The following is a 47,702-nucleotide window of genomic DNA, read 5'->3' on the forward strand; positions in this document are numbered from 1 at the left end:
CGCATTCGAATTCGATCGAATCGCCGGAACGCTTCCCGTAACCGATCGCGGAATACTTCCCGCCGTAGGTGTCGCACCAGTGCGCGACGTACCGTCCGTCGCCGGCGTCGCCGATCAGCACGAGCGCCTCGTACTTCGGGGGACGCGCGACGTCCACCATGTGGACCTCGAGGAACCGGTGGTCGAGAACCCACCGGACGTCGACGGTGTTTCGGGCCTCGCCGCCGCGGATCTTCCGCGTGAGGTCCCACTTTCCCGCGAGGCTCCCGATAAACGGATCGCGAAACGCGTCTCCGGGCGGCTGCGCCGAGCCGCGGCCGGCCGCGAGGAACGCGACCATCGCGAGCACGGGGAGGATCTTCCTCGGGGCCCCCTCAGGCCTTCGCACGATTTTCCCTCCTCTTCTTCTGTTCGCCGCCGGCCTCGAGCGGCACGAACGTCGCCGCCTTGATCCGGTTCACGACGATGCTCGTCTCGAAACGGGCCACGTTCGGATTGTCGACGAAGAGCCTGCGCGCGAGCGCATCGTATTCGCGCATGTCGCGCGCGGTGACGACGAGCAGGAAATCCCCCCGGCCGGTGACGTGATAGCACTGCTGGACCTCGTCGGTCGCGAGCATCAGCCGGCGGAACTCGGAAAGGACGCGCTGGAGGGGCCGCTCGCCGATCGTGACCTCGACGATTGCCGTTACCCCTCTGCCCGCCGCCTCGGGAGACACGACCGCGACGTCGGCGACGATCGTCCCGTCTCCCCGCAGGCGCTTCAACCGTCGCTGCACGGCCGACGCGGAGATCCCCGTTTCCGCGGCGATCCGCTCCGCGGGCAGACGGTTGTTGCGCTGCACGATCTCCAGGATCCGGCGATCGAAGCAATCCATCGAGCGGAAGCTCCCGTGGAATTTCGCCGCCCCGGAGCTTCGGGGCGCGGATTTTCGTCGCGAGAGTAGCAAATTTCGGCGGATTTCGGCGTCGCCGTGCGGCTATCCTCCCCGGCGGAGAAAACGATGCAGAAATCGACGGCGGGTCTCCTCTTCGTGCTCGCGATCGCGCGGACCGCGCCGGCGCGAGCGGCCTCAGCGGAAGCCGGCGCGCTCGCGGGCGTCTGGGAAAGCGACCGGGTCTTCGGCCCGGAAGTCCGGGGCGCGCTCGCGCTCTCGCGCGGGCCCTCCGGATGGACGGCCTCGATCGGGCCGTTCACCGTCGCGGCACGTGAGGAGAACGGCGAGATCTCGTTCGGCCTCCCGGGAGACCGCGGCGCCTTCCGGGGCCGGCGGCGCGGCGCTGCGGTCGAGGGAAACTGGATTCAGCCGGTCAGCGTGACCGACGGCTGCCGCTACGCGACCCCCGTCGCGCTCGCGAAGATCTCCGGCGATGCTTACCGCGGTGAAGTGCGCCCGCTCGAAGATCGGCTGACGCTCGACCTCGTGATCCGGCGCGCGGCGGATGGCGCCGTCACGGCGTTCATCCGGAATCCGCAGCGAAACGCCGGCCTCAGGCTGGGCGCCCTCGCGGTGTCGAGGAGCGGCGACACGGTCACGCTCTCGCCCCCCTCGCGGCCGCCGATCGTCGGCCGCGCGCACGACGGCGGGAAATGGCTCTCCTTCGCGTTCCCCTTCGCCGACGGGACGTTCGACTTCACGCGCCGGGCCGCCGACGATGCGTTCGGCGTCGTCCCCCGCATTCCGCCGGCGGAAGGGGCTGCGCTCGCGCGGCCTCCGGAGACCCGCGACGGATGGAAGACGTCGACCCTGGCGGAGGCCGGGCTCGATCCCGCGCCCATCGAGGCGCTCGTGCGCGCGATCCTCGCCCGGCGGGCCGACTCGGTCCGCTCGCCGTCGGTTCAGTCGCTCCTGATTGCGCGCCACGGGAAGCTCGCGCTCGAGGAATATTTCGAGGGCTTCTCGCGCGAAGCGACCCACGACTGGCGATCCGCGTCGAAGAGCCTGACGTCGCTCCTCGCCGGCGTCGCGATCGACCATGGCGCGAAGTTCGGACCCGAGACGCCCGTCTACCCGCTCTTTCCCGGGGGGGACGCGCTCGTGCAGAAGAAACCGCGGCGCGCCCGGATCACAGTCGAGAACCTGCTCACGATGACGACCGGCTGGGCCTGCGACGACTACGACGATGCGTCTCCCGGCAACGAGGACACGATGCAGGAGCAGGCCGCGCAGCCCGACTGGTATCGGTTCGCGCTCGAGCTCCCGAGCATCGCGGAACCGGGCGGCCCGCGGTCATTCTATTGCTCGGCCGCGATGAATCTCGCCGGCGGCGTGATCGCGCGCGCCGCCGGCGTTCGGCTGGAGGACGAGTTCCACGACGGACTCGCCGCGCCGCTCGGCATCTCCCGTTACCACCTGAATCTCATGCCGGACGGCGCGCCTTACATGGCGGGCGGCGCGCGCTTGCGGCCTCGCGACTTCCTGAAGTTCGGACAGCTCATCCTCGACGGCGGAACGTGGAACGGCCGCCGCGTCGTCTCCCGCGACTGGATCGACCGCTCCGTCGCGCCCCACGCGAGCCAGAGCGGAAAGGACGACTACGGGTACGGGTGGCACCTCGGAACGCTCGCCGCGGGAGGCCGCGCCTATCGGACGATCGTCGCGGGTGGAAACGGCGGCGAGCTCCTCGTCGTCGTCCCGGAGCTCGACCTCGCGGTCGCGATCACCGGCGGGAACTACGGCGACTTCAGGACCTGGTCGAAGTTCGAGCCGGAGGTCGTCGGCGGCGTCGTGATCCCGGCGATCCGCCGCTGACGCCGCGCATCGCGCCCGCGCGACGTTGAACGGCGCGAAGCGCGCGGACGGCGCAGCGATTTGATTCGCATGGCTCAGGCGATCGTCCTCCCCGCCGCGTAGCTTGCAGGAAGCGGCTCCGCGAGCCCTGCTCGCGGCGCCGCGCCGACAGGAGGCCGCCATGAAACGCACCGACCGGCGCATCCTGCGCCTCGGAATCCTCGCCATCGCCCTCGCTTCGATCGCTTCTCCGCTCGCGGCCCAGAAGTGGACGCTGATCGGATGGAACGATCTCGGGATTCACTGTACGGACGGGATCGACTTCTCGGTCTTCTCGGTCCTCCCTCCCTACAACACCTTCCACGCCCAGCTGATCGACCCCTCCGGGCAGCTCGTCACGCAGCCCGCGGGAATGACGGTCACCTATGAGGCGGTCGCCGACACCGCCCAGTCGATCAACACGACCTCGATCGGAAAGACGAATTTCTGGACCTGGGTGAAGGCGCTCTTCGGCATCGATCCCCCGCCTCCGCCCGATACCGGAATCGCCGGCTTCTCCATGCCGGGCTCCGCGAACGCGCCGAAGCTCATGACGTTCGACGCCGCGAGCGCCTGGTTCACGGCGCAAGGAGTCCCGATCACGCCGTATCCCGACGGCGCGTTCTCCGTCACGCCGCCGATCAAGAACTACTACCCGATGTTTCGCCTCACCGCGCGAGACGCATTCGGCAACGCCGTCGCGACGACGGACGTCGTCGTGCCGATCTCCGACGAGATGGACTGCCGGTCGTGCCACGCCTCCGGGTCGAACCCGGCGGGCGAGCCCGCGGCGGGCTGGGTCTACGATTCGGACCCCAGCCGCGACGTGAAGCTCAACATCCTTCTCCTCCACGACGATCGGCAGGCGGCCGATCCCGTCTTCGCGGCGGACCTGGCGCTCCTCCCCGGGGCCAGTCCGAAGGGTCTCTACGCGACCGTCACCGAGAACGGGACGCCGATCCTCTGCGCGAGCTGCCATGCGTCCAACGCTCTCGGCACGGCGGGCTTCGGCGGGACGATGCAGTTCACGAGCGCGGTGCACACCCTGCACGCGGGGGTCATCGATCCGAGCAACGGGCTCTCGCTCGACGCCAACCAGAACCGCTTCGCCTGCTACCGCTGCCATCCGGGCGCCGCGACGAAATGCCTCCGCGGAGCGATGGGGAACTCCGTCGCCGCCGACGGGACGATGGCGATCCAGTGCCAGAGCTGCCACGGCGGCATGAGCATGGTCGGCTCTTCGACGCGCCAGGGGTGGCTGCAGGAGCCGATGTGCCAGAGCTGCCATACGGGGACCGCGATCTCCAACGCCGGCGCGATCCGTTTCACGTCGGTCTTCAGCAGTCCCGGGGTCGTCCGCACGACGACGAACGCCACGTTCGCGACGAACCCGAACACCCCCGCGCCCGGCCTCTCGCTCTACCGTTTCTCGACGGGGCACGGCGGCCTCGAGTGCGAAGGGTGCCACGGCTCGACGCACGCCGAGTTTCCGAGCTCCCACGAGAACGACAACGTGCAGAGCCTCGAGCTCCAGGGACACGTCGGGATGCTCTCGGACTGCGGCACGTGCCACGCGACGGCGCCCGCCGGGATCGCCGGAGGCCCCCACGGAATCCACCCCGTCGGCCAGGGGTGGGCCACGTCCCACGGCGACGCGGTCGAAGGCGTCGGGACCGGATCGTGCCAGGCCTGCCACGGCTCCGATTACCGGGGCACGGTGCTTTCGCGCGCGCTCGGTGACCGCGCGATTTCGACCGGATACGGGTCGCTCACGCTGTGGCGCGGGTTCCAGGTGAGCTGCTACGCGTGCCACGACGGGCCCGGCAGCGAGAACACGACGGCGAACCGCCCGCCGGTCGCCCGAAACGCGTCGGCGTCGACGGTGCCCGGGCAGTCGGTGGCGATCGCCCTGACGGCGACCGATCCCGACGGCGACGCGCTGACCTACCGGGTCGTCACGCAGCCCCTCCACGGAACCGTGGGGCTCACGGGCAGTTCCGCGACGTATTTTCCGGACGTGAATTTCATGGGCGGCGACATCTTCACGTTCGCCGCGTGGGATGGCAAGATCAACTCCAATCTCGCTTCCGGATCCGTCAGCGTCCAGGCACCGGTGTGCGCCGTCAACTGTTCCGCGACGGTGCCCGCCTCGGCGTTCGCCGGGAGCGCGGTCGCCTTCCAGGCGTCGGCCTCCCTTTCCTCCGGATGCACCAGCGCGCCTTCGTACGACTGGGATTTCGGCGACGGATCGCCGCACGGCACGACCGCCAACCAGACCCACACGTACGGCACCGCGGGAACTTACGCCTGGACGCTCGTCGTCTCCGCCAACGGCGTGAGCTGCGCGCGGAGCGGCACCATCACGATCACGAATCCCTGCTCGATCACCTGCAGCTCGACGGTGCCCACGAAGGCGCGCGTCGGGAAGACCGTCGCCTTCAAATCGACGGCGACGACGTCCGGCTGCTCCGGAACGCCGGCATACAACTGGGACTTCGGCGACGGCAGCGCCCACGCCACGGTCCAGAACCCGAAGCACGCGTACGGGACCCCGGGAAAGTACACCTGGCGCCTGAGCGTCACGGTGTCGGGCACCGCATGCTCCCGGAGCGGGGTGATCTCGATCTTCTGATTCCGCGACCGGCGGAGGGAGGCTTCGGCCTCCCTCCGATTCCTCACCGCCGCGGCCTGACGCCGGAAGACCGGGGGGCGAGGAGGCCGGAGCGGCCGCGCATGATCCCGCGCGGGAAGCTGCCGCGCCCCGAATGAAAACCGTGCCGGCGGAAACCGCGGGATGGCGGGCCGATCACGATTCCTCCCCAGGCGAGCGACGCCGGAAGCTCGTTGGTCATCTCCGCCTCCCGCGGAGGCGCGCCGACCGCGGGCTCGTCGCGGCTCCCCCCTTCGGCGCCCGTCGGTCCCACCTCGACAGCGGCGACGCTCGCGAGGTACGCGATCACCGACCCTCCCGCGCCGGCGTCGCGGAGCGCCGAGACGGTGTCGAAGTCGACGAATGCGGGGAGCTCGGAACGGTGCGCCGCGAGGAACCAGACGAGCGCCTCGTCGCTCGTCCCCGACTGCTTCATCCCGACCGCGCGGGCGAGCACGGCCGTGGCCGCCTCCACCGGCGACCGGCGCCGCGCCGGCTCGGCGCTCCGTTCGACCGAGATGGCGCTGCCGGTCCCGCGGATCGTGACCCGCGCCGGGCCGGCCGGCCGGAGCGCGGAGATCGGGGACCCGGCGAGCAGAGGAGAAGCGCCGGCCGCCAAAATGGCGGCGGCAAAACCTCGCAACGAGCCCGGACGCTTCCGCATTCGGATCGACCGGCTCCCGTATATCACGGCGGGCGCGCGATCTTGGCGTGTCTTAGGATTGCGGTAATGGAAGGAACGCGGACGCCCGAAGACTCCGAGCGGAAAGCGCCCTCCTCCGCGGTCGCGGCCGGATGAGCCTTCTCGCGGTCGTCCTCGCCGTGATCGCGGTCTTCGTGCTGCTCCTGCCGATCCGGCTCCTCCGGGGCGTCCGGCGCCGGAAATAATCCGTTTGATCTCAAATTTCAGTTGGACTTCGCGGAGCGACGGTGTCACGATCGGTCGGTCGGCATGGCACTCACCCCGTCCATCGAGTCGTTCCTCGCCGCCCGGATCGCCTCGGTCGAGGAGCTCGAAATCCTGCTCCTGGTCGCGCGGGGGAACGCCGTATGGTCTCCGGCCGCCGCCGCCGAGCGCCTCGGGATGACGGCGGAAGTCGCCGGCGCCAATTTCGAGAGCCTCGTCTCCTCCAGCCTCGTGACGCGGGAAGCGGCCGGTTTCCGCTATCGCCCGGGCGATGATGAAACCCGCGAAATCGTGTCGGACCTCGCGCGCGAATACGCCGAGCGGAGAGCCAACGTCATCAACGTGATCTATTCCGCCAACCTCGAGCGTCTCCGGAAGTTCGCCGATGCGTTTCGACTGAGGAAGCCATGAACTTCGGCACCGCGGTCTACATCGCCTGCGCGGTCCTGTCCGCCGCCTGCGCCTACCTTCTGCTTCGCGGGTGGGCTCGGGGAAGGGAACGCCTCCTCCTCTGGAGCGGGCTCTGCTTCGTCGGAATCGCGGCCAACAACGTCCTGCTCTTCGTCGACCTGCGGATCATGACGCAGACCGACCTCTCGCTCGTCCGCATGATCCCTTCCGCCGTCGGGATCGCGGTCCTGATCTTCGGCCTCGTCTGGGAGACGCGATGAGCAGCGTCGCCCTTCCCCTCGTCGCGGGTTTCCTCGTGATGGGGTTCGCCGTCGCCGCGCTCTTTTTCCTGCGTTTCTGGCGCGAGAGCCGCGACCGCCTGTTCCTCCTCTTCAGCGCGGCGTTCTTCCTGCTGGGCGTCGATCGCGTGATCGCCTCGACGTCGTCCGTCGGCGACGCCGTCTACCTGCTGCGCGCGCTCGCGTTCGTGCTGATCCTCGCCGCCGTCGTCGACAAGAACCGGCGCTGAACCCGCGTCGCCGGAGCTGGCTCGGGCGACGGGAGCCCGTGATGGGGAGGAGTTCGGTTGACCTCACGCGAAGGGACGCGACGCCTCGAGGGCGGCGGCCGGCTTCTCGGGCGCGGCCGCGAGCTCGCGAGCGAGCTCTTCGAGCCGGCGGCACGTGTCGCGCATGTACTCGTAGAGGTGCTTGTGCAGCAGCGCGAGCGTGACCGCCTCGCGAATCGCGCGGGGGCGCCGGAGGAGGGTCTCGAGCATCAGTGAGACCGTCATCCACGCTCGCCGCGGAGACGCCCCGAAGACGCAGTCCCGGATGACGCGCCGGAAAATGCGCAGATCCTCGCGGCTCGTGACGAGCTTCCTCTCGATCTGGCGCCCCTTGTGGAGGAGGAGCTGCATCACCCGGCGCCGATAGTTCCGATACGCGTAGAGGCGCTCGAGCAGGCGACGGTAGCCGTCGTAGAGCTCCTGCCGCGACATCCCCTGCGGGACGATGTTCGTGAAGACGAACTGGTCGCCGACCGACTGCGCGACGAGTCGGCCAGCGTCCTGCAGCCGCCGGTAGAGCGGCGTCTTCGGTACGGCGTTCAACATGCCGGTCATCGAGATCGGGATGCGCGCGTCCTGGATGAATCGGAACTGTTCCTCGAAGATCGACGGATCGTCGTGGTCGAACCCGACGATCATCCCCGCCATCACCGCGATCCCGGCCCCCTGAATGCGGTGGACGGAGTCGAGCAGGTTTTCGCGCAGGTTCTGCGTCTTGTGCGTCTCCTGGAGGCTCGACGCGCGCGGCGACTCGATGCCGATGAAGATCGTCGTGAAATTCGCCTCGCGCATGAGCGCCAGGAGCTCGTCGTCCTGCGCGATGTTGAGCGTCACCTCGGTCATGAACTCGATCGGGAACCCCTCGCGGCGCTGCCACTCCCCGATCGCGTGGAGCAGCTGTTTCGCCTCGACCTTGTTGCCGATGAAGTTGTCGTCCACGACGAAGATGTTCCGCAGCCCGAGCCGGCGGATCTCGACGATCTCCGCCATGACCTGGGCGACGGTCTTCGTGCGGGGCCGGCGCCCGTACATCACGATGATGTCGCAGAACTCGCAGTTGTACGGGCAGCCGCGCGCGAACTGGATCGTCATCGTGCGGTAGCGGTCGATCTTGAGCAGATCGAATCGCGGCAGCGGCGAGTCGTGCATGCTCGGCTTCTCGTCCTGCCGGTACTCCGATTGCCAGTGGCCCGCGGCGAAGTCTTCCAGGAAGCGGGGCCAGGTGTATTCGGCCTCGTCGACGAAGACCACGTCGACCTCGCCGCGCAGATCCTCCGGGCAGAGCGACGCGAAGGGTCCGCCCGCGACGACGAACTTGCCGCGGCGGCGGAACTTGGCCGCGAGGGCGAGGATCCGCTCCCGATGAATGACGTAGCCGGTCAGACCGATGACGTCGGCGTCGGTCTCGAAGTCGACGGGCTCGACGTTCTCGTCGCAGAGCACGACTTCGTGCCCGGCGGGGGTCAGCCCCGCGACGGTCGGGAGAGACAGGTTCGGGAAGACGCATTTCTTCTCGAGGCTGGGGAGGATCCGGTCGAACGTCCAGAAGGACTCGGGATTCCGGGGAGCGATGAGATAGATCTTCATCGGAGCTCCTGGAATTCGATCCTACACCTGCGCCGCGCGCCCGGCGATTCCCGGCGGACAGGGATCTGCTCCGGGTCCGGCTCCTTTTCCGTCCAGGCGCGGCGACGAAGCCGGCGAGCCCGCGCCGCCGCAACCTTCTGGTGGCGCGAGTCTTGCCGTTCGCGCGTCATAAATGTCCGGCGTCCGGCCTCGTCGCGCTGGAGCGCCGCGCCGTCCTGCGAACGATCGGCGAGACTCGTGACACGCCGCCCGGATTCGTTTTTCAGCAGCCTGCTAGTCTTGGCGCGCATGGCCGCCGAGAAAGCCTCCGCTCCCGAAAAGAAGCCTTCCGTCGCCCGGCTCCGGACCGTGTGGCCCGACCTCTGGGCCCTCATGCGTCCCCGCCGGGCGCTCCTCGCGCTCGGCCTGCTCCTCATGGCGATCAATCGCGTGTCGGGGCTCGTGCTCCCCGCCTCGACGAAGTTCCTCGTCGACGACGTCATCCTGAAGCACCGGACGCGGCTCCTCGGGCCGCTCGTCCTCGGCGTCCTCGCCGCCACACTCGTCCAGGGAGCCACGTCGTTCTCCCTCACGCAGCTCCTCTCGAAGGAGGCGCAGCGGCTGATCGCCGAGCTCCGCCGCAAGGTGCAGGCGCACGTCGGCCGCCTTCCGGTCGCCTACTACGACGCGAACAAGACGGGCACGCTCGTCGCGCGGATCATGAGCGACGTCGAAGGGGTCCGGAACCTCGTCGGCACGGGCCTCGTCGAGTTCGCCGGCGGGCTGCTCACGGCGGCGATCGCGTTCGTCGTCCTCGTCCGGATCAGCCCCACGATGACGCTCTTCGCGTTCTCCTGCCTCGTCCTCTTCTCGCTCGGGCTGAAGAAGGCGTTCGTCACGATCCGCCCGATCTTCCGCGAGCGGGGAAAGATCAACGCCGAGGTGACGGGACGGCTCACGGAGACGCTCGGCGGCGTGCGCGTCGTCAAGGGCTACCACGCCGAGGCGCGCGAGGAAGGCGTCTTCGCCCAGGGCGTCGGCCGGCTCCTCGGGAACGTCCTGAAGACGCTCACGGCAACGTCGGTGATGAGCCTCTCCTCGACCGCGCTCATGGGGATCGTCGGAGCCGTCGTGATGTTCATGGGCGCGCGCCAGATCATGGCGGGAACGCTCACGCTCGGCGGCTTCTTCACGTACACGATGTTCCTCGGCTATCTCGTCGCGCCGATCTTCCAGGTGGTCAACATCGGCACGCAGATCACGGAGGCGATCGCCGGGCTCGAGCGCACGCACGAGGTCCTCTCCGAAAAGCCCGAGGACAGCGACCCGAAGCGGACCGTCGTCCTCCCCGCGATCGAGGGGGCGATCCGCTTCGAGCACGTCGATTTCGCCTACGACGCCGACAAGCCGGTGTTGAAGGACGTGAGCTTCGAGGCGCTTCCCGGGACCGTGACGGCGCTCGTCGGTTCCTCCGGGTCCGGCAAGTCGACGATCATCGGCCTCGTCGCCGGCTTTTACGAGCCGGCCGCGGGACGCATCCTGATCGACGGCGTCGACCTCGGCCGCGTGCGCCTCGATTCCTACCGCGCCTCGCTCGGCGTCGTCCTCCAGGAGTCGTTCCTCTTCGACGGGACGATCCGCGAGAACATCGCGTTCTCGCGGCCGGACGCCTCGGAGGAGGAGATCCGGCGCGCCGGCGGAATCGCGCGCGTGGACGAGTTCGCCGAGAAGTTCCCCGAAGGCTGGGAGACCGTCGTCGGAGAGCGCGGCGTGAAGCTCTCCGGCGGACAGCGGCAGCGCATCTCGATCGCGCGCGCGATCCTCGCCGATCCCCGGATCCTGATCCTCGACGAGGCGACGTCCTCCCTCGACTCGGAATCGGAGGCGCTCATCCAGGAAGGCCTTTCGTTCCTGATGCGCGGGCGCACGACCTTCGTGATCGCCCACCGGCTCAGCACGATCCGGCGCGCCGACCAGATCCTCGTCGTCGAGGGAGGTGAGATCGTCGAGCGCGGCTCCCACGACGCGCTCTACGCCGCGCGCGGCCGGTACCACGACCTCTACACGCGGCAGCACGGCCGGCAGATGAATCTGTTCCTGGCGCCGGGCGAAGGGGACACCACCGAGGAGAAGGATTCCACCCCGGAGCGCCGGGTCGCGATGCCGCGGGCGGAAGACCTGGTAAGGGGGAAGGCCTAGAAGTCGAAAGTTTCAGGCCGGGGTCAAATGTCAGGACCGGCGTCCGCCGGGCTTCACCAGGGACGTTCGACCTTCGACTTCAGACCTTCGACTCTCGTCAAGGCAAAACGACGTTCCGGAGGATCTTCCAGCCGCCGTCGGGCTGCCGGGCCCAGACCGCGAGGTATCGGCCGCCGGCCGTGACCGGCTTACCCTCCCGGATGAAGGTCATTTCTCCGTATCCGGATTCATACGCGAGATCGCCATCCCGAACGACGCTTCGCGGCTCGATCCGGGTCGCAGAAGCCCGCGCGTTCTTTCGGAAGCGCTCGACGTAGAGCGCCTCGATCGCCGCGCGACCTCGGGTGCACGCTCCGTCGGGGCCCACGAAGAGCGCGTCGTCGAGATACGGCCGGGCGATCGCCGCTACGTCTCCGCTCTTCATCGCCGCGGCCCACTCGGAGTTCGCGGTCTCGATGGCGTGGTCGAGCCGCGGGTCACCGGAAGGGGGCGGGGCCGCCAAGACCGCGGCCGCGGCGAGGAGCGCGGCCGCGGTGATGAGCGCGTGTCGTTTCTTCATGAGGGAATTATGCCGTGCCGTCCCTCTCCGGCGAAGTGGCATGGCTCCTGCTCCCCCGTCCTCCGCCGGGCAATGGAGCCGCGGCGGGAGGCGGCCGCACGGTCGCGCGAAGGAGATCCGATGGACGCGACGAAACTGCTCAAGGACGACCACGACGAGGTCCGGGCGCTGTTCAAGGAATACGAGAAGTCGGGGGATCGCGCCCTGGCGAAGAGAGAGGAGCTCTTCGAGCAGATCCGCGACGCGCTCACGGTGCACGCGGAGATCGAGGAGGAGATCTTCTATCCGGCGGTGAAGGCGGCCCGATCCGAAGATGCCAGGGACGAAGTCCGCGAAGCCGTCGAGGAGCACAGGATCGTCAAGACGCTACTCGCCGAGCTCGACGCCATGAAGCCGGGAGACGAGCAGTTCGACGCGAAAATGACCGTCCTGCAGGAGAGCGTCGAGCACCATGCGGACGAGGAAGAAAAGGAGATGTTCAAGCAGGCGCGCAAGAACCTCTCGAAGGACCGCCTGGAGGCGCTCGGCGAGGAGATGGAAGCGCGCAAAGGAGAGCTCGTCGAGGCCGAATAGCGAGCGAAGCGAACCGTCGCCGGCCCGCCTGCCTTCTCCCGGCGGGAGAAGGTGACCGCCGAAGCGACGCGCAGGCGGGCGGATGAGGGAGCCCCGCGAGCGTCGCGAAGGCGATGGGTGGCAGGGACGTTGCACGCCCTCGCCCGGCAATGGAGGCCCCATGAAAACAAAGAACTTGCAATACCTCGCGGTAGCCGCCGGACTCCTCGCCCTCGCCGCCTGCTCCGGGAACGATACCCCGACGTCGAGCGGCAGCTCGACGATCACGGGACAGGTCGTCATGGGCTCGAGCACCCAGGCGGTCGTGCGGCCCGAGGCTTCGGCCAGCCCGGCGAACATCGTCGTGCGGGTCGAGTCCTCGAACGCGTCTGCCCAGACCGACGCGACCGGAAAGTTCACGCTGACCGGAGTTCCCCCGGGCGCCGACACCCTCTCGTTCGAACGTTCCGACGTCCATGCGCGGGCGGCGATCCAGGTCCCCGCGGGTTCGACCGTTTCGATCACCGTGGCGATTCACGGCAACCAGGCGACGATCGTCCCGGGCGGACATCCGGGCGTGGAGATCGAGGGGCGGGTGCAGACGGTCGACGCGGCCGGGGGAACGCTGACGGTCGCCGACCAGCGGCTCGGCACGGTCACCATCGCCACGAGCGACACGACGAGCATCCGCCACGGCGCCGTGGCGATCACGCTCGCGCAGATCACGGCGGGGATGGAAGTGCACGTCAAGGCGACGGACCAGGGAGACGGAACGTATCTCGCGACCGAGATCCTCGTCCAGGATCTGAACATCGGCGGCACCCGGGAGTTGAACGGCACGATCGCCTCGGTCGACTCCGGCTCCTCGAGCTTCCTCGTCGGAACGACGACCGTCGTCACCAACGACGCGACGATCTTCGAGAGGAACGGAAAGGCGGCGTCGTTTTCCGATCTCGCGGCCGGAGAACGCGTGAACGTGAAGGGAACGCTCCAGGGCGACGGTTCGATCCTCGCCTCGCTCGTGACGATCGCCGGCTGACGGCGCCCGATCAGCATCGCGCCGGGGCCCTCCCCGGCGCGATCTCTTCTGTCCCCGAAAAGAACCTCTTCCGGAGCGCGAGGGAGATATTGACCAGGCCGATGAGGACGGGCACTTCGACGAGAGGTCCGATGACCGCCGCAAAGGCCGCGCCGGAGCCGATGCCGAACGTGGCGACGGCGACCGCGATGGCGAGCTCGAAGTTGTTGGAGGCCGCCGTGAAGGAAAGCGTGGCCGTCTGCGGATAGGTCGCTCCGGCCTTCCGGCTCATCCAGAAGCTCAGCGCGAACATCACCACGAAGTAGATCAACAGGGGAATTGCGACGCGCACCACGTCCAGGGGCAGCTTCACGATCGCCTCACCCTTGAGAGAGAACATGACCACGATCGTGAAGAGCAGCGCGACGAGCGTGATGGGACTGATCCTCGGCACGAAGACCCGGTGATACCACTCCAACCCCTTGAGTTTCCCGAGGACGAAGCGCGTCAAAAATCCGGCGAGGAAGGGAATGCCGAGATAGATGAAGACGCTGCGGGCGATCTGGCCGATCGTGATGTTCACCACCACGCCCGGGAGGCCGAGCCAGGCAGGAAGCACGGTCGCGAAGAACCAGGCGTACACGCTGAAAAAGAGCACCTGGAAGATGGAGTTCAAGGCCACCAGTCCCGCGCAGTACTCGGTGTCTCCCCTGGCCAGGTCGTTCCACACGATGACCATCGCAATGCAGCGCGCGAGGCCGATGAGGATCACGCCCAGCATGTATTCCGGCTTATCGCGCAGGAAGAGCACGGCCAGGCCGAACATGAGGAGCGGACCGACGATCCAGTTCTGAACGAGGGACAGGCCCAGAACGCGCTTGTCCCGGAAGACCCGGTGCAGCTCCTCGTACCGAACCTTCGCGAGCGGCGGATACATCATCAGGATGAGGCCGATGGCGAGCGGCACGCTCGTCGTGCCCGCGTTCCAGGCGTTGATGGCCCGGTCGAATCCGGGGACGCCCCAGCCGAGCAGAACACCTATCCCCATGGCCAGGAAGATCCACAGGGTGAGGAAACGGTCGAGGAACGAGAGCCGCCCGGTCATCGCCGCGCCTTTTCTCGTCATGGGTGCGCGTCCGATCCGGCATCCGAAAGCCCGTTGGAAACGATCCCGTCGTTCACGTGGTAGAGATGGTCGAAGCCCTCGACCATCCGGCTGTCGTGGGTGACGCAGATCACGGCGCTGCTTTTCTCTCGCGCGATCTGCCGGAAGAGGGCCATGACGGTCCGGCCTCGCTCGGTGTCGAGGGCGGCGGTCGGCTCGTCGGCCAGGATGACCTGGGGGCTGTTGGCGAGGGCGCGGGCGATGGCGACGCGCTGCTGCTCTCCGCCCGACAGCGCCTCCGGCAGGTGCCCCTGGCGTTCTCCGACGCCCAGGTAATCGAGCAGATCCTGCGCGATGCGCACCGCCCGCGCCCCCGTGACGCTCCGAGTCTGCAGCGCCACCAGCACGTTCTCCCGCGCGGTCAGGAACTCGATGAGGTTGTGGGACTGGAAGATGAACCCGAGATGCTCGCGGCGGAACCGGGTCCGGTCGCGCACCTTCCACCCGTCGTCGTAAGTCGTGATTCCGCCGATCGAGACGCGCCCGCCCGTCGGCTCGACGATGCCGGCCATGGACGTCAGCAGGGTCGTCTTGCCGGAGCCGCTCGGTCCGAGGATGGCGACCAGCTCGCCGCTCTGCGCGAGGAGGTTCGCGCCGCGAAGCGCGGACACCGCGGTACGGCCGCTGCCGTACACCTTGCTCAGATTCTCGATGCGGACGACTTCCACGTCCTCACCCGGTCAAGGCCGCGCCCGCTTCCACGTGGAGGGCGCGCCGGATGCCCATCGCGCTCGCGATCAGGCAGATCACGACCACGATCGCGAACAGAGCCAGCTTGTCGGCCGTCTGCACGAGCACGAGCCGCGGCCACTTGTCGTACGTCAGGCTTCCCACGAGCAGCGCGACCGCATAGGCGATCAGGCCGAGAGCCAGGCTCTCCTGCAGGACCAGCCCGACGATGGTCCGGGTCGGCGTGCCGATGAGCTTCAAGAGCGCGATGGGCTTCAGCTTTTCGAGCGTCATCGTGTAGATGATTTGCGCGATGATGACCGTGGCCGCGATGGTCAGGAAGATGCGGAAGAGGAGCGTCTGCATTCGGGCCTTCGCCACGCTGCCCGCGAGCATGATCTGCGCCTGCTCGTCGGCCGTGTACGCGGTGAAGTACTTCCAGCGTCCGATCGCCTCGGCGACCGCCTCGGGCCGGGCGCCCGGGGCGAGCCGCACGAGGACGGCGTTGACCGTGTGCAGATCGGGATTGTCGGCGAACTCGCGGGCGAGCACGTCGGACAGGACGGGCTGCGTCGGCAGGGCATTCGCATAGGCGGCCCTGACCCGTTCCCGCACGTTGCGGATCGCCCAGTTGTCCTTCACGAACTGGATCTCTTGCGCGTCCGCGAGGGAGAAGAACGCGACGGGGTCTCCGCCCGATCCCACCGCGCCGCGGGTGAGCCCGACCACCGTGTAGTCGTCCAGCCCGAGATGCAGCTTCGTCCCCAGCGGCAGCTTGAGCTTTGCGTCGGCGACCATCTCGTAGTGGGCTTGCGCGATCCCGCGTCCGGCCACGATCTCGTGCGGACCGCCGAGGTCCGAATCCCGGTCATAGCCGACGACGACGAAGCGCAGCGACCGGCCCTGCCAGGGGCGCTGGATCGTATAGGCGACGTAGGCCCCGGCAGCCGCGACGCCGGGCACGATGGCCATGCGGTAGCGGATGTCCTCCGGCAGACGCGACTGTTCCGCAAAGGGTCCGCGGGTGTCGCGCTGGACGACCCAGATGTCCGCGCCCGCCTTGTCGATGAGAGTCAGCGCTTCGTAGACGAACCCGTGGTAGATGCCGCTGTACGAGAGCACGAGGGTCAGCAGGAGCCCGACCCCGATGCAGGAAAGGGCGAAGCGGCCGGGACGGCGCCCGATGTCCCGAACGGCGAGGTTCACCGCCGTTCCTTCTCGGGTGCGACGGCGACGCGAGCTCCGTCGGAGATCGGCTTCTTGCCGGCCAGCGGGCTCAGGATGACCCGGTCCCGTTCGCTCACGCCGCTGACGACCTCCAGGAACCTGCGATCCCGCAACCCGGACCGCACGGGCCGCCACCGCGCCCGCCCGTCCACGACGGCGAGCACGCCCGGCTTGCCGCCCCGGACGACGAGGGAGGTCAGCGGAACGCGCAGCACATCGCGTTTGCGCGCGGTCTCGACGTACACGTCGGCCCGCTGCCCGAGGAATCGGGCTCCCGACGGCCGGTCCAGGATGACGTCCACCTCGCGCTCTTCGGTCACCCGGTCGACTTCCGCGCTCAACCGGGCGACGCGGCCGTGCTGCACGGTCTCCGGGTCGGTCTCGAACACGACCCGAGCGGGCTGCCCGAGACGCAGCGCTCCCGTTTCGCGCTCGTCCACCTGGGCCGTCACCCAGGGTACCGATGCGGCGATGCGAAAGATCGGCGCGCCGGGCACCACCGTCGATCCCACCTCGAGGTTGCGGGTGATCACCAGACCGGATGCCGGGCTGACGATCTGCGTGTCCGAGAGTTTCGCCTGCGCCACGCCCAGCGAGGCCTCGGCGTTGCTCAGCTTCGCCTCGGCGACGACGCGGGTGGTGTCGAAAGCATCGAAATCCGCCCGGGACATGAGACCGCTCACGAGGAGCTGGCGATTCCTTTCCACGTCGGCCCTGGCCTTCGCCAGCTCGGCCCGGGACTGATCGCGCTGCGCTTGCGCAACATGAACGGCGTCCAGGAAATCCCTGGCTTCGAGTCGCGCCAACGTCTGGCCGGTCGTCACGACGTCTCCCTGATCCACCAACACCTCGACCACCTTCCCGACGACCTTGGAGCTGACACCCGACACGACCTTCGACTCCAGGGTGCCCGTCCCGAACACTTCCGCCACCACCTCTCCGCGCTGTGGCTGCGCCGTCTCGACGGGCACCGGCCGAGTGGTCAGGAACCGGACCGTTCCGGCCAGTGCGCCCGCCGCGAGGCACCAGAGGACGATCTTCAACCCCTTGCGCGAGATCACCGGTACTCGTCTTTTCGTGTCGCCCGATGTATTCCCGGCCGGCTCCGCGTCCAATGAAGGAGCGAACCCCGTGCTATTCATTCGAGTCCCAGGAGCTCCCGAATCTCCTGAGCCTTCGGGATCCGCCCGGACACGACGACTTTTCCGTCGATCGCGACACCGGGCGTCGACATGAGGCCGAGCGCCATCATGCGCTCGACCGAATCGTCCTTGACGATTTCGACGTCGAGCCGCTCTCCGTCGACCACGTGCTGCACGACGCGGTACGTTTCCTTGCAACGAGAGCAGCCGGGGCCGAGAACTTCGATCTTCTTGTGTGTTGCCATGATCGTCTCCATTTACATCACTGTGTTGAAGAGGTAGCCGACCGCGAGAATGCCGGCGGCGACGACGGCGACGAACGTCGCGATCAGTACGGGACGAAGGACCTTCCGGAGGATGATCATCTCCGGCAGCGAAAGCGCGACGACCGACATCATGAAGGCGAGGACCGTCCCGAGCGCCGCGCCCTTGCCCAGCAGCGCCTGGACGATCGGAATGATGCCCGCGGCGTTGGAGTACATCGGGACTCCGAGCACGACCGCGAGCGGCACCGCCCACCAGACACCGCGGCCCATGAACGACGCCATGAAGTGGGTCGGCACGAAACCGTGGATGCCCGCCCCGACCGCGATCCCGGCAACGACGTAGATCCAGACCTTGCCGACGATTTCGCGGACGGCGGCGCGTCCGTCCGTCAGCCGATCCGCCCAGGAGCGCTTCGCTGCCGGCATGCCGCTGCCGGACTGGATCTGCCAGACCCAGGGCTCCACGTGCCGCTCGAGCTTCAGGCGTCCGATCACCCAGCCGGCGGCGATGGCGATCGCCAGGCCCGTCCCGAGATAGAGCGCGGCGACCTTCCAGCCGAAGAGGCCGAAGAGCAGAACGAGCGCCACCTCGTTGACCATCGGCGCGGAAATGAGAAAGGAAAACGTGACGCCGAGCGGCACGCCGGCCGTGACGAACCCGATGAAGAGCGGAACGGCGGAGCAGGAGCAGAACGGTGTGGCGATGCCGAACAGGGCGGCGAACACGTTGCCGGAAGCCTCGCGGCGTCCGGCCAGGAGCTGCCGCGCCCGCTCGGGCGTGAAGAAGCTTCGGAGGATTCCGACGCCGAACACGACGGCGGTAAGAAGGAGGAGGACTTTCGGGACCTCGAAGAGGAAGAACTCGACCGCCGAGCCCGGGCGGCCGCCGCGCGCGAGGCCGGCAAGGTCGTACGTGAGAAACCCGGCGATCCGCGACAGCTGCGTGTAGAGGAGGACCGCGGCGGCGAGAGCGGCGGCCGCCGGCGCCCAGGCGCGCCGCGGAGCCGGGCGCGACGCGTTCGCCGCGGCGGCGGCGGCAATCCCGGTCATCGTTCCACCGCTTCGGTGGCGCGGATCTTCGCCGCCTTCGCGACCGCCGACGCGAGCTTCGGGCCGTCGATCCGGCCGAGCTCGAGATCGACCCGGCAGAGCTGATCGACGGGCACGCGCCGCAGCTCCCTCAGGAGCACCGCGTCGGCGTGCGTTTCGCGGTCCTCGTCCAACTCCGGCCAGACGGAATCGAGGGTGCCCTGCCGCAGGGCGGCGTCCGAGAGCCGGTAGCTGACCCACCGGCCTTCCTTTCGCTCCGCGACGAGACCGGCCCTGCGCAGCTCCGACAGGTGCTCGGAGACGGTGGAGGCGGCGAGCTTCACGACGACGGTCATCTGGCAGACGCAGAGCGGCCCGCCGCGGAGCATCGCGAGGAGGCGCAGCCGCACCGGGTGACCGATGGCTTTGTGGATCTGAACGAGGCGCGCCAATGGTGTCGTCATTTCGTCATCTCACGAAATACCACGGCGGCGCGGAACGGACCTGATGCGTTTGAATCGCCGGGGATCCCCCGCCGCGGCCGCGGTTACGGAACGGGCCCGAGGCGCCGGGTCACCGCCGGCAGCGAGAGCCACAGCCGGATGCGCTGCGTCAGGTCCTTCGCGCTGTTCTCGAACGTCCGGCGTTTCTCGTCTTCGCTCCCCGTCGCTTCGGACGGATCCGGCAGGCTCCACCGGATGACTTCGGGAGCTCCGGGAAAATTCGGGCACGCTTCCGCCGCGCGGTCGCAGACCGTGATGACGTAGTCGAACCGCTCCGGCAGGAAATCGTTCATGGACTTCGGACGCTGCCCCGCCATGTCGAGGCCGAAGACCTTCTTCACCGCCTCACGCGCGAAGGGATGGATTTCGGGGCGGGGGGCGCTCCCGGCGCTCCGCACGTCCACCGCGCCGCGCGACAGGTGGCGGAGGATCGCCTCCGCCATCTGAGAACGCGCCGAGTTGCCGGTGCACAGAAAGAGGACGCGGGGCCGCTCCGCGTCCGTCATGCCTTCTTCCGTCCGACCACCGTGACGGACAGGATTCGGACCGGGGCCGAGAGCGTCGCCCCCGCGAGCGCTGCCGAGACGATCTCGTCCGGGATCTCGATAAGGCGCTCCTTCTCGACGGCCACCTCGAATCCGGCGTCGCGGGCGATTCCGAGGTATTCCTCCTTCTGGAGGGCGCCGGAAACGCAGCCCGCCCAGAGCTCGGCGCTCTTGCGGACCGACTCCGGCAGCTCGCCGTCGAGCACGATGTCGGAAACGGTGAATCGGCCGCCGGACTTCAAGACCCGGTGGATCTCCGAGAAGGCCTTCCTCTTGTTCGGGACGAGGTTGACGACGCAGTTGGAGATCACGGCGTCGACCGTCCCGGTTTCGACGGGCAGCGCCTCGATCTCGCCGAGCCGGAACTCGACGTTCTTCGCCCCGAGCTTCTCGGCGTTCGCCTTCGCCTTCGCGATCATCTCCGGCGTCATGTCGACGCCGATCACGCGCCCCGACGGTCCCACGGCGCGCGCCGCGATGAAGACGTCGTTGCCGGCGCCGCTTCCCAGATCGAGGACCGTCTCCCCCGCGGCGAGACCCGCGTGCGCGGTCGGCAGCCCGCAGCCGAGTGCGAGGTCGGCCTCCGCCGCGTACCCTTCCATCCGCGCGTATCCCTCCTCGACGAACGAGGAGAGCTCGGTCGACGCGCAGCAGGAGGCCGAGACCGGGAGCGGCTTGCCCGCCGCGATGCTCGCGTACCTCTGCCGGATGAAGTCCTTGGTCGTCTCGTCGGTATCCATGGTGGCTCCTTTCGTCGCCCGGGGCACCGGGCGAATGCGATTTCTTTTCAGACGGCGCGCGCGAGCATGTCCGCGAGCGCCGCGATCGCCGCGTCGTTTCTCCGGTAATAGACCCAGCGCCCCCGCTTCTCCCCCGTGACGAGCCCGGCGCGGATCAGGATCTGCATGTGATGGTTGACGACCGACTGCGAGAGCCCCACGTTCTGCTGGATGTCGCAGGCGCAGAGCCCGGGCTCGCGCTTTCCGATCAGGCCGCAGCACGACTGCCCCCGTTGCTTGAGGAGCGCGAGGATCCGGACGCGCGTCGGATCGGCGAGCGCCTTGAAGGAGTCGGAGACGGCGGCCTCGTTCACATATCGAAAAATATAGAACTATAGAAACGTTGTCAAGAGGCTTTTTTTCGGCTTCGTCGGCGCTCCTCGGCGGCCGTTGCCGCGCCGATCCCTTTCCCCTTTCGATCCCGATGGTGCGATTGGCTCTGGAGGAGGGGCGCGGGCCGTGAGACGGTGGCCGTGTGGCAGAAACCGCCGCATCGGCCGCGTCCCCCGACGGCCTCCCGGTCTTCCGGGCCCGGGGCTTGACGAAGACCTACCGGATGGGGGAAGTCGACATCCCCGCCCTCCGGTCGGTCGACCTGGACCTCTATTCCGGAGAGCTCGTCGTCATCCTCGGCCCGTCGGGGAGCGGGAAATCGACGCTTCTGAACATCCTGGGCGGCCTCGACGTGCCCACGAGCGGGTCCGTCCGGTTCTTCGACCACGACCTGACGGGCGCCGACGACGCGGCGCTCACCCGGTTTCGCCGGGAGCACGTCGGCTTCGTGTTCCAGTTCTTCAACCTGATCCCGAGCCTCACGGCGCTCGAGAACGTCGTGCTCGTCACGGAAGTCGCCGAGCATCCCCTCGACGCCGCCGACGCGCTTCGGATCGTCGGACTCGGCGACCGGCTCGATCACTTCCCCGCGCAGCTTTCGGGCGGCGAGCAGCAGCGCGTCGCGATCGCGCGCGCGATCGTCAAGCGGCCCGACGTTCTGCTGTGCGACGAGCCGACCGGGTCTCTCGACTTCCAGACCGGTAAGCCCGTCCTCTCCGTTCTCGCCCGCCTCAACCGGGAATTCGGCACGACGACCGCGGTGATCAGCCACAACGCGGCGATCGCCGCGATGGCGGACCGGGTCGTGCGCATGGTGAGCGGCGAGATCGCGAGCATCGTCCGGAACGCGTCCAAGGCCGACCCGGAGACGCTCGCGTGGTGAGGCCGCGATGACCACGCTCCGCCGGAAGCTCCTCCGGGACCTCTGGCACCACCGCGGACCGGGAGCGGCGGTCGCGCTCGTCGTGGCGTGCGGCATCACGAGCTTCGTCGTCACGCGCTCCGCCTACCACTCGATCCTCCTCTCCCGCGACGACTACTACGCGCGCTACCGCTTCGCCGACGTCTTCGTGTCCGCCAAGCGCGTTCCGGACGCGCTGTTCAAGAAGGTGGCTGCGATCCCGGGCGTCGCGGCGGCCGAAGCGCGCGTCGTGGTCGAAGTCGCGCTCGACGTCCCCGGGCTCGCCGAGCCCGCGACGGGACGCCTCGTCTCGATCCCCGACTCCTCGCCGCCCGCGCTCAACCGCTTCCTCGTCCGGCGCGGGCGCGCGCCCGAACCCGGGCGGCGCGACGAAGTCCTCGTGAGCGAGGCGTTCGCGTCGGCCAACCGACTCTCGGTCGGCGACCGCGTCGGCGCGGTTCTCAACGGCCGGTGGGAATCGCTGCGGATCGTCGGGATCGCGCTGTCTCCCGAGTACGTCTACGAGATCCGCGGCGCGGGCTCCATCCTCCCGGACAACCGCCGGTTCGGCGTCCTCTGGATGAGCCGCGAAGCCGTCGGCTCCGCCTTCGACATGGAAGGCGGATTCAACGACGTCGCCCTCACGCTCGCCCCCGGCGCGAGCGAGCCCGCCGTGATCGACGCTCTCGACCGGCTGTTCGACCGATACGGAAGCCTCGGGGCCTACGGGAGGGCGGACCAGGTGTCCAACGCTTTCCTCGACAACGAGCTGACCGAGCTCCGCACGGAAGGGTGGATCGTCCCGGCCATCTTCCTCGGGGTCGCGGTCTTCCTCCTCCACGTGGTCGTCACCCGGCTGGTCCACACCCAGCGGGACCAGGTCGCGATCCTGAAGGCGCTCGGCTATGGCAATCGCGCGATCGGCGCGCATTACCTCGAGTTCGTGCTCGCGATGACGGCGGCCGGCGCGGTTGTCGGAGTCGGCGCCGGCGTCTGGCTCGGCTCGGCCCTGACCCGCGTGTACACCCTCTACTTCCGGTTTCCCATGCTCCGGTACGACGTCGGTGCGGCGCCTCTCCTCCTCTCGGTCGCCGGGTGCTTCGCGGCCGCCGCCCTCGGCGCGCTCGGCGCCGTGAGGAACGCCGTCGCCCTCCAGCCCGCCGAGGCGATGCGCCCGGAGCCCCCCGCCCGCTTCCGCGCCGGCGCCCTGGAGCGGATCGGTCTCGGGCGCGTCCTGCGGCCGGAGATCCGGATGATGCTGCGCAACCTCCTGCGGCGGCCGGTCCGTCTCACGCTCTCGGTCGTCGGCGTCGCGCTCGCGGTCGCGATCCTCGTGCTCGGGCGATACTTCTGGGACATGGTCCACGTCGTCCTGGACAACCATTTCAACGCGGTCGAGCGCCAGGAGGCGACGGTGGGCTTCACCAACCCGGTTTCCGGCCGGGCCGCGCACGAGATCTCGCGGCTCCCGGGAGTCATCGCGTCGGAGGTCTATCGCGTCGTGCCCGTCCGCCTCCGCTCGGAGCAGCGAAGCAAGCGGACGGCGCTCCTGGGCCTCGACGCGAGCGCCGATCTCCGCCGCGTCGTCGACCGGCGGCGGCGCGCCGTCGCGCTCCCCCCTGAAGGCCTCGTCCTCTCGGCGCGCCTGGCGAAGACGCTCGGCGTCGCGCCCGGCGACCGCCTGACGGTCGAGGTGCTCGAGGGGGAGCGTCCGGTGCGCTCCGTCGCGATCGCCTCCCTCGTCGACGAGCTGCTCGGGGTCAACGCCTACATGGAGCTCGGCGCGCTGCACCGGCTGCTCCAGGAGGAAGGCGCGCTCTCCGGCGCGTACCTGACCTCCGATCCGCGCGCCTCGGAGCGGCTCTACGCCGTCCTCAAGCGCACTCCGGCGGTCGCCGGAACGGCGCTCCAGAAATCCATGATCCGGAGCTTCGAGGACACGATCGCGCAGCTCCTCGGCACGTTCACGGCCGTGCTGGTCGGGCTCGCGTCCGTCATCGCGCTCGCGATCGTCTACAACGGGGCTCGCATCGCGCTCTCGGAGCGGGGGCGCGAGCTCGCGAGCCTTCGCGTCCTGGGCTTCGCGCGACGGGAGGTCGCGACGATCCTCCTCGGGGAGCAGGCGATCATCACCGCGCTGGCGATTCCGCTGGGATGCGCAATGGGATTCGGCGCCTGCGCGCTCCTCTCCGCGCTTTACGAAACCGATCTCATGCGGATGCCGCTCGTCGTCGAGCCGCGCAGCTACGTGTTCTCCGCGCTCACGGTCGGCGCCGCGACGTTCCTCTCAGGGCTCGTCGTCGTCCGGCGGGTCGCCCGCCTGGACCTCGTCGCGGTCCTGAAAACGAGGGAGTGAACCGATGTCCCGAACCCGCCGCCACGTCCTGCTCGCCGCCGCCGCCGCCGGGATCGCCGGCGCGACCCTCTTTCTCCTGCGCCCCGCTCCGGTCCTCGTCGAGACCTCGCGTGCCGTCCGGCGCGACCTCCGGTTGACCGTCGAGGAGGAGGGGAAGACGCGGGTGCGCGAACGGTTCGTCCTCTCTGCGCCCGCGGCCGGACGCCTCCACCGCGTGACGCTCCGCGAGGGAGATCCGGTCGCCGAAGGCGCGGCCGTCGCGCTCCTCGATCCTCTTCCCCTCGACGCCCGGACGCGGGAAGAGGCGCGCGCGCGGCTCGACGCCGCCGAGGCGGAGCGCCGCGCCGCCGACGCCCGCGTGCGGCAGGCGCGCGAGGCGCTCGCGCAGGCCCGACGGGACCACAAGCGCGCGGACGCGCTCGCGTCGCAAGGACTTCGGGCGCCGGGGGAACGGGAGCAGGCCGAGCTCCTGGAGACGACGCGCGCGCGCGAGCTCGACGCCGCGCGGTACGCGGCGACCGCCGCCGCCTTCCAGGCCGACGCCGTGCGCGCGGTCCTGGTCGCCGGCGAGCCGGGCCGCGTCGGGGGGGCGATCCCGCTCCGGTCGCCGGTCGCCGGCCGGGTCCTCCGCATCGCGCAGGAGAGCGAGCGCTCGGTCGCGGCGGGAACGCCCGTCGTCGAGGTCGGCGAGCCGGGCTCCCTCGAGATCGCCGTCGACCTCCTCTCGACCGACGCGGTCCGCGTCTCTCCCGGGATGGAGATGCACGTCGACGGGGGCGAGGGGGTGTCGCTCCGCGGCCGCGTCCGCACGATCGAGCCCGCGGCGTTCACGAAGATCTCGGCTCTCGGCGTCGAGGAGCAGCGCGTGTGGGTGATCGGCGATCTCCTCGAGCCCGCCGGCCGCCTCGGGGACGGGTATCGCGTCGAGGCGGCGATCACGATCTGGGAAGGAAAAGGGGTGCTGACCGTGCCGGGAAGCGCGCTCTTCCGGCGCGGCGCCGGCTGGTCCGCGTTCGTCGTCGAGAGCGGCCGCGCCCGGCGGCACGACGTCGAGGTCGGACACCGGGGAGCCGACGACGCCGAGATCGTGCGCGGCCTCGCCGAAGGGGAGACCGTGATCCTCCATCCGACCGACACGATCCGCGACGGAACGCGCGTCCGCCCGCCCGCGTCGCGGGAGCGTTGACCACGGCAACTCCCCGGAATTGATGCAATTGGACGATTGATCGTGCGCCGAATTCGGCGCAAGGTCGAAGAGTTCGGGCGATCGCCCGGAGCGGTTGCCCGAAGGAGGATTGGTATGGTCACGACGGCAACGGAAAACAAAACCGACAGCCAGATTCAACAGGACGTCCTGCGCGAGCTCCGGTGGGACGCGCGCGTGAAGGAAACCGAAATCGGCGTCGAAGTCGACCAGGGGATCGTGACGCTGACCGGCAGGGTCGAAAGCTACGCGAAGAAGCTCGCGGCGCGGGAGGCGGCCCACCGCGTCTTCGGCGTGCTCGACGTCGTCGACGACGTCGAGGTCCGGATTCCCGGATCGCTCACCCGGACGGACGAGGACCTCGCGCGCGCGGTCCGGCACGCTCTCGAATGGGACGTGTTCCTCCCCGACACGAAGATCCGGACGACGGTGTCGCACGGACTCGTCACCCTCGAGGGGGAAGTCGAGAATCTCGTCGACCGCTACGACGCGGAGAGGGCCGTGCGCCGGCTCCAGGGGATCAAGGGCGTCGCCAACAATCTCGCCGTCACGGTGAAGAAGGCGGACGAAGGAAAGCTGCGCAAGGCGATCCAGGACACCCTCGAGCGCCGCGCGGACCGGGAAGCGGACATGATCGACGTGAACGTTTCCGACGGCAAGGTCACGCTCGAAGGTCGGGTCCACTCCTGGGCGGAGAAGCAGGCGATTCTCGACGCCGTCCGGCAGGCGCCGAACGTGCGCTTTGTGTCGGCCGACCTGAAGATCGAGCCGGTCTTCTAGCCGGCGCGGCGATGCATCGAGCCGGGCGGGCGCGTGCGCCGCGACCCGCGGCCTTACCGTACGCTCATCGGTACGCCGCGGCCGCGGGTCGGACGTCCGCATCCCGCCGGGCTCGCGCCTCGCCGCGCTTTCGACTTGTCGTGAACCGACTCGTCTTTCACCGCAATGATAGACGGCCGGCGCGGCGACTTGTCGCGCCGAAGCCTCGGCGAAGGCGGATGCATCGAGCCGGTCCGCCTCCGCTCTGCCGAGCTACGGCGCGATCGGCTGTGAGTTCGCGCGAGCCGGAGCGGCCGGTCGATGCCAACAGGATCGCGCCGAAGCTTTAGCGAAGGCGGAGCGGGCGCGTGCGCCGCGACCCGCCGGGCTCGCGCCTCGCCGCGCTTTCGACTTGTCGTGAACCGACTCGTCCTTCACCGCAATGATAGACGGCCGGCGCGGCGACTTGTCGCGCCGAAGCCTCGGCGAAGGCGGATGCATCGAGCCGTCAACGGCCTCCCGGCGGGTCACGCAGATTGCGTTGATTCCGGCGTCGGTTGCGATAGCGACGAGGCGCCGCGAGACGTGCTGGAAGACGGGTTCGGCGGGCCTGCCGGCGGTGAAGGCGTACTGAGAACGTACGTCGAGCCGGCGGCGGGCCCGACGGACCCGTTTAACGGCGCGTATCGTCGGCGCCCGCTTGGTCAAAACGCATCTGGCATGATCGGGCGTGGGATGCGATCGTGGAGGGCGTCGGGGGTGGCCCATGAAACCGAACACGATCCTCACGCGAACGGAAGAAATTCCCCGCAAACACTGGTTGAAGTACCTCGACGAATTCAGCAAGCGCCACGACGGGTGGCTCGTCGATGTCGAGGAGCTCATGGGCGAGCGCGGGGCGCAGAGAGAAGCGACGGCGCTCCCGTTTCGGGGTGCGACCGCGGTCCTCGAGCCGCCGAGCGTGACGATCGAGCTCGGCGGCGATCCTTCGGACCACGTCGAGCACCGGATCGAGGCCCCGGAGCACATCTGGATCGAGTCGCTCGCCGGAGGCGCGGAAGCGGCGCTGGAGATCGAATCGGCCGGCGGCCGGAAGACTCTCATGGCGTTCCGGTCCCCGCAGCCTCCGGAAGCCGTCGACGGCATGCCGGCGCCGCGCGGGCGGCGCTTTGCGCCGCGGAAACGCCGATGAGCTCCGTGAAGGCGAAGGCGAAAACCGCCGCCGTTCCGAAAACCATCACGAACAGGAGCGCGAAATGAAGAATGAAACCGACACGATATCCCGCGAGGCCGCGGAGCTGAAGATCCCGGCCGGCGACGTCCGGCTCGGTGCCGAGCTCCACATCCCCGAGCGGGCCCAGGGGATCGTCGTCTTCGCCCACGGGGCGGGAAGCAGCCGGCTGAGTCCGCGCAACCGCTACGTCGCCGAGACGCTGCGGGAACGCGGCCTCGGCACGCTTCTCTTCGACCTCCTGACCCCCGAGGAGGAGGAAGCCGACTTCCCCACCGCCCGACTGCGTTTCGACATCGACCTCCTCGCCGAGCGCCTGATCCGAGCCTCCGGCTGGCTCGTCGAGGAGATCCCGCACGGCATGCCGTTCGGGTACTTCGGCGCGAGCACCGGGGCCGCGGCCGCGCTCGTCGCGGCGGCGTATCTCGGCCCCGAGGTCCGCGCCGTCGTCTCGCGCGGCGGCCGCCCCGACCTCGCCGGCGACAATCTCGAGCGCGTCAAATCGCCGACTCTCCTGCTCGTGGGAGGCCGGGACGAGCTCGTCCTCGAGCTCAACCGCGCCGCGCTCGAACGGCTCGGGGGCGAGAAGCGTCTGGAAATCATTCCCGGAGCGACCCACCTCTTCGAGGAGCCGGGGGCGCTCGCGGACGTCGCGCGGCGCGCGTCGGACTGGTTCGTCCGCCATCTCCATCCGGCGCCCGCGCAGGAGAAGCAGCCATGATGATCTTCAGCGACCGCCGCCACGCCGGGCGCGTGCTCGCCCAGCGGCTTTCGGAATACGCGCATCGACCCGACGTCGTCGTCCTCGGGCTTCCCCGCGGCGGCGTTCCCGTCGCGTGGGAAGTGGCGCGCGCGCTCGATGCCCCGCTCGACGTCTTCGTCGTTCGCAAGATCGGCGTCCCCGGCCATGCCGAGCTCGCGATGGGCGCGATCGCGAGCGGCGGCGTGACGATCCTCTCGTCCGACCTGATCGCGCGTCTTCGGGTCTCCCGTCCCGAAGTCGACGCGGCCATCGTCCGCGAGCGGGAGGAGCTCGCCCGCCGCGAGCGGCTGTATCGCCGCGGCCGTCCCCCGCTCGTGCTCGAGGGAAAGACGGTCCTCCTCGTGGACGACGGCCTCGCGACCGGCGCCACGATGCGCGCGGCGATCTCCGCGGTCCGCAAGCTCGGGCCGAAGTCGATCGTCGTCGCGGTGCCCACGGGGTCTCCGCAGGCCTGCGACGACGTCCGGACGACGGCGGACGACTGCGTCTGCGTCTCGACGCCGGAGCCTTTCATGGCGGTCGGAGAGTGGTACGCCGATTTCTCGCAGACGACCGACGAAGAGGTCGAGGATCTTCTGTCGGCGCCCGACGCGGAGCCCGCGGAGGTGCGGCCGTGACCGCGCGGCGCGGTCCCGTCGTCGAGACGAGCCACTGGCATCGACTGGAAGACGGCCGCATCCAGTGCGACGTCTGCCCCCGCTTCTGCGCGCTCCACGAAGGTCAGCGGGGGCTCTGCTTCGTCCGCGCCCGCCAGGCCGACGCGATCGTCCTGACGACGTACGGCCGCTCGAGCGGGTTCTGCGTGGACCCGATCGAGAAGAAGCCGCTCAACCATTTCCTCCCCGGCACCGCGGTGCTCTCGTTCGGGACGGAAGGGTGCAACCTCTCCTGCCGCTTCTGCCAGAACTGGGACATCAGCAAGTCCCGCGAGATCTCGAAGCTCTCCGAGGAGGCCTCGCCCGAGACGATCGCGCACGCCGCCCGGGACTTCGGCTGCCGGAGCGTCGCCTTCACGTACAACGATCCGACGATCTTTTTCGAGTACGCGAGCGACGTCGCCGACGCCTGCCGGGAGATCGGAATCAAGGCGGTCGCGGTGACCGCGGGGTACATGTGCGCCGAGCCGCGGAAGGAGTTCTACCGCCACGTCGACGCGGCCAACGTCGACCTGAAGGCGTTCACCGAGGACTTCTACCACACGGTCACCGCGTCGCATCTCGCCCCCGTTCTCGAGACGCTCGAGTACCTGAAGAAGGAGACCTCGGTGTGGCTCGAGATCACGAACCTGATGATCCCGGGACTCAACGACTCGGAGGCCGAGACCGACGCGATGACGCGCTGGATCGTGGATCACCTCGGCGGCGACGTGCCGGTTCATTTCACGGCCTTCCATCCCGACTGGAAGATGGCCGACGTCCCGCCGACTCCCCCCGAGACGCTCCGCCGCGCGCGGGAGATCGCGCGCCGCAACGGCGTCCGCTACGCCTATACCGGCAACGTTCTCGACGAGGCCGGTTCGACGACGTTCTGCGCCGCCTGCGGCGCCACTCTCATCGGCCGCCGGGGATTCGTCGTCACCGACTGGGCGCTCGACGAGGACGGACGCTGCCTCTCGTGCGCGACGCGGCTGCCCGGCGTGATCGAGGCGGTCCCCGGCGAATGGGGCGGGATTCGGGTTCCCGTCCGCCTCCCGGCTCCCGAGGCCGCGGCGGCTCAGTAGCGGGATTCGGGAGCGGGCTTCCGGTACGGCGCGGACTCCACGGCGCGAATCTCGACCCAGACCACGGGGGAGGCGCCGAGAGACGCGATCACGCGGTTGGCGTCGTCGGCCCGGAGGCGGGCGCCCACGAGGAGCTCGCGCAGCTCCGCGGCTCCCCGCTCGGCGCCGATCCGCTCCCCGTCGAGATAGATCGCGAACTCTTCGGCCCCCCGCCGCTTCTCACAATGGATCTCCCAGCACGCGGGCCGGATCGACGGCGGCGGCGCGGTGCCGAGGAACGGCGGCCGGCGCTGCGCGTGCGCCATCCGCTTTCGCGGGAGCTGCGCAGGACGGGGAGTGGGATGCTTCATAGCCGGGCCTTTGCCTCCTTCAGTCTGAACCTCGGACGCGCGAGTTTCAACTCCCGGCGGGAGGGGCGCCCGGCCGCTGTCGCGGCCCGGGCGCCTCGCTTCCCGATCAGGGAGAGACGATGAGGTGCGGGTGCGAAAGACGCGTGCCACAGATCGCCTTCAGCGTGCTGAACGCCTCACCGTAGGTCACCTCCGCGGGCCGCTTCGCCGTCGCGGGCCCGGCGTGGATCACGATGTCGTCGACGGACAGGATCCCCACGAGCTTGCGCGCGTCGTCGAGGACGGGGAGCCGCCGCACGAGACGATACTGCATCGTCTCGAGCGCGCTCTGGATCTCGTCGTCGGGACCGCACGCGAAGACGCGCGGCGACATCGCTTCGGAGACCGGCACGTCGGATGCCGTCCGGTTCTTCGAGGTCAATGCCAGGCACACGTCGCGATCCGTGAGGACCCCGATGACCTGATTCTTCGTGTCGACGACGGGAAGAACCCCGCAGTCGTTCTCGGACATGATCTTGCCGGCTGCGGCGAGACTGCTCTCGGCGCTCACGGTCTTGACGGGCTTGTTCATCACTGCTCGGACTTTCATGATTGGCCTCCTTGCCGTCACCGTTCCATCCTGCCGGAATGGCGCGGAAATTTCCTGATCCAGACGCATCGCCCGGCGCCGGTGCGACCGATACGCGCCGGATCGCGCAGCTGGCGCAAAAAGGCCGAACGCCTCTTCCCACGCGGGAGGTCCCGGCGAAACATCAGCCGAGCGACAGGCACGCGTTGCCATCTCGTCGCTGTTACCCGCGACTGATTCAATTGGAGCTTTCGCGACGAATTCGTACCGGGGATACTGCGTTCCGGCGAAGTTTCCCGCGCCCGGGCAATCGGGCGCGAGCCGGCGCCGGAGAAGGTGGAGGACGCCATGCTCTTCGAGTTCAGCATCACTCCCCTCGGCGGGGACACGCACCTGAGCTCGCGAATCGCCGAAGCCCTGAAGATCGTCGACGACGATCCGCATCGAAGACGAGGAGGGCCAGCACGACAAGCTGACCCGCAACGTCGCCTCGGTCGAGGAGAAAGCGGAGCGATCGCTCCATCACGTCTGACCGCACGGTTCCGCTTCCGTCGCTCGCCTCGCGCGAACGGGAAGCCTCGCAAAGGAGAACCATGATGAACATCCCGCTGAAGGTCACGTTTCTCGGCATCGAGCCGTCGGAAGCCGTCGAGGGGAAGATTCGGCAGCGTGCCGCCGAGCTCGACCAGTTCTCGCCCCTCCTGCAGCGCTGCGAGGTCTGGGTGGACGCGCCTCACGGCCATCACCGGAAGGGCTACCTCTACAACGTCCGGATCCGTGCAACGGTCTCCGGGGAAGAGCTCGACATCGACCGTCAACCCGACGAGGAAGACGTCTACGTCGCGGTGCGCGACGCCTTCGACGCGCTGCGCCGGCGGCTGGAAGACCATCTGCGGCGATGGCGCGGGAAGACCAAGCGGCACGAGGCCCCGCCGCAGGCGCGCGTCGAGCGGCTCTTCCCGGTCGAGGGGTACGGTTTCCTGAAGACGCCCGAAGGGCGGGAGATCTATTTCCACCGCAACAGCGTGAAGGAGGGCTCGTTCGACGAGCTGCGGCCGGGGACCGCCGTGGCCTATTCCGAAGAGGAGGGCGCCGAGGGGCCGCAGGCCACCGTCGTCCGGCTCGTCACGACGACCGTGCCGGCCTGAGCCCCGTCGCGGAAGCTGGCTCGGGGACCCGGAGCGCGTGCCGACGGCGCGGCTCGCCGAACCAGCGACTCGACCGCGCCGTCGCCACCCCCTCGCTTGCGCTTCCGCTCCCGCATCGCAGATTTTTCACCTCGGTTACTTCGGCGAAAAATCAGGCGATGCGAAGGGCCCCGCGGACGACGAAGATTTTCCCGAAGCGCGCCGGCCCCGTCGCGGAAGCTGGCTCGGGGACCCGGAGCGCGTGCCGACGGCGCGGCTCGCCGAACCAGCGACTCGACCGCGCCCACGGGCACCCCGGGCTCGATGGTGAACTTCGTCGAGACGCTCACGCCAGACGGATCGATGGAGACGTCGCCGCAGGCGACACCACAGCGGGTGCTATCTTTCGCCGAGTGGTCGACGCCCTCGAAGTCAAAGACCTGTCGATCCGATTCGGCGACGCGGAGGTCTTCCGGGGGCTGACGTTTCGGGTCCCCGAGGGCAGCTCGCTCGCCATCATCGGACCCAACGGCTGCGGAAAGACCGTCCTCTTCAAAGCCCTGGTCGGAGCGATCCCGTATCGGGGCCAGGTCCGATGGCAGCCCGGCGTCCGGATCGGATACGTGCCCCAGAAGCTCGACGTCGCGCGCGATCTGCCCCTGACCGGAAGGGACCTGCTGCGGGCGAAGGCGCGCGTCGCGAAGGCCGCGGATGACACGTCGGAGACCCTTCGACGCGTCGGTCTGGAGGGCATCGAGGGCAAGCTCATCGGAACGCTCTCGGGCGGACAGTTCCAGCGCCTCCTCGTGGCCATGGCCCTCCTCGGCCGGCCGAACGTCCTGCTGCTCGACGAACCCACCGCCGGCGTCGACGGTCCCGGGCAGGAAAAACTGAACGAGCTCGTCCGGCACGTCCAGGAGGAGCGGGATCTGACGGTCCTCCTGATCTCCCACGAGCTCAGCGTCGTCTATCGATACGCGACCAACGTGCTTTGCCTGAGCCGCGAACAATCGTGGTTCGGCCCGCCCAGAACGATCCTGACCCCCGAGCGGTTGCGCGAGCTCTACGGCGAACCGGTCGAATACCACGTCCATGACGCTTGAGACGGGGACGCTCGCCGCCTCCGTCGCGATGGCGGCCGCGGCGGGCGTGGTCGGATCCTTCGCGGTCATGCGCCGGATGACGCTCGCCGCGGATGCGATCTCGCACGTCGCCCTCCCGGGGATCGGGATCGCCCTGGCGCTCCGAATCAACCCCCTCATCGGCGCCGCCGCGATGCTCTTCTTCGGCGCGCTCCTGATCTGGGCGGTCGAACGCCGGACGAGGATGGCGGCGGAGACCGTGATCGGCGTCGTCTTCTCGACGGCGCTCGCGGTCGGGAGCCTGATGAGCTCCGGGGAGGACTTGATCGACGCGCTCTTCGGCGGGCCCGGCAAGCTCGGCGCCGGTGAGCTCGCGTTCGGCGCCGCGGCGTCGGTGGCCGTCGTCCTGTTCATCCTGGTTCAGAAGGACCGGCTCGTTCTGGCGCTCGTCTCGCCGGAGATCGCCCGAACGACGGGGATCGACACGGCCCGGCTGGAGCTCCTGTTCCTCGAGACGTTCGCGCTGACGATCGCCCTCGGCCTGCGGTACCTCGGGGTGCTCCTGATGGGCTCGCTGATCATCGTCCCGGCCGCGACGGCACGGAGGGTGTCGAACAGCCTCTCCGGCATGCTCGTGACGGCGGTCGCCGTCGCCGTCCTGTCGACCGTCGCGGGAACGGGCCTCGCTTTCCTTCTTCGTCGCCCGCCCGGGCCGGTCATCATTTGCGCAGCCGGCGGCCTGTTCCTGCTGAGCCTCCTCAGGCGCCGAACGTAGCGGGTCAGAAGCTCACGAGGGTGTGGACCGCGTAACGCTTCTCCGTCGGCTGGGCCGGAGTGAAGTCCCGGTAGCGAACCTTCTCGAAGTCGAGGAGAACCGCGGTCGCAATCCCTTTCTGGAGCGGGAACCAGTACGCGACGCCGAAGATCGCCCGGGTTTTCCGGCCGCGATCGTTCTTGTCGGGCTCGAGCCAGTCGTAGCGGCAAAGGGCCTCGACCCCGATCGCGGTGCGCGGCGTCGCCCACACCGACCAGCCGCGCGCGTCCTTCTCGGGAACCGCCGGGGTCGGACGGTCCTTCGCGGCGAGATATTCGAAGCCCGCGTTGACGAACGGGTGCTCGAACGTCACGCCGCCGACGAGGCGCTCCCGGGGAGCGTCGCGTTGGTAGTGGTCCGAATCCCAGAACGCCGTCAAACGCAGCCCGCGGACGACCGGCGCATGGGGAGCGGGGCGCAGCGTCGCCCGAACCTGAAATGCCTTTTGATCGTTCGTCTCCGAGTGGTTGAAGCCCTCGCCGTTGAAGACCCCGGCGACCACGTCGCCGTAATCCGAAGGAAACGCGTAGCGGGCGGAGATCCCGGCGTCGGCGACCTGGAGATAGCCTTCCCGGTCGAGAAAGAGGTTCCCCTGGAACCGGTAGCGGTAGACCGGGTCCGTGAGATCCATGTACGGGGTCCCTTGAATGCCGAGTTTCAACCAGCTCCCCTTGCCGAGAACGTCGTCGAGAGCGAGCTGCAAGAACGCGAGCTTGAGCCGGTAAACGGAGCTGCCGGAGAGCGACGAGCTCTGGTCGGTGTCGCGCACGAGGTCCGGCGTGATCCGCGCGGAGATGATTCGCGACAGATCCGCCGTCACGTTGATGTAGGCCCGGGTGACGTTGAAGCTGTTCGGGTGGATCGAGTGGCCGTCCGCGTCCGTTCCCGACGGCTCGGCCTGATACGTGTAATCGGCGAACAACATCCCTCCGACCCGGACCTGCGGATAGTCCGTCCCCGAAGTGAGGGAGAGCTCGGCCCGCGCCGCGCCTCCGGCGGACAACACCGCGACAACCACGAGCAGGACTCTTCCCAATTTCATCTCCTCATACCTCCGCGCCGGCGTGCACGCCGGATCTCTCGTGATCTCGGACCGGTCTCAATAGACCTTCCGAGCCTGTACCTTCTCCTTCGTGGCCAGGCTGAACCGCTTCTCGACGGCGCCTCCCTCGACGACGCGCGCCGTGACGTACTCGCCGAGCGCCGGGCCGTGCTTGAAGCCGTGGCCCGATCCGCCCCCGACCAGCCAGACGTTCTCGCGCTCGGGATGGCGGTCGATGAGGAAATCGCCGTTCGAGGTGTTCTCGTACTGGCAGACCTCGGAGAGGACGACGGGCGCGTCCCTCAGCCCGGGGAACCGCCGGCCGACGAATTCGCGGACTCGCGCCAGGGTTTCGGCCGTGATGACGCGCTTGCCGGTGTCCGGATCGAACGCGGGGCCATGGCGGTCGGGCGCGACCTTGAAGCCGCGTCCGTTGAAGTCCGGCATCCCGTAGATCTCTTCGGCGAAATCGACCCAGACCGGCATCGCCGGCTGCTGGAAACGGGTGTCGCCCGGAGGCGGGCCGAAGAAGAAGACCTCCTGCCGCGTCGGGAAGATGCGGTCGCCCAGCAGAGCGGGGAACAGCTTCGGGAGCCACGGGCCGCAGGCGAACACGAAGATGTCCGCGGCGATGGCGTTTCCGGATCGGGTCTTGACCGAGGCCATCCGCCCTTTTCCTTCCGGCGGAAGGACCGCTTCCTGCAGGTATTCGACGCCGTCGGCCTCCGCCATCTGGACGACTGCCTGCACGCCGCGGAATGCGACGAGGAAGCCGCTCTCGGGCTCGAAGATCGCCCAGTCGTTCGGTCCGAAGTCGATCTGCGGCCAGCGCCGCACGAGCTCCGCGCGCTCGACCCGCTCGTGCGGGACGTTCAACCGCTGCAGGGTCGCGAGCGTCTTCGTCGTCAGCGGGTCCTCGCCGCGCGCCATCCAGAGCACGCCCGCCTGCTGGAAGAGCGATGGCCGCCCGAACGCTCCGAAGAGAGACTTCCAGAGCTCGAGCGAGCGCATCGACCAGCGTGTGTAGATTTCCTGGTCGCCGTATCCCGCCCGGATGACGCGGGTGAATCCTCCCGAGCTCGCGCGCGCGTTTCCCGGCCCGTACGCGTCGATCAGCGCGACCCGTCGCCCCTTTTTCCGGAGCGACCAGGCGGTCCACGCGCCGAAGACGCCCGCGCCGACGACGGCGACGTCGTAGGGCTTCTCCCCCTGCACGGCGGGGGCGGCCCCCGCGGCGGTCCCGATCAGCGCGCCGACGGCTCCCCCCGAAGCGGTCTTCACGAACTCGCGGCGCGTCTGCGTCAAGATTCGATCTCCTGTTCGAGAGGTCCCCGGTGCGGCGATGATAACCCGCCCCGACCCGGCAGGCTGCGTACTGCTAGCGGCAGCGCACGACGCGGCCCGCGCTCCCGAGCGCGAGCGTGAACGGTCCGAGGGTCTCGTCGCGCCCGAGCGCGACCGAGAGCGTCATCCTCCGGCCGTCCACCCGCCCCGAGTAGCGGGCCGACTCATGGTTTTCGACCTCTCCGACCCGGATCGGCCCGCCGTGCTCCTTGACGAAGTCGCCGGCCAGGCTGAATCTTCCCTCCGCGTCGAGCGCGAGCGGCGCCGAGATCGCCCCGTGCGCGCAGTCGAACTGGACCGTCGCGCCGGAACCGGACGCCTGGAAGACGACATGCTCCCCTCCCCACGTCCCGTTCGCGATGACGGCGGAGGCGTTTTCCGATCTCCCGCGCGCCGCCGCGCCGCTGTGACCCGCGCAGCCGATCACGCAGGCCCCGAAAAAACAGAATGCGAAGAACCTCACCGGTCCAGTATGCGCCATCGAAACGACTTACGGTTGTCCCGGTTCGCAGCAAATCTCGTGCCGCAGCGGCCGCGGCGAAGCCGGGCAGGCGATCGGCCGGGGCTTGGTACGATTGCTGCTTCCAGCACCTGCGGTGAAGCCGGTCATGATCATAGACGACAATCCGGACATCCTGTCCGCGATGGAGGCCCTCCTGATCACCGAGGGGATCGAGCCGATCGTGGCGACCGACGGGCTCGAAGCCTTCCGGTTGATGGATCTGGGAAAGATTCCCTCCGTCATCCTCCTCGACAACGCGATGCCGAAGATGAACGGCGCCCAGTTCCTCGCCGCCATGCGGGAGCATCCGAAGTTTGCGTCGATCCCCGTCTACGTCATCTCGGCGAGCGGAGACTTCGACGGTTCCGCTTCGACGGCCGGAATCGCGGGCTTCATCCACAAGCCGTTCGACCCCGACAAGGTGCTCGGAATCGTCCGTCGGTTCTGCGAGGCCTGAAGTTTCGAGCCGCCCGGTCTCCCCCCCACCGGCGCGATATGATCGCGGGCTCACTCCGATGACTCTCGCTGCCGGCACGCTCCTCGGACCCTACGAGATCCTGTCGCCCATCGGCGCCGGGGGCATGGGAGAGGTCTACCGCGCCCGGGACGTCCGTCTCGGCCGCGAGGTGGCCGTCAAGGTCCTTCCCGAATCGCTCGCCGGCAATGCCGATGCGCTCGCCCGCTTCCAGAAGGAGGCGAGGGCGGTGGCCGCCCTGTCGCACCCGAACATTCTCGCGCTCTTCGACTTCGGCAGCCACGACGGGACGCATTACGCCGTCATGGAACTGCTCCGCGGCTCGACGCTCCGCGACGCGCTCGACTCGGGGCCTCTGCCGCAGACGCGGGCGATCGAATTCGCGCTCCAGATCGCGAAGGGGCTTTGCGCCGCGCACGAGAAGGGAATCGTCCACCGGGACTTGAAGCCGGAGAACGTTTTCGTCACCCGGGATGGAGACGTGAAGGTCCTCGATTTCGGCCTCGCCAAGCGCACCGAGCTCGCCTCCCGGGAGGACGAGACGAACGCGCCGACCGAAACGCGCACGTCCCCCGGCACGGTGATGGGAACGGTCGCGTACATGTCGCCGGAGCAGGTGCGCGGCGAGCCGCTCGATCCGCGCTCCGACATCTTCTCGTTCGGAACGGTGCTCTACGAGATGCTGACCGGCCGCAAGGCCTTCGCGAGGGAGTCGGCCGCGGAGACGATGGCGGCGATCCTGATGAACGAGCCGCCGGAGTTGTCGGAATCGGGCGTGGTGGTGTCTCTGGCGATGGCGGGAATCCTCCGCCACTGCCTCGAGAAAAGCGTCGTTCGGCGCTACCAGACGGCGCGGGACCTCCTCTTCAACCTCCAGCAGTTCGGAAGCGGGTCCGCCGAGAGTGCACCGGCGCCCGCCGGCGGGGGCACTCCCTCCGTCGCGGTCCTGCCGTTCCTGAACTTCAGTGCCGACGCCGAAAGCGAGTTCTTCGCCGACGGCATGACGGAAGATGTGATCGCGAATCTCGCCAAGATCCGATCGCTGAAGGTGATCTCCCGCGCGTCGGTGATGCCCTTCAAGAAGCGGGAGAAGAGCCTGCGCGAGATCGGCTCGACTCTCGGAGCCGCATCGATCCTCGACGGAAGCATCCGGCGCGCCGGGAACCGCGTGCGGATCGTCGCCCAGCTCGTCGACGCCCACACGGACGAACACCTCTGGGCCGACACCTACGACCGCGATCTGACCGACATCTTCGCGATCCAGACGGACGTCGCGACACAGATCGCCGCGGCGCTCCGGGCCGAGCTCTCCGCCGACGAGCGCTCGCGGATCCAGAGGAAGCCGACGGACAACGCGCGTTCCTACCAGCTCTACCTCCAGGGGAAACATTCCTTCTATCGCGGGACGGGAGAGGGATATCGCCACGCGATCGCGTCGTTCGAACAGGCGATCGTCGAGGATCCCGGGTTCGCGCCGGCCCACGCGGCGTTGGCGTTGCTCTACGCCGAGCTCGGAACCGGGCAGGGATCGGGCGAGATGTCGTCGTCGGAGGCTTTCGCGAAAGCGAAAGTCGCCGTCGAGAGGGCGCTCGCGCTCGATCCCGCCCTCGGGGACGCGCACAGCGTCGCCGCTTCGCTCAAGTTCATCTGCGATTACGACTGGGCGGGCGCGGAGCAGGATTTCCAGCGGGCGCTCGCGCTCTCTCCCGGAAGCGCCGACATCTACGATCGGTACGGCTGGATGTGCTCGGCCCTCGGCCGCTACGACGACGCCATTCGTCTCGTGCAGCGCGCACAGGAGCTCGATCCTCTCGCCCACCGGTCCGATCTCGCGACCGAGCTGCTCCGCGCCGGCCGCTACCCGGAAGCGCTGGCCGTGGCGCGCCGCATCGTCGAGATCGAGCCTCAGCTCAGTCGCGGACATTCGCTCCTGGGATGGACGCAAATTCTGATGGGCGAACACGAAAAGGGGCTCGCGGAGCTCGAAAAAGCAACCTCACTCTCCCCCGAAGGGACGATGTTCTCCGCGCAGCTCGGCGAGGCTTACGGTATCGCCGGCAAGGAGCAGGAGGCTCGGGCCGTCCTCTCGAAGCTGCATGCTCTCGCGAAGGAGCGCTACGTCTCCCCCTATCACTTCGCCTACGTGCACACGGGCCTCGGCGAACAGGACGCAGCGATGGACTGGCTCGAGCAGGCCTACGAAGAGCGCTCGGGAGCGATCTACGGAATCAAAGGCTCGTTCCTTTTCCAGAGCCTTCACGGCCATCCCCGGTTCCAGGCGCTGCTCGCGAAGATGAACCTGACCGTCGCGGGAGCGGGCTCGGGGAACGGGGGCGCGTGACGCCGAGACCCTTCGCTCCCAGGGGACCCATTGCCGGAAAAGAAAAGCCCGTCGCGGGAGGTTGCGTGCGTCAGGCGAGCATCCGGCAATAGCAGTAGATGAACTCCTGCTCCGTTCCCCACGGCGTGACGTGAGTCTCCGTGGCGCTGGCGAGCTTCGCGAAGTCGGATCCGAACTCGTCGTGCAGCGCATCGGGCGAGTACCGCATGACCTCGAGGCCGCTGCACTTCTGCGGGCCTCCCGGCCCGAAGGTCGCGACGACGATGTGGCCGCCGGGCTCGAGCGCCCGGCGGGCGGCCGCGACGTATCGGGCGCGCGCCCCGGGATCACGGAGGAAATGGAACACCGCGCGGTCGTGCCAGAAGGCGTATTTGCCGTGCGGGAGCCGCGCGGTCGTGACGTCCGCGCCGATCCACTCGACGGCGGAGGCGCGATCCCCGAGCCGTGCTCGCGCGGCGTCGAGCGCTGCGGACGAAATGTCGAGCACGGTCACGTTCTCGTATCCGCGATCGAGGAGATCGTCCACGAACGTCGACGCTCCTCCGCCGATGTCGATCACGGTGTCTTTCGGACCGATTCGCGCCGCGTCCAGGAATCCCAGCGAACGATCGAGGTGCGGCCGGTACCAGCTCACGTCGTCCGTTTTCCTGGTCGTGTAAACCTTGTCCCAGTGCTCCCGGCTGCTCATGCGCTGACGTCGCTCCCGATATCGGCATCGTAGCCGACCCGCCGGAGCGGCACCTGATTCAAACGAGGGCCGCCGGTCGTGTGCCGGCGGCGGGCGGCACGGACGCGTATGACGACCCGTATCGGCGTGCTTGCTCTTCCAATGGAATTGAGACGAGAAGCCCTCTCGTTTCCCGACAACCCAAAAGCGCGGCGAGGCGGAGCCCGGCGGGATGCGGGTTCCCGGGCGGCGGTGAAGGCGTAGTGGTGAACCTACGTCGAGCCGCCGGCCGGGAAGACGCGCCCGCCCGGCTCGATGCATTCGCCGCGCCTGCTTCTACCTGAGAGTCAGGTCGCCCGCTCCGACATGCGCCCGCAGCCGATACTTCCCGCTCCCTTCCTTGTGGAACGAGCGGAACAGACCGTCTTTCGATTCGCCGAAGGGCTGGCCGTTGAGGTCTCCGGTATTGACGGAGGCATCGACGTGGCCGTAATCGGCCGGATTTCCCACGTCGATCGTGAGATCGCCGGCGTGCACCGCGACGTCCTTGTCTCCTTCGACGTTCTCCACCGAGACGTCGCCGAACGGAATCCGGGCGAAGAGATTCGTTCGACGGGGAATCCGGATCGTCGTGACCACTTCGTTGTGGGGCCCGCCGGAAATGCGCAGTACCGCGTCCCCGTGCTTTTCGGTCAGGCGGACCCGGACCTCCCGCGCGCGCTCCGCGTTCCGGCCGGAGAGCTCGACCGATATCCGATCTTCGTTGGTGCCGACGATGCGAACGTCTCCCGAACGCACCCGCAGGCGCAGGCGGCCGCCGGAGGCGAAACCGGCGGAGAACGGGTGGTCCACGATGTTCGCGGCCTCGATCGCCGGATCGGCGAACCCGGCCGCGGCGAGCAGGACGGCGCCAAGGAAAAACACGGCTCGGCGCATGGAAGCACCTCCTGGAACACGGTACGCAAAACCGCGTGGATTTGTTCTCCTACTCCGCGAGCACCCGTTGGACGAAGGAGATCGCGATCGATCCTTCCCCGACGGCCGAAGCAACCCGTTTGATCATTTCTCCCGTGAACATCCCGCGCCGAAGGATCGCGATCGGGGAATCGGCGCCGCTCGCAGGCACGATCTCGATCTCGCCTTCCGTGACGACGAAGAAGCGGGGAGACCGTTCGCCCGGCTCGATGAGCACTTCGCCGGCCTCGACGCGGCGCCGCCGTCCGCGCGCGGCGAACCGCTCGATTTGCCGCGGCTCGAGCGCGGGGAACATCTGCTCGAAGCGCTCCGCGGGAAGCTTTGCCGTCAGGGGGAGCCGGTCGTGCGCGTCCAAGACCGCCTTTCGGAAGGCGCGGAAAGAATACACCCCGTCGAGAGAGACGTTCGGAGAAGACTCCAGGTCACGGAGCGGGGCTCGGACGCGGATTCGAACGGCCGCCGAGGCCGCGCTCCTCGAAGTAGCGGCGCAGCTTCCTCGTATCCGCTCTTCGAGCGATCAGGACCGGAAATTGGGCCATTCCGAACCGTCAGCGTGCAAGATCGCGGCCCGAGAGCGCCCCCCTCGCGCAGTTCGAGCTCGGCGTCATAGAATTCGCCGTAAGGAGGGGATCAGCATGAATAGGCTCGTTCTTTTCGGGGCCGCGATCGCGTTCGCGGCGGGCTCGGCGCTTCAGGCGGCCGAGGAAACACCAATGAAACCGATGAAGCCGATGAAGCCGATGGCTCACAAGATGGCGGCTTCAGGCGCAAAGATGGCCATGGCGGTGCCCGACGACATGAAGTGGGGCGACGTTCCCCCGGTGTTCTCGCCGGGCGCCAAGCTCGCGGTCCTCGAAGGGAATCCGTTCGGGAGCGGCTACTACACGGTCGCGCTCAAGATGCCGGACGGCTACAAGGTCATGCCGCACTGGCACCCGGCGACCGAGCGCGTGACGGTGATCTCGGGCGACTTCCACGCGGGAATGGGCGACAAGATGGACGAGGCCGGCGCGAAGGATTTCCCGCCGGGAAGCTTCATCTCGATCCCGCCCCACATGCACCACTATGCCTTCGCGAAAGGCGAGACGGTCGTTCAGGTCAGCGGCCCCGCCCCGTTCAAGCTCATTTACGTCAACCCCGCGGACGATCCGAGCGGGATGCAGGGAAAGAAGCCGATGGGGAAGAAACCAATGGCGAAGCCCGCAGCGTAACGGTCCAGAGCCGTCTCGTCCGTCCCCGGAAGCGTCCAAGTCGCTTGCGGGGACGGAAAATCTTCGTCCGCGACAGAATCGACCGGATTGCTCCCATCATCGACGAGAAAAGGAGAAGACGTCATGCCGCTCTACATGGACACCCACAACCACATCGAGGGACTGACCGCCGAGGCCGTCGCCGGGGCCCACAAACGGGACCTCGAGGTCCAGGGCAAGCACGGGGTGAAGTACCTCAAGTACTGGTTCGACGAGAACGCCGGCAAGGTGTTCTGCCTCGTGCACGCGCCGAACGCGGAAGCGGCGGCCGCCGTGCACAAGGAGGCCCACGGGCTCGTCGCCGACGAGATCACCCCGGTCAAAGAAGGCGAGTGACTTCGCCGCCCCCGCTCGCACGGACGGGCGGGGGCGGACGACGGTATTCGACAGGCGCAAGCCCGCGCTCCCTCGTCATGGTGAGCGCCAGCGAGGCGCATTCGAAGAATCCGAGCGTCGAAGGTGCGAGCATCCCCAAAGCTCTCGGTCCCTCACGGCCCCGTTCCCCGGCACCATGGGGATTGCGGGCTTCGCCCTCGCAATGACGAGAGGGCCTGCGCCCTCGCAATGACGCAACCGAGATGCCCGGCTCAGCCCTTCCGAATCCGCTCGAAACCGTCCGGGCTCCACTCCTCGCTCCCGACGCCATGGTGCACGAAAAACAGTCCGTCCGGGTCGTACTTCTTCTTGACGGCCTGGAGCTTCGGGTAGTGGGTTCCCCAGTAGGCCTGCTGCCAGGAGCGATTGAAGAAGTTGCTCTCGGACACGTACGAACCGCCGTTCGGGACGACCTTCGCGAGCTCTGCCGTCGCCCGATCGATCGCGCGCGCATCCTTGCGGGCGGCGTCCACGTCCATCGCGGGTCGCGCGAGCCCCGGGTAGGCCGGCCCCTCGCCGTCGGCAATGATGACCAGCACGAACGCGTCGAGCACCGCCGGGTTCGTCGCCGTCTCCTTCGCGGCGGCAACCGGCTCCGCGGGTGCGCCGGCGAGCCCCTTGTTGAAGTGCAGCTCGACGGTCTTGTGCCGGCTCGCCGCGAAGAGCGCGTTCGCAAGCTCCGCCTGCCTCGCGGGCGCGAGCAGTCCCTGGGGAATCCACAGCGATTCGTAACCGTGGATGAACGCCCCGACCTGCTCCTGGTCGCCGCGCCAGAACGCATGGCCCTCCGGCGCGCCGGCGCGAGCGTCGGCGATCATCGACGTGCTCCCCCGGCTCTTTCGATAGACGACGTCCCACCAGTGCCGTGCGGGTCGGACACCGGTGACGACGTCCGAGACCGTGTAGTCGTCGGAGCTCCTCGCCCAGTCGAAGAAGGGCTGCCAGAGCTTTTCGACCTGCGCGGCGTCGAGCCCCTGGCTGACCATCGAGATCTCCAGGGCGTCGTCTGTCCGGACCTTCGCCTGCTCGCCCCAGTGCGGGTTGAAGAGGTTCGCCGCGTAGAACGCGACGAACCGGGCGATCAGCGCCCGGAACGCGGCCACGGACTTCGCCTTGATCGTGCCGCCCGCGTACCCGAAGAACTCGGGGAGATCGTGCGTGCGGAGCGTGACGCGCGTGACGACGCCCCAGCTCCCGCCGCCCCCGCCTTTGATCGCCCAGAAGAGATCCGGGTTCGTGCAGGCGTTCGCGATGCGAACCTTCCCGTCGGCAGTGACGACCTCGGCCTCGAGGAGCCACGAGGCCGCCGAGCCGAACCCCTTCGAGCAGGAGCCGAAACCGCCGCTCTGGACGAGACCGGCGACGCCGACCGTGGTGCACCCGCCGCCCTGGACGTAGCGGCCGGCCTTCGTCGTCACGGCGTCGTAGAGGTCGATCCACATCGCGCCGGAGCCGGCGGAAACCGCGGGAACGGGCGGAACCTTTCCCGCGCCGTTCTCCGGAACGAACGCGTCGTGCAGCGTGACCGTGTTCATGTGCCGCGTCCAGACGAGGAGCGAGTCCGGCGCGTTCGACGTGCCGAGATAGCTGTGGCCGCCGCCCTTGACGACGAGCCGCAGGTCGTGCTCGCGCGCGAAGTCGACGGCGGCGGCGACGTCGTGCGCGTCTCGCGCCGCGACGGCATAGGCGGAAGGAGCGGGCTTCCACGCGTCGAGCCAGCCGGAAACCTGTGTGCCTCCCGGCTGGTCGCCGATGAAGAAGGGGTTCTGGATGTTCCTCATCGCCTCGGCGCACGCGGCGCCCTGCGGTTCCTTCGCGCAGGAGGAGAACGGCGCCTGGATTTCCACGAGATTTCCGCCAACCGCCTTTTTCAGCTCGTCCCAGCTCGCCCGCGACGGCCATCCCGGCTCTCCGGGCTGGACGCGGCGCCGCGCAACGCCGCCGGCGCGCGATCCCCACGAATGCTTCGGGAGCGCCAGCTGAAGCGCACCCAACGCGACACCCTTGATCCAGCTTCGTCTGTGCATCTTCGCCTCGCAAGGGGTTCTCTCGATACACGACGTGCTCGCGAACGACCCCTTCGAAGGAAGAATAAGATCCTCCGGCGGCGGAAACCACCGAAACCTTGCCGTCGTCACCGGACTGACGGGGCGCGATGCGGATGGATCGTTGATCACTCCTTCCCCTTCCGCCAGAATGCGGGGCACTCGAGACCGGAATGAGTCGAACGGCGTTCTTCCTCGACACGCGAACCCTCTGTGCGCTCGGGACGGGCGTCCTGTGCTGGGCGGAGTGATCGTGCTCCTGGCGATCGCCTCGTATCCAGCGGTCCTCCGGCGGATCGGCCGCCGATGGGCGGCGGCGAGCGCTTTCATGCGGGCCGCCTGCGCCCGGACCGCCTTCACACGGTTTGGCGCCGACCCGATCCCGATCGTCGGGCGGCATCTGATGGCGATCCTCGCGACGTGCACGTATTTCGACGCGGTCACCGTGCTGTGCGAGCACCGGGAACCCGACTGGCGGAGCTATCTTCCCTTGCCGCTCGGGGCCAACCGGATCGTCTCTGCGTAGGAGTTCGACGCCGTAAGTGTTCCTGGATTGGGCCGGCTCGGCTCCGGAAGACCCGAATCCGCTCCCGGACCGATACCCCTACTCGTAGCGCAACGCGACGGCCGGATCGACGCGGCTCGCGCGAAACGCCGGAATCGCGCAGGCCGCGGCGACCGCGACCATGAGCAACCCGGCCGCCGCCGCGAACGTCGGCGGATCGAGCGGCGAGATTCCGAAGAGGAGCGAGCTGAGCACGCGGCGCGCCGCCGCGGCTCCGAGAATCCCGAGAACCGCGCCGGCGAGCCCCAGCACGATCCCGGGCCGCAGCATCAGCCAGACGATTTCGCCGCCTCGTGCTCCGAGAGCGACACGCACGCCGATCTCGTGCGTGCGCTGGGCGACGGCGTACGAGATCACGCCGTACACGCCGACCAGCGCGAGGATCGTCCCGAGCGCCGCGAAGAGGGCGAGGAGCGTCGTCGTGAAGCGCGTGTTCGAGGTCTGCCGCAGGACGATCTCCCGCACGGCGGCAACCTCCGAAAGCGGGATGTCCGGGTCGAGGCCCCGGAGGCGGTCGGCGATCGCCGGCGCGACCGACGTCTCCTTCCGCGCGGTTCGCACGATCAGGTCCTTGAACCCGACGTTGACCGTCGGAAGCTGGCGGTAGAGGGCGAGAAGCTGCGGCGAGGGCGGTTCCTTCAGCCCTTCGTTGCGCATGTCGCCCACGACGCCGACGATCGTCACGTCGGCGGAAAGGCGGGCCGAGCCCTGCGGCGGGACGTCGCCGGGCTCGCCGAGGTGCACCGTCCTCCCGATCGGGTCTTCACCCGGAAAGAAGCGCTTCACGGCGGCCTGGGTGATCAGCGCCACCGGCGGACCGCCTTCCCTGTCGCTCGCCGCGAAATCCCGGCCGCGCAGCAGCGGGATTCCGCAGGTCGACAGGAAATGTTCGTCGGTAGGGGTGAAGCCGATCCTCGGAAGGTCGTCGGACCGGACTACCCGTCCGGGGACCGTGATGTACTGCTTCCAGCGGTTGTACGTGCCGGGAACCGTGTTCGTGATCGTCGCTTCGCGGACTCCCGGAATCGCCGCCACCCTTTCCCGGAACCGGGCGGCGAACCGGGTGATCGCCGGGGAATCCGGATAGCGCGCTTCCGGAACGAAGAACTGGGCGAACATCAGGTGGTCCGGCGAATAGCCGAGCTCCTGGCTCTGCAGCCGCCCGATCGTCCGAAGCAGCAGGCCCGCGCCGACCATGAGCATCAGCGCCAGCCCGGTCTCGGCGACGACGAGCCAGCGCCGCATCCGCTGGCTTCCGCCGCCGGAAGTCGCTCCCCGCGCGGCTTCCTTCAGCGCTTCGCCGAGATTCACCTTCGACGCGGTGAACGCGGGCGCGAGACCCGAGACGAGGATCGTCAGGATCGAGAGCGCCGCCGAGAAGATCAGCACGCGCAGGTCGAGATGGACTTCGCCGAGCTGGCGGAGCTGCGGAGGCCGAAGGGCGAGGAGGATGCGTGTCCCGGCGGCCGCCAGGAGCACTCCGGCGCCGCCCCCCAAAAGACCGAGCACGAGGCTCTCGGCCGTCAGCTGCCGGACGATGGCGCCGCGTCTTCCGCCGAGCGCCGCGCGGACCGCGAGCTCGCGCCGCCGGCCCGAGTGCCGAACGAGCAGCAGGTTCGCCACGTTCGAACAGGCGATGAGAAGAATCAACCCGACGGCGCCGGAAAGGATGAGCAGGATCGGCTGGAGCGGCCCGACACGGACCTTGCCGAGCGGCTCGAGCTTCACACCGATGCCCCGGTCCACCGGATAGCGCGCCGCGAGCTGCGCCGCGACGACGTCGAGATCCGCCTGCGCCTGCGCGAGCGTCACGCCCGGCTTCATGCGCGCGAGCACGAAGACGTCGCGATCGCCGCGGTTGGCCTCGGAGAAGAAATCGGCGTAAGGCGCGTCCGGCGTCCAGATCTGGGCGTTCAGCTGCAACTGCGCGTCCATCCAGCGCGGGATCGCGTCGGGGACGACTCCGACGATCGTGTACGGCTCGCCGTTGACCCGAAGCGTCCTGCCGAGCACGTCGCGCCGGCCGCCGTAGTGCTCGCGCCAGAACGTCGTGTTGACGACCGCGACGTAGTGTTTCCCGTAGACATTCTCCTCTTTTCGGAAAAGACGCCCGAGGACGGGCCGGATGCGAAGAGCCTCGAAGTATTCCGCCGGAACGAGGCCGACGAGCATCTCCTGCGCCTCGTTGCCGCCTCCGATCCCGCTCACGTTCTTGCGCCAGTAGTCGTATGGCACGAGCATTTCGAACGAGTGGGTCAGCCGTCCATAGTCGAGGGCGTCGATCGGAGACGGGCCCAGGAGCTCGCGCCCGTGATCGACTCCGCGAACCATGACGAGCCGCTCGGCGTTCGGGAAAGGCAGCGGTGCGATGAGTACCGCGTTGACGATCGAGAAGATCGCGGTGTTCG

49 protein-coding genes are annotated in these 47,702 nt (G+C 68.6%); 24 read left to right on the forward strand and 25 right to left on the reverse strand.

Going from position 1 to position 47,702, the window contains the following annotated elements:
- On the reverse strand, positions 1 to 388 hold a 388-nt coding region (locus VKH46_11220; protein ID HKB71405.1), incomplete at its 3' end, for a hypothetical protein.
- Entirely contained in the window at positions 375 to 878 is a 504-nt protein-coding gene (locus tag VKH46_11225) for an Lrp/AsnC family transcriptional regulator (protein ID HKB71406.1), read from the reverse strand. The genes VKH46_11220 and VKH46_11225, both read right to left, overlap by 14 nt.
- A gap of 126 nt (positions 879 to 1,004) precedes the next feature.
- Here VKH46_11225 and VKH46_11230 point away from each other — a divergent pair, with 126 nt between their 5' ends.
- Both VKH46_11230 and VKH46_11235 read left to right on the forward strand, forming a co-directional pair.
- The gene (locus VKH46_11230) at positions 1,005 to 2,753 is read left to right on the forward strand and encodes a serine hydrolase (protein ID HKB71407.1); all 1,749 of its coding nucleotides are present in this window, start codon (positions 1,005 to 1,007) and stop codon (positions 2,751 to 2,753) included.
- Between the two features lie 160 nt (positions 2,754 to 2,913).
- The gene (locus VKH46_11235; GenBank protein ID HKB71408.1) at positions 2,914 to 5,403 is read left to right on the forward strand and encodes a PKD domain-containing protein; all 2,490 of its coding nucleotides are present in this window, start codon (positions 2,914 to 2,916) and stop codon (positions 5,401 to 5,403) included.
- A gap of 43 nt (positions 5,404 to 5,446) precedes the next feature.
- Here VKH46_11235 and VKH46_11240 read toward each other — a convergent pair whose 3' ends face one another.
- Complete coding sequence (locus VKH46_11240; GenBank protein HKB71409.1) at positions 5,447 to 6,064, reverse strand: hypothetical protein; 618 nt, start codon at positions 6,062 to 6,064, stop codon at positions 5,447 to 5,449.
- Between the two features lie 309 nt (positions 6,065 to 6,373).
- Between VKH46_11240 and VKH46_11245 the strand changes: the two genes are divergently transcribed.
- The 3 genes from VKH46_11245 to VKH46_11255 are packed head-to-tail and all read left to right on the forward strand — an operon-like array spanning position 6,374 to position 7,247.
- A complete protein-coding gene (locus VKH46_11245; GenBank protein ID HKB71410.1) occupies positions 6,374 to 6,739 on the forward strand; it encodes a hypothetical protein in 366 nt (121 codons plus the stop codon).
- Positions 6,736 to 6,999 carry a DUF5985 family protein gene (locus VKH46_11250; GenBank protein HKB71411.1) on the forward strand — a complete coding sequence of 88 codons (264 nt, stop codon included), beginning with the start codon at positions 6,736 to 6,738 and terminating at the stop codon, positions 6,997 to 6,999. The genes VKH46_11245 and VKH46_11250 overlap by 4 nt, the downstream gene beginning before the upstream one ends.
- Positions 6,996 to 7,247, forward strand: coding sequence for a DUF5985 family protein (locus VKH46_11255; GenBank protein ID HKB71412.1), 252 nt, complete (start codon positions 6,996 to 6,998; stop codon positions 7,245 to 7,247). Before VKH46_11250 ends, VKH46_11255 begins: the two co-directional genes overlap by 4 nt.
- 63 nt (positions 7,248 to 7,310) lie before the next feature.
- Here VKH46_11255 and VKH46_11260 read toward each other — a convergent pair whose 3' ends face one another.
- Complete coding sequence (locus VKH46_11260; protein ID HKB71413.1) at positions 7,311 to 8,873, reverse strand: radical SAM protein; 1,563 nt, start codon at positions 8,871 to 8,873, stop codon at positions 7,311 to 7,313.
- Between the two features lie 288 nt (positions 8,874 to 9,161).
- Here VKH46_11260 and VKH46_11265 point away from each other — a divergent pair, with 288 nt between their 5' ends.
- Complete coding sequence (locus VKH46_11265; GenBank protein HKB71414.1) at positions 9,162 to 11,051, forward strand: ABC transporter ATP-binding protein; 1,890 nt, start codon at positions 9,162 to 9,164, stop codon at positions 11,049 to 11,051.
- Between the two features lie 97 nt (positions 11,052 to 11,148).
- Here the strand turns inward: VKH46_11265 and VKH46_11270 are convergent, their stop codons facing one another.
- Positions 11,149 to 11,610 (reverse strand): SgcJ/EcaC family oxidoreductase, encoded by a 462-nt coding sequence (locus tag VKH46_11270; protein HKB71415.1) that lies wholly within the window; start codon positions 11,608 to 11,610, stop codon positions 11,149 to 11,151.
- 120 nt (positions 11,611 to 11,730) lie between these two features.
- Between VKH46_11270 and VKH46_11275 the strand changes: the two genes are divergently transcribed.
- On the forward strand, positions 11,731 to 12,183 hold the full coding sequence (locus VKH46_11275) for a hemerythrin domain-containing protein (protein ID HKB71416.1): 453 nt from the start codon (positions 11,731 to 11,733) through the stop codon (positions 12,181 to 12,183).
- 160 nt (positions 12,184 to 12,343) lie between these two features.
- A complete protein-coding gene (locus VKH46_11280; protein ID HKB71417.1) occupies positions 12,344 to 13,201 on the forward strand; it encodes a DUF5666 domain-containing protein in 858 nt (285 codons plus the stop codon).
- A 10-nt stretch (positions 13,202 to 13,211) separates the two neighbouring features.
- Here VKH46_11280 and arsB read toward each other — a convergent pair whose 3' ends face one another.
- From arsB to VKH46_11330, 10 genes are all read right to left on the reverse strand, one after another.
- Positions 13,212 to 14,306 (reverse strand): ACR3 family arsenite efflux transporter, encoded by a 1,095-nt coding sequence (arsB, locus tag VKH46_11285; protein ID HKB71418.1) that lies wholly within the window; start codon positions 14,304 to 14,306, stop codon positions 13,212 to 13,214.
- A complete protein-coding gene (locus VKH46_11290) occupies positions 14,303 to 15,013 on the reverse strand; it encodes an ABC transporter ATP-binding protein (protein HKB71419.1) in 711 nt (236 codons plus the stop codon). The genes arsB and VKH46_11290 overlap by 4 nt, the downstream gene beginning before the upstream one ends.
- A gap of 4 nt (positions 15,014 to 15,017) precedes the next feature.
- Positions 15,018 to 16,220, reverse strand: a complete 1,203-nt coding sequence (locus VKH46_11295) for an ABC transporter permease (protein HKB71420.1) — start codon at positions 16,218 to 16,220, stop codon at positions 15,018 to 15,020.
- Complete coding sequence (locus tag VKH46_11300) at positions 16,217 to 17,302, reverse strand: efflux RND transporter periplasmic adaptor subunit (GenBank protein HKB71421.1); 1,086 nt, start codon at positions 17,300 to 17,302, stop codon at positions 16,217 to 16,219. The genes VKH46_11295 and VKH46_11300 overlap by 4 nt, the downstream gene beginning before the upstream one ends.
- A gap of 77 nt (positions 17,303 to 17,379) precedes the next feature.
- Positions 17,380 to 17,628: a thioredoxin family protein gene (locus VKH46_11305; GenBank protein ID HKB71422.1), complete on the reverse strand. Its 249-nt coding sequence runs from the start codon at positions 17,626 to 17,628 to the stop codon at positions 17,380 to 17,382.
- A gap of 12 nt (positions 17,629 to 17,640) precedes the next feature.
- Entirely contained in the window at positions 17,641 to 18,699 is a 1,059-nt protein-coding gene (locus tag VKH46_11310; GenBank protein ID HKB71423.1) for a permease, read from the reverse strand.
- Entirely contained in the window at positions 18,696 to 19,142 is a 447-nt protein-coding gene (locus tag VKH46_11315) for a metalloregulator ArsR/SmtB family transcription factor (protein HKB71424.1), read from the reverse strand. Before VKH46_11315 ends, VKH46_11310 begins: the two co-directional genes overlap by 4 nt.
- An 83-nt stretch (positions 19,143 to 19,225) precedes the next feature.
- Entirely contained in the window at positions 19,226 to 19,687 is a 462-nt protein-coding gene (locus VKH46_11320) for an arsenate reductase ArsC (protein ID HKB71425.1), read from the reverse strand.
- Positions 19,684 to 20,466, reverse strand: coding sequence for an arsenite methyltransferase (arsM, locus tag VKH46_11325; GenBank protein HKB71426.1), 783 nt, complete (start codon positions 20,464 to 20,466; stop codon positions 19,684 to 19,686). The genes VKH46_11320 and arsM overlap by 4 nt, the downstream gene beginning before the upstream one ends.
- A gap of 47 nt (positions 20,467 to 20,513) precedes the next feature.
- The gene (locus VKH46_11330; protein HKB71427.1) at positions 20,514 to 20,819 is read right to left on the reverse strand and encodes a metalloregulator ArsR/SmtB family transcription factor; all 306 of its coding nucleotides are present in this window, start codon (positions 20,817 to 20,819) and stop codon (positions 20,514 to 20,516) included.
- Between the two features lie 242 nt (positions 20,820 to 21,061).
- Here VKH46_11330 and VKH46_11335 point away from each other — a divergent pair, with 242 nt between their 5' ends.
- From VKH46_11335 to amrS, 8 genes are all read left to right on the forward strand, one after another.
- Complete coding sequence (locus tag VKH46_11335; GenBank protein HKB71428.1) at positions 21,062 to 21,721, forward strand: ABC transporter ATP-binding protein; 660 nt, start codon at positions 21,062 to 21,064, stop codon at positions 21,719 to 21,721.
- A 7-nt stretch (positions 21,722 to 21,728) separates the two neighbouring features.
- Complete coding sequence (locus tag VKH46_11340) at positions 21,729 to 24,095, forward strand: ABC transporter permease (GenBank protein ID HKB71429.1); 2,367 nt, start codon at positions 21,729 to 21,731, stop codon at positions 24,093 to 24,095.
- 4 nt (positions 24,096 to 24,099) lie between these two features.
- Positions 24,100 to 25,281 carry an HlyD family efflux transporter periplasmic adaptor subunit gene (locus VKH46_11345; GenBank protein HKB71430.1) on the forward strand — a complete coding sequence of 394 codons (1,182 nt, stop codon included), beginning with the start codon at positions 24,100 to 24,102 and terminating at the stop codon, positions 25,279 to 25,281.
- Between the two features lie 114 nt (positions 25,282 to 25,395).
- On the forward strand, positions 25,396 to 26,079 hold the full coding sequence (locus tag VKH46_11350; protein ID HKB71431.1) for a BON domain-containing protein: 684 nt from the start codon (positions 25,396 to 25,398) through the stop codon (positions 26,077 to 26,079).
- A gap of 745 nt (positions 26,080 to 26,824) precedes the next feature.
- The gene (locus VKH46_11355; GenBank protein HKB71432.1) at positions 26,825 to 27,250 is read left to right on the forward strand and encodes a DUF5335 family protein; all 426 of its coding nucleotides are present in this window, start codon (positions 26,825 to 26,827) and stop codon (positions 27,248 to 27,250) included.
- A gap of 64 nt (positions 27,251 to 27,314) precedes the next feature.
- Positions 27,315 to 28,010, forward strand: a complete 696-nt coding sequence (locus VKH46_11360) for a dienelactone hydrolase family protein (GenBank protein HKB71433.1) — start codon at positions 27,315 to 27,317, stop codon at positions 28,008 to 28,010.
- On the forward strand, positions 28,010 to 28,669 hold the full coding sequence (locus VKH46_11365) for a phosphoribosyltransferase (protein HKB71434.1): 660 nt from the start codon (positions 28,010 to 28,012) through the stop codon (positions 28,667 to 28,669). Before VKH46_11360 ends, VKH46_11365 begins: the two co-directional genes overlap by 1 nt.
- Positions 28,666 to 29,772: an AmmeMemoRadiSam system radical SAM enzyme gene (gene amrS / locus VKH46_11370; GenBank protein HKB71435.1), complete on the forward strand. Its 1,107-nt coding sequence runs from the start codon at positions 28,666 to 28,668 to the stop codon at positions 29,770 to 29,772. The genes VKH46_11365 and amrS overlap by 4 nt, the downstream gene beginning before the upstream one ends.
- On the opposite strand, the gene VKH46_11375 is transcribed toward amrS, so the two are convergent.
- The gene (locus VKH46_11375) at positions 29,766 to 30,122 is read right to left on the reverse strand and encodes a hypothetical protein (GenBank protein HKB71436.1); all 357 of its coding nucleotides are present in this window, start codon (positions 30,120 to 30,122) and stop codon (positions 29,766 to 29,768) included. The two genes, amrS and VKH46_11375, sit on opposite strands and share 7 nt — an antisense overlap.
- 106 nt (positions 30,123 to 30,228) lie before the next feature.
- Entirely contained in the window at positions 30,229 to 31,134 is a 906-nt protein-coding gene (locus VKH46_11380; protein ID HKB71437.1) for a CBS domain-containing protein, read from the reverse strand.
- A gap of 152 nt (positions 31,135 to 31,286) precedes the next feature.
- Here VKH46_11380 and VKH46_11385 point away from each other — a divergent pair, with 152 nt between their 5' ends.
- From VKH46_11385 to VKH46_11395, 3 genes are all read left to right on the forward strand, one after another.
- Positions 31,287 to 31,838 (forward strand): HPF/RaiA family ribosome-associated protein, encoded by a 552-nt coding sequence (locus tag VKH46_11385; GenBank protein HKB71438.1) that lies wholly within the window; start codon positions 31,287 to 31,289, stop codon positions 31,836 to 31,838.
- A gap of 392 nt (positions 31,839 to 32,230) precedes the next feature.
- Positions 32,231 to 32,920 carry a metal ABC transporter ATP-binding protein gene (locus VKH46_11390; GenBank protein HKB71439.1) on the forward strand — a complete coding sequence of 230 codons (690 nt, stop codon included), beginning with the start codon at positions 32,231 to 32,233 and terminating at the stop codon, positions 32,918 to 32,920.
- Positions 32,910 to 33,674 carry a metal ABC transporter permease gene (locus VKH46_11395; GenBank protein HKB71440.1) on the forward strand — a complete coding sequence of 255 codons (765 nt, stop codon included), beginning with the start codon at positions 32,910 to 32,912 and terminating at the stop codon, positions 33,672 to 33,674. The genes VKH46_11390 and VKH46_11395 overlap by 11 nt, the downstream gene beginning before the upstream one ends.
- Positions 33,675 to 33,678: 4 nt before the next feature.
- On the opposite strand, the gene VKH46_11400 is transcribed toward VKH46_11395, so the two are convergent.
- From VKH46_11400 to VKH46_11410, 3 genes are all read right to left on the reverse strand, one after another.
- Entirely contained in the window at positions 33,679 to 34,749 is a 1,071-nt protein-coding gene (locus VKH46_11400) for a hypothetical protein (GenBank protein HKB71441.1), read from the reverse strand.
- A gap of 63 nt (positions 34,750 to 34,812) precedes the next feature.
- Positions 34,813 to 36,060, reverse strand: a complete 1,248-nt coding sequence (locus VKH46_11405; protein HKB71442.1) for an FAD-dependent oxidoreductase — start codon at positions 36,058 to 36,060, stop codon at positions 34,813 to 34,815.
- A gap of 73 nt (positions 36,061 to 36,133) precedes the next feature.
- On the reverse strand, positions 36,134 to 36,562 hold the full coding sequence (locus tag VKH46_11410) for a hypothetical protein (protein ID HKB71443.1): 429 nt from the start codon (positions 36,560 to 36,562) through the stop codon (positions 36,134 to 36,136).
- Between the two features lie 145 nt (positions 36,563 to 36,707).
- On the opposite strand from VKH46_11410, the gene VKH46_11415 reads away from it, so the two are divergent.
- Both VKH46_11415 and VKH46_11420 read left to right on the forward strand, forming a co-directional pair.
- Positions 36,708 to 37,058, forward strand: a complete 351-nt coding sequence (locus VKH46_11415) for a response regulator (GenBank protein HKB71444.1) — start codon at positions 36,708 to 36,710, stop codon at positions 37,056 to 37,058.
- 58 nt (positions 37,059 to 37,116) lie between these two features.
- Entirely contained in the window at positions 37,117 to 39,417 is a 2,301-nt protein-coding gene (locus VKH46_11420; protein HKB71445.1) for a protein kinase, read from the forward strand.
- A gap of 70 nt (positions 39,418 to 39,487) precedes the next feature.
- Here VKH46_11420 and VKH46_11425 read toward each other — a convergent pair whose 3' ends face one another.
- The 3 genes from VKH46_11425 to VKH46_11435 all read right to left on the reverse strand — a co-directional run bounded on the left by VKH46_11425 (position 39,488) and on the right by VKH46_11435 (position 41,414).
- The gene (locus tag VKH46_11425; GenBank protein ID HKB71446.1) at positions 39,488 to 40,105 is read right to left on the reverse strand and encodes a methyltransferase domain-containing protein; all 618 of its coding nucleotides are present in this window, start codon (positions 40,103 to 40,105) and stop codon (positions 39,488 to 39,490) included.
- A 315-nt stretch (positions 40,106 to 40,420) separates the two neighbouring features.
- Positions 40,421 to 41,020 (reverse strand): hypothetical protein, encoded by a 600-nt coding sequence (locus tag VKH46_11430; GenBank protein ID HKB71447.1) that lies wholly within the window; start codon positions 41,018 to 41,020, stop codon positions 40,421 to 40,423.
- 49 nt (positions 41,021 to 41,069) lie between these two features.
- The gene (locus VKH46_11435; protein ID HKB71448.1) at positions 41,070 to 41,414 is read right to left on the reverse strand and encodes a cyclic nucleotide-binding domain-containing protein; all 345 of its coding nucleotides are present in this window, start codon (positions 41,412 to 41,414) and stop codon (positions 41,070 to 41,072) included.
- A gap of 280 nt (positions 41,415 to 41,694) precedes the next feature.
- Here VKH46_11435 and VKH46_11440 point away from each other — a divergent pair, with 280 nt between their 5' ends.
- Positions 41,695 to 42,270 (forward strand): cupin domain-containing protein, encoded by a 576-nt coding sequence (locus VKH46_11440; protein HKB71449.1) that lies wholly within the window; start codon positions 41,695 to 41,697, stop codon positions 42,268 to 42,270.
- Between the two features lie 123 nt (positions 42,271 to 42,393).
- Complete coding sequence (locus VKH46_11445) at positions 42,394 to 42,645, forward strand: DUF4242 domain-containing protein (GenBank protein HKB71450.1); 252 nt, start codon at positions 42,394 to 42,396, stop codon at positions 42,643 to 42,645.
- A 251-nt stretch (positions 42,646 to 42,896) separates the two neighbouring features.
- Here the strand turns inward: VKH46_11445 and VKH46_11450 are convergent, their stop codons facing one another.
- Positions 42,897 to 44,678, reverse strand: coding sequence for an FAD-binding oxidoreductase (locus tag VKH46_11450; GenBank protein HKB71451.1), 1,782 nt, complete (start codon positions 44,676 to 44,678; stop codon positions 42,897 to 42,899).
- 286 nt (positions 44,679 to 44,964) lie between these two features.
- Here VKH46_11450 and VKH46_11455 point away from each other — a divergent pair, with 286 nt between their 5' ends.
- On the forward strand, positions 44,965 to 45,255 hold the full coding sequence (locus tag VKH46_11455; protein ID HKB71452.1) for a hypothetical protein: 291 nt from the start codon (positions 44,965 to 44,967) through the stop codon (positions 45,253 to 45,255).
- A 78-nt stretch (positions 45,256 to 45,333) separates the two neighbouring features.
- Here the strand turns inward: VKH46_11455 and VKH46_11460 are convergent.
- Positions 45,334 to 47,702 (reverse strand): ABC transporter permease (locus VKH46_11460; protein ID HKB71453.1); only part of this gene is annotated, 2,369 nt, incomplete at its 5' end.

It is taken from the genome of Thermoanaerobaculia bacterium (assembly GCA_035260525.1).
GTDB lineage: Bacteria > Acidobacteriota > Thermoanaerobaculia > UBA5066 > DATFVB01 > DATFVB01.

Bases quoted from the DNA above. Each gene is read 5' to 3' on its own strand.
- VKH46_11225 (HKB71406.1), bottom strand. From the start codon at position 878: ATGGATTGCTTCGATCGCCGGATCCTGGAGATCGTGCAGCGCAACAAC.
- VKH46_11230 (HKB71407.1), top strand. From the start codon at position 1,005: ATGCAGAAATCGACGGCGGGTCTCCTCTTCGTGCTCGCGATCGCGCGG.
- VKH46_11235 (HKB71408.1), top strand. From the start codon at position 2,914: ATGAAACGCACCGACCGGCGCATCCTGCGCCTCGGAATCCTCGCCATC.
- VKH46_11245 (HKB71410.1), top strand. From the start codon at position 6,374: ATGGCACTCACCCCGTCCATCGAGTCGTTCCTCGCCGCCCGGATCGCC.
- VKH46_11250 (HKB71411.1), top strand. From the start codon at position 6,736: ATGAACTTCGGCACCGCGGTCTACATCGCCTGCGCGGTCCTGTCCGCC.
- VKH46_11255 (HKB71412.1), top strand. From the start codon at position 6,996: ATGAGCAGCGTCGCCCTTCCCCTCGTCGCGGGTTTCCTCGTGATGGGG.
- VKH46_11260 (HKB71413.1), bottom strand. From the start codon at position 8,873: ATGAAGATCTATCTCATCGCTCCCCGGAATCCCGAGTCCTTCTGGACG.
- VKH46_11265 (HKB71414.1), top strand. From the start codon at position 9,162: ATGGCCGCCGAGAAAGCCTCCGCTCCCGAAAAGAAGCCTTCCGTCGCC.
- VKH46_11270 (HKB71415.1), bottom strand. From the start codon at position 11,610: ATGAAGAAACGACACGCGCTCATCACCGCGGCCGCGCTCCTCGCCGCG.
- VKH46_11275 (HKB71416.1), top strand. From the start codon at position 11,731: ATGGACGCGACGAAACTGCTCAAGGACGACCACGACGAGGTCCGGGCG.
- VKH46_11280 (HKB71417.1), top strand. From the start codon at position 12,344: ATGAAAACAAAGAACTTGCAATACCTCGCGGTAGCCGCCGGACTCCTC.
- arsB (HKB71418.1), bottom strand. From the start codon at position 14,306: ATGACGAGAAAAGGCGCGGCGATGACCGGGCGGCTCTCGTTCCTCGAC.
- VKH46_11305 (HKB71422.1), bottom strand. From the start codon at position 17,628: ATGGCAACACACAAGAAGATCGAAGTTCTCGGCCCCGGCTGCTCTCGT.
- VKH46_11310 (HKB71423.1), bottom strand. From the start codon at position 18,699: ATGACCGGGATTGCCGCCGCCGCCGCGGCGAACGCGTCGCGCCCGGCT.
- VKH46_11315 (HKB71424.1), bottom strand. From the start codon at position 19,142: ATGACGACACCATTGGCGCGCCTCGTTCAGATCCACAAAGCCATCGGT.
- VKH46_11320 (HKB71425.1), bottom strand. From the start codon at position 19,687: ATGACGGACGCGGAGCGGCCCCGCGTCCTCTTTCTGTGCACCGGCAAC.
- arsM (HKB71426.1), bottom strand. From the start codon at position 20,466: ATGGATACCGACGAGACGACCAAGGACTTCATCCGGCAGAGGTACGCG.
- VKH46_11335 (HKB71428.1), top strand. From the start codon at position 21,062: ATGGGGGAAGTCGACATCCCCGCCCTCCGGTCGGTCGACCTGGACCTC.
- VKH46_11340 (HKB71429.1), top strand. From the start codon at position 21,729: ATGACCACGCTCCGCCGGAAGCTCCTCCGGGACCTCTGGCACCACCGC.
- VKH46_11345 (HKB71430.1), top strand. From the start codon at position 24,100: ATGTCCCGAACCCGCCGCCACGTCCTGCTCGCCGCCGCCGCCGCCGGG.
- VKH46_11350 (HKB71431.1), top strand. From the start codon at position 25,396: ATGGTCACGACGGCAACGGAAAACAAAACCGACAGCCAGATTCAACAG.
- VKH46_11355 (HKB71432.1), top strand. From the start codon at position 26,825: ATGAAACCGAACACGATCCTCACGCGAACGGAAGAAATTCCCCGCAAA.
- VKH46_11360 (HKB71433.1), top strand. From the start codon at position 27,315: ATGAAGAATGAAACCGACACGATATCCCGCGAGGCCGCGGAGCTGAAG.
- VKH46_11365 (HKB71434.1), top strand. From the start codon at position 28,010: ATGATCTTCAGCGACCGCCGCCACGCCGGGCGCGTGCTCGCCCAGCGG.
- VKH46_11375 (HKB71436.1), bottom strand. From the start codon at position 30,122: ATGAAGCATCCCACTCCCCGTCCTGCGCAGCTCCCGCGAAAGCGGATG.
- VKH46_11380 (HKB71437.1), bottom strand. From the start codon at position 31,134: ATGCGGATCGTCGTCGACGATCTTCAGGGCTTCGGCGATTCGCGAGCT.
- VKH46_11385 (HKB71438.1), top strand. From the start codon at position 31,287: ATGAACATCCCGCTGAAGGTCACGTTTCTCGGCATCGAGCCGTCGGAA.
- VKH46_11395 (HKB71440.1), top strand. From the start codon at position 32,910: ATGACGCTTGAGACGGGGACGCTCGCCGCCTCCGTCGCGATGGCGGCC.
- VKH46_11415 (HKB71444.1), top strand. From the start codon at position 36,708: ATGATCATAGACGACAATCCGGACATCCTGTCCGCGATGGAGGCCCTC.
- VKH46_11420 (HKB71445.1), top strand. From the start codon at position 37,117: ATGACTCTCGCTGCCGGCACGCTCCTCGGACCCTACGAGATCCTGTCG.
- VKH46_11425 (HKB71446.1), bottom strand. From the start codon at position 40,105: ATGAGCAGCCGGGAGCACTGGGACAAGGTTTACACGACCAGGAAAACG.
- VKH46_11430 (HKB71447.1), bottom strand. From the start codon at position 41,020: ATGCGCCGAGCCGTGTTTTTCCTTGGCGCCGTCCTGCTCGCCGCGGCC.
- VKH46_11440 (HKB71449.1), top strand. From the start codon at position 41,695: ATGAATAGGCTCGTTCTTTTCGGGGCCGCGATCGCGTTCGCGGCGGGC.
- VKH46_11445 (HKB71450.1), top strand. From the start codon at position 42,394: ATGCCGCTCTACATGGACACCCACAACCACATCGAGGGACTGACCGCC.